At 51.7% G+C, this 57,671-nt stretch carries 57 protein-coding genes and 2 pseudogenes (1 of these 59 only partly in view); 33 read left to right on the top strand and 26 right to left on the bottom strand.

Annotated features, from left to right (window positions below; all coding sequences use genetic code 11):
- The first annotated feature begins 241 nt into the window (after positions 1–241).
- The 3 genes and pseudogenes from IT774_RS01650 to IT774_RS01640 all read left to right on the top strand — a co-directional run bounded on the left by IT774_RS01650 (position 242) and on the right by IT774_RS01640 (position 3,191).
- A pseudogene (locus tag IT774_RS01650) lies at positions 242–798 on the top strand (GbsR/MarR family transcriptional regulator).
- A gap of 11 nt (positions 799–809) precedes the next feature.
- Positions 810–2,171: a cytochrome ubiquinol oxidase subunit I gene (locus tag IT774_RS01645; RefSeq protein ID WP_195811066.1), complete on the top strand. Its 1,362-nt coding sequence runs from the start codon at positions 810–812 to the stop codon at positions 2,169–2,171.
- A gap of 9 nt (positions 2,172–2,180) precedes the next feature.
- On the top strand, positions 2,181–3,191 hold the full coding sequence (locus IT774_RS01640; RefSeq protein WP_195811065.1) for a cytochrome d ubiquinol oxidase subunit II: 1,011 nt from the start codon (positions 2,181–2,183) through the stop codon (positions 3,189–3,191).
- 86 nt (positions 3,192–3,277) lie between these two features.
- Here IT774_RS01640 and IT774_RS01635 read toward each other — a convergent pair whose 3' ends face one another.
- Positions 3,278–4,462: an acyl-CoA dehydrogenase gene (locus tag IT774_RS01635; protein WP_195811064.1), complete on the bottom strand. Its 1,185-nt coding sequence runs from the start codon at positions 4,460–4,462 to the stop codon at positions 3,278–3,280.
- 54 nt (positions 4,463–4,516) lie between these two features.
- Positions 4,517–5,029 (bottom strand): Lrp/AsnC family transcriptional regulator, encoded by a 513-nt coding sequence (locus IT774_RS01630; protein ID WP_408641195.1) that lies wholly within the window; start codon positions 5,027–5,029, stop codon positions 4,517–4,519.
- A gap of 83 nt (positions 5,030–5,112) precedes the next feature.
- Between IT774_RS01630 and IT774_RS01625 the strand changes: the two genes are divergently transcribed.
- On the top strand, positions 5,113–6,099 hold the full coding sequence (locus IT774_RS01625) for a PLP-dependent cysteine synthase family protein (RefSeq protein WP_195811063.1): 987 nt from the start codon (positions 5,113–5,115) through the stop codon (positions 6,097–6,099).
- A gap of 11 nt (positions 6,100–6,110) precedes the next feature.
- Here IT774_RS01625 and IT774_RS01620 read toward each other — a convergent pair whose 3' ends face one another.
- The gene (locus tag IT774_RS01620) at positions 6,111–6,761 is read right to left on the bottom strand and encodes a SurA N-terminal domain-containing protein (protein ID WP_195811062.1); all 651 of its coding nucleotides are present in this window, start codon (positions 6,759–6,761) and stop codon (positions 6,111–6,113) included.
- Between the two features lie 91 nt (positions 6,762–6,852).
- On the opposite strand from IT774_RS01620, the gene IT774_RS01615 reads away from it, so the two are divergent.
- Positions 6,853–7,350 (top strand): AAA family ATPase, encoded by a 498-nt coding sequence (locus tag IT774_RS01615; protein ID WP_195811061.1) that lies wholly within the window; start codon positions 6,853–6,855, stop codon positions 7,348–7,350.
- Between the two features lie 37 nt (positions 7,351–7,387).
- Here the strand turns inward: IT774_RS01615 and cspE are convergent, their stop codons facing one another.
- From cspE to prlC, 6 genes are all read right to left on the bottom strand, one after another.
- The gene (cspE, locus tag IT774_RS01610) at positions 7,388–7,597 is read right to left on the bottom strand and encodes a transcription antiterminator/RNA stability regulator CspE (protein WP_108568737.1); all 210 of its coding nucleotides are present in this window, start codon (positions 7,595–7,597) and stop codon (positions 7,388–7,390) included.
- 289 nt (positions 7,598–7,886) lie between these two features.
- Entirely contained in the window at positions 7,887–9,527 is a 1,641-nt protein-coding gene (gene ubiB / locus IT774_RS01605; RefSeq protein WP_195812173.1) for a ubiquinone biosynthesis regulatory protein kinase UbiB, read from the bottom strand.
- A 12-nt stretch (positions 9,528–9,539) separates the two neighbouring features.
- On the bottom strand, positions 9,540–10,172 hold the full coding sequence (locus tag IT774_RS01600; protein ID WP_195811060.1) for a ubiquinone biosynthesis accessory factor UbiJ: 633 nt from the start codon (positions 10,170–10,172) through the stop codon (positions 9,540–9,542).
- The gene (gene ubiE / locus IT774_RS01595; protein ID WP_195811059.1) at positions 10,172–10,966 is read right to left on the bottom strand and encodes a bifunctional demethylmenaquinone methyltransferase/2-methoxy-6-polyprenyl-1,4-benzoquinol methylase UbiE; all 795 of its coding nucleotides are present in this window, start codon (positions 10,964–10,966) and stop codon (positions 10,172–10,174) included. Before ubiE ends, IT774_RS01600 begins: the two co-directional genes overlap by 1 nt.
- Positions 10,967–11,116: 150 nt before the next feature.
- Positions 11,117–11,809 carry a DNA-3-methyladenine glycosylase I gene (locus IT774_RS01590; RefSeq protein WP_195811058.1) on the bottom strand — a complete coding sequence of 231 codons (693 nt, stop codon included), beginning with the start codon at positions 11,807–11,809 and terminating at the stop codon, positions 11,117–11,119.
- Positions 11,806–13,845, bottom strand: a complete 2,040-nt coding sequence (gene prlC / locus IT774_RS01585) for an oligopeptidase A (RefSeq protein ID WP_195811057.1) — start codon at positions 13,843–13,845, stop codon at positions 11,806–11,808. Before prlC ends, IT774_RS01590 begins: the two co-directional genes overlap by 4 nt.
- Before the next feature lie 317 nt (positions 13,846–14,162).
- Here prlC and gorA point away from each other — a divergent pair, with 317 nt between their 5' ends.
- The 8 genes from gorA (at position 14,163) to IT774_RS01550 (ending at position 24,419) form a co-directional block, all read left to right on the top strand.
- Positions 14,163–15,509 (top strand): glutathione-disulfide reductase, encoded by a 1,347-nt coding sequence (gorA, locus tag IT774_RS01580; protein ID WP_195811056.1) that lies wholly within the window; start codon positions 14,163–14,165, stop codon positions 15,507–15,509.
- Between the two features lie 321 nt (positions 15,510–15,830).
- Positions 15,831–17,024 (top strand): TolB family protein, encoded by a 1,194-nt coding sequence (locus tag IT774_RS18125; RefSeq protein ID WP_456300153.1) that lies wholly within the window; start codon positions 15,831–15,833, stop codon positions 17,022–17,024.
- Positions 17,025–17,053: 29 nt separating this feature from the next.
- Complete coding sequence (locus IT774_RS18120; RefSeq protein WP_456300152.1) at positions 17,054–18,961, top strand: amidohydrolase family protein; 1,908 nt, start codon at positions 17,054–17,056, stop codon at positions 18,959–18,961.
- Between the two features lie 529 nt (positions 18,962–19,490).
- Complete coding sequence (locus IT774_RS01570) at positions 19,491–20,747, top strand: HlyD family secretion protein (RefSeq protein ID WP_195811055.1); 1,257 nt, start codon at positions 19,491–19,493, stop codon at positions 20,745–20,747.
- A complete protein-coding gene (locus IT774_RS01565) occupies positions 20,744–22,915 on the top strand; it encodes a peptidase domain-containing ABC transporter (RefSeq protein WP_195811054.1) in 2,172 nt (723 codons plus the stop codon). Before IT774_RS01570 ends, IT774_RS01565 begins: the two co-directional genes overlap by 4 nt.
- Positions 22,902–23,159 (top strand): response regulator transcription factor, encoded by a 258-nt coding sequence (locus IT774_RS01560; RefSeq protein ID WP_195811053.1) that lies wholly within the window; start codon positions 22,902–22,904, stop codon positions 23,157–23,159. Before IT774_RS01565 ends, IT774_RS01560 begins: the two co-directional genes overlap by 14 nt.
- A 53-nt stretch (positions 23,160–23,212) precedes the next feature.
- Positions 23,213–23,410 carry a hypothetical protein gene (locus IT774_RS01555; RefSeq protein WP_195811052.1) on the top strand — a complete coding sequence of 66 codons (198 nt, stop codon included), beginning with the start codon at positions 23,213–23,215 and terminating at the stop codon, positions 23,408–23,410.
- A 70-nt stretch (positions 23,411–23,480) separates the two neighbouring features.
- On the top strand, positions 23,481–24,419 hold the full coding sequence (locus IT774_RS01550; protein ID WP_195811051.1) for an ATP-grasp domain-containing protein: 939 nt from the start codon (positions 23,481–23,483) through the stop codon (positions 24,417–24,419).
- A 66-nt stretch (positions 24,420–24,485) separates the two neighbouring features.
- Here IT774_RS01550 and hslU read toward each other — a convergent pair whose 3' ends face one another.
- The 4 genes from hslU to priA all read right to left on the bottom strand — a co-directional run bounded on the left by hslU (position 24,486) and on the right by priA (position 29,469).
- Positions 24,486–25,817, bottom strand: a complete 1,332-nt coding sequence (hslU, locus tag IT774_RS01545; RefSeq protein ID WP_195811050.1) for an HslU--HslV peptidase ATPase subunit — start codon at positions 25,815–25,817, stop codon at positions 24,486–24,488.
- 68 nt (positions 25,818–25,885) lie between these two features.
- A complete protein-coding gene (gene hslV / locus IT774_RS01540) occupies positions 25,886–26,410 on the bottom strand; it encodes an ATP-dependent protease subunit HslV (RefSeq protein WP_195811049.1) in 525 nt (174 codons plus the stop codon).
- A 163-nt stretch (positions 26,411–26,573) separates the two neighbouring features.
- A complete protein-coding gene (locus IT774_RS01535; RefSeq protein WP_195811048.1) occupies positions 26,574–27,152 on the bottom strand; it encodes an SPOR domain-containing protein in 579 nt (192 codons plus the stop codon).
- Positions 27,153–27,294: 142 nt separating this feature from the next.
- Positions 27,295–29,469: a primosomal protein N' gene (gene priA / locus IT774_RS01530; protein ID WP_195812172.1), complete on the bottom strand. Its 2,175-nt coding sequence runs from the start codon at positions 29,467–29,469 to the stop codon at positions 27,295–27,297.
- A 213-nt stretch (positions 29,470–29,682) separates the two neighbouring features.
- On the opposite strand from priA, the gene rpmE reads away from it, so the two are divergent.
- Positions 29,683–29,895 carry a 50S ribosomal protein L31 gene (rpmE, locus tag IT774_RS01525; RefSeq protein ID WP_195811047.1) on the top strand — a complete coding sequence of 71 codons (213 nt, stop codon included), beginning with the start codon at positions 29,683–29,685 and terminating at the stop codon, positions 29,893–29,895.
- A 441-nt stretch (positions 29,896–30,336) separates the two neighbouring features.
- Positions 30,337–31,584 carry a malic enzyme-like NAD(P)-binding protein gene (locus IT774_RS01520; protein ID WP_195811046.1) on the top strand — a complete coding sequence of 416 codons (1,248 nt, stop codon included), beginning with the start codon at positions 30,337–30,339 and terminating at the stop codon, positions 31,582–31,584.
- A gap of 67 nt (positions 31,585–31,651) precedes the next feature.
- On the opposite strand, the gene metJ is transcribed toward IT774_RS01520, so the two are convergent.
- Positions 31,652–31,972, bottom strand: coding sequence for a met regulon transcriptional regulator MetJ (gene metJ, locus IT774_RS01515; protein WP_195811045.1), 321 nt, complete (start codon positions 31,970–31,972; stop codon positions 31,652–31,654).
- 146 nt (positions 31,973–32,118) lie between these two features.
- On the opposite strand from metJ, the gene metF reads away from it, so the two are divergent.
- Both metF and IT774_RS01505 read left to right on the top strand, forming a co-directional pair.
- Positions 32,119–32,997, top strand: a complete 879-nt coding sequence (gene metF / locus IT774_RS01510) for a methylenetetrahydrofolate reductase (RefSeq protein WP_195811044.1) — start codon at positions 32,119–32,121, stop codon at positions 32,995–32,997.
- 116 nt (positions 32,998–33,113) lie between these two features.
- Positions 33,114–33,974, top strand: a complete 861-nt coding sequence (locus IT774_RS01505) for a virulence factor BrkB family protein (protein WP_195812171.1) — start codon at positions 33,114–33,116, stop codon at positions 33,972–33,974.
- Between the two features lie 22 nt (positions 33,975–33,996).
- On the opposite strand, the gene IT774_RS01500 is transcribed toward IT774_RS01505, so the two are convergent.
- Together IT774_RS01500 and IT774_RS01495 are read right to left on the bottom strand one after the other, a co-directional pair.
- A complete protein-coding gene (locus IT774_RS01500; RefSeq protein WP_195811043.1) occupies positions 33,997–34,644 on the bottom strand; it encodes a DUF2959 domain-containing protein in 648 nt (215 codons plus the stop codon).
- Positions 34,645–34,648: 4 nt separating this feature from the next.
- Positions 34,649–34,882, bottom strand: a complete 234-nt coding sequence (locus IT774_RS01495) for a DUF6677 family protein (protein WP_195811042.1) — start codon at positions 34,880–34,882, stop codon at positions 34,649–34,651.
- Positions 34,883–35,028: 146 nt separating this feature from the next.
- Between IT774_RS01495 and IT774_RS17150 the strand changes: the two genes are divergently transcribed.
- The 5 genes from IT774_RS17150 to IT774_RS17140 all read left to right on the top strand — a co-directional run bounded on the left by IT774_RS17150 (position 35,029) and on the right by IT774_RS17140 (position 37,550).
- A complete protein-coding gene (locus IT774_RS17150) occupies positions 35,029–35,544 on the top strand; it encodes an alpha/beta fold hydrolase (protein WP_232365071.1) in 516 nt (171 codons plus the stop codon).
- On the top strand, positions 35,460–36,002 hold the full coding sequence (locus tag IT774_RS17145) for an alpha/beta hydrolase family protein (protein WP_232365070.1): 543 nt from the start codon (positions 35,460–35,462) through the stop codon (positions 36,000–36,002). Before IT774_RS17150 ends, IT774_RS17145 begins: the two co-directional genes overlap by 85 nt.
- A complete protein-coding gene (dtd, locus tag IT774_RS01485; RefSeq protein WP_195811041.1) occupies positions 35,999–36,436 on the top strand; it encodes a D-aminoacyl-tRNA deacylase in 438 nt (145 codons plus the stop codon). Before IT774_RS17145 ends, dtd begins: the two co-directional genes overlap by 4 nt.
- Positions 36,437–36,501: 65 nt before the next feature.
- Positions 36,502–37,422: a bifunctional GNAT family N-acetyltransferase/hotdog fold thioesterase gene (locus IT774_RS01480; RefSeq protein WP_195811040.1), complete on the top strand. Its 921-nt coding sequence runs from the start codon at positions 36,502–36,504 to the stop codon at positions 37,420–37,422.
- On the top strand, positions 37,419–37,550 hold the full coding sequence (locus IT774_RS17140) for a hypothetical protein (protein WP_408641194.1): 132 nt from the start codon (positions 37,419–37,421) through the stop codon (positions 37,548–37,550). The genes IT774_RS01480 and IT774_RS17140 overlap by 4 nt, the downstream gene beginning before the upstream one ends.
- A gap of 92 nt (positions 37,551–37,642) precedes the next feature.
- On the opposite strand, the gene rpoH is transcribed toward IT774_RS17140, so the two are convergent.
- The gene (rpoH, locus tag IT774_RS01475; RefSeq protein ID WP_195811039.1) at positions 37,643–38,497 is read right to left on the bottom strand and encodes an RNA polymerase sigma factor RpoH; all 855 of its coding nucleotides are present in this window, start codon (positions 38,495–38,497) and stop codon (positions 37,643–37,645) included.
- Between the two features lie 1,123 nt (positions 38,498–39,620).
- Here rpoH and IT774_RS01470 point away from each other — a divergent pair.
- Entirely contained in the window at positions 39,621–40,859 is a 1,239-nt protein-coding gene (locus IT774_RS01470; RefSeq protein WP_195811038.1) for an EAL and HDOD domain-containing protein, read from the top strand.
- A gap of 86 nt (positions 40,860–40,945) precedes the next feature.
- Here the strand turns inward: IT774_RS01470 and ftsX are convergent, their stop codons facing one another.
- From ftsX to ftsY, 3 genes are read right to left on the bottom strand one after another with little or no spacing between them, the layout of a single operon-like run.
- On the bottom strand, positions 40,946–41,926 hold the full coding sequence (gene ftsX, locus IT774_RS01465; RefSeq protein WP_195811037.1) for a permease-like cell division protein FtsX: 981 nt from the start codon (positions 41,924–41,926) through the stop codon (positions 40,946–40,948).
- A complete protein-coding gene (ftsE, locus tag IT774_RS01460) occupies positions 41,923–42,612 on the bottom strand; it encodes a cell division ATP-binding protein FtsE (RefSeq protein WP_195811036.1) in 690 nt (229 codons plus the stop codon). The genes ftsX and ftsE overlap by 4 nt, the downstream gene beginning before the upstream one ends.
- A 42-nt stretch (positions 42,613–42,654) precedes the next feature.
- Positions 42,655–44,154, bottom strand: a complete 1,500-nt coding sequence (gene ftsY, locus IT774_RS01455; protein ID WP_195811035.1) for a signal recognition particle-docking protein FtsY — start codon at positions 44,152–44,154, stop codon at positions 42,655–42,657.
- Between the two features lie 87 nt (positions 44,155–44,241).
- On the opposite strand from ftsY, the gene rsmD reads away from it, so the two are divergent.
- On the top strand, positions 44,242–44,832 hold the full coding sequence (gene rsmD / locus IT774_RS01450) for a 16S rRNA (guanine(966)-N(2))-methyltransferase RsmD (protein ID WP_195811034.1): 591 nt from the start codon (positions 44,242–44,244) through the stop codon (positions 44,830–44,832).
- Here the strand turns inward: rsmD and IT774_RS01445 are convergent.
- The 3 genes from IT774_RS01445 to pepB all read right to left on the bottom strand — a co-directional run bounded on the left by IT774_RS01445 (position 44,829) and on the right by pepB (position 47,703).
- The gene (locus IT774_RS01445; protein ID WP_195812170.1) at positions 44,829–45,407 is read right to left on the bottom strand and encodes a YjaG family protein; all 579 of its coding nucleotides are present in this window, start codon (positions 45,405–45,407) and stop codon (positions 44,829–44,831) included. The two genes, rsmD and IT774_RS01445, sit on opposite strands and share 4 nt — an antisense overlap.
- Positions 45,404–46,009 carry a YhgN family NAAT transporter gene (locus IT774_RS01440; protein ID WP_195811033.1) on the bottom strand — a complete coding sequence of 202 codons (606 nt, stop codon included), beginning with the start codon at positions 46,007–46,009 and terminating at the stop codon, positions 45,404–45,406. The genes IT774_RS01445 and IT774_RS01440 overlap by 4 nt, the downstream gene beginning before the upstream one ends.
- Before the next feature lie 410 nt (positions 46,010–46,419).
- The gene (gene pepB, locus IT774_RS01435) at positions 46,420–47,703 is read right to left on the bottom strand and encodes an aminopeptidase PepB (RefSeq protein WP_195811032.1); all 1,284 of its coding nucleotides are present in this window, start codon (positions 47,701–47,703) and stop codon (positions 46,420–46,422) included.
- Positions 47,704–47,757: 54 nt separating this feature from the next.
- Here pepB and sfsA point away from each other — a divergent pair, with 54 nt between their 5' ends.
- From sfsA to panC, 8 genes and pseudogenes are all read left to right on the top strand, one after another.
- On the top strand, positions 47,758–48,459 hold the full coding sequence (sfsA, locus tag IT774_RS01430; protein ID WP_195811031.1) for a DNA/RNA nuclease SfsA: 702 nt from the start codon (positions 47,758–47,760) through the stop codon (positions 48,457–48,459).
- 219 nt (positions 48,460–48,678) lie between these two features.
- Positions 48,679–49,128: an RNA polymerase-binding protein DksA gene (dksA, locus tag IT774_RS01425; RefSeq protein WP_195811030.1), complete on the top strand. Its 450-nt coding sequence runs from the start codon at positions 48,679–48,681 to the stop codon at positions 49,126–49,128.
- Positions 49,129–49,202: 74 nt separating this feature from the next.
- Positions 49,203–49,610: a glutamate--tRNA ligase family protein gene (locus IT774_RS01420; protein WP_195811029.1), complete on the top strand. Its 408-nt coding sequence runs from the start codon at positions 49,203–49,205 to the stop codon at positions 49,608–49,610.
- 79 nt (positions 49,611–49,689) lie between these two features.
- On the top strand, positions 49,690–50,115 hold the full coding sequence (locus IT774_RS01415; protein WP_195811028.1) for a glutamate--tRNA ligase family protein: 426 nt from the start codon (positions 49,690–49,692) through the stop codon (positions 50,113–50,115).
- Between the two features lie 101 nt (positions 50,116–50,216).
- Positions 50,217–51,521, top strand: a complete 1,305-nt coding sequence (pcnB, locus tag IT774_RS01410; protein WP_195812169.1) for a polynucleotide adenylyltransferase PcnB — start codon at positions 50,217–50,219, stop codon at positions 51,519–51,521.
- Complete coding sequence (folK, locus tag IT774_RS01405; protein WP_195811027.1) at positions 51,514–52,017, top strand: 2-amino-4-hydroxy-6-hydroxymethyldihydropteridine diphosphokinase; 504 nt, start codon at positions 51,514–51,516, stop codon at positions 52,015–52,017. The genes pcnB and folK overlap by 8 nt, the downstream gene beginning before the upstream one ends.
- Before the next feature lie 47 nt (positions 52,018–52,064).
- On the top strand, positions 52,065–52,859 hold the full coding sequence (panB, locus tag IT774_RS01400) for a 3-methyl-2-oxobutanoate hydroxymethyltransferase (RefSeq protein WP_195811026.1): 795 nt from the start codon (positions 52,065–52,067) through the stop codon (positions 52,857–52,859).
- A 4-nt stretch (positions 52,860–52,863) separates the two neighbouring features.
- A pseudogene (gene panC / locus IT774_RS01395) lies at positions 52,864–53,711 on the top strand (pantoate--beta-alanine ligase).
- Between the two features lie 63 nt (positions 53,712–53,774).
- On the opposite strand, the gene panP reads toward panC, so the two are convergent.
- Positions 53,775–55,412, bottom strand: a complete 1,638-nt coding sequence (gene panP, locus IT774_RS01390) for a pyridoxal-dependent aspartate 1-decarboxylase PanP (protein WP_195811025.1) — start codon at positions 55,410–55,412, stop codon at positions 53,775–53,777.
- Positions 55,413–55,731: 319 nt separating this feature from the next.
- Between panP and IT774_RS01385 the strand changes: the two genes are divergently transcribed.
- Complete coding sequence (locus IT774_RS01385) at positions 55,732–56,448, top strand: EAL domain-containing protein (RefSeq protein WP_195811024.1); 717 nt, start codon at positions 55,732–55,734, stop codon at positions 56,446–56,448.
- Here IT774_RS01385 and IT774_RS01380 read toward each other — a convergent pair.
- Complete coding sequence (locus IT774_RS01380) at positions 56,445–57,125, bottom strand: class I SAM-dependent methyltransferase (RefSeq protein WP_195811023.1); 681 nt, start codon at positions 57,123–57,125, stop codon at positions 56,445–56,447. The two genes, IT774_RS01385 and IT774_RS01380, sit on opposite strands and share 4 nt — an antisense overlap.
- Positions 57,126–57,671, bottom strand: the 3' portion of a protein-coding gene (locus IT774_RS01375; protein WP_195811022.1) for an ABC transporter permease. 228 nt of this gene lie beyond the right edge of the window; the window shows 546 of its 774 coding nt (coding positions 229–774); its start codon lies beyond the right edge, outside the window; its stop codon occupies positions 57,126–57,128.

The raw sequence follows: 57,671 nt of genomic DNA, 5'->3' as shown, positions 1-57,671 counted from the left end.
AGGCCATTGAAACACAACTTATCATTTCATGCTCGCAGAGCTGACCGAGAGGCCTTTAGGGTAGCTGCAGGGCATCTGGCTGTGTGCGGTTTTATCTCTAGGTTCTTCAGGCTCTGGCATAACCCTCTCCCGACTCTGCCTTACTAGCTTTTAATGTTTCCAAGCTCATCCAGACTTGCTGTAAAACCAAAAACATTATAAACTTTCAGTAATTTCTGAAACTTTAAAAGAAGCTAGCATTATGGAAATGTCACCAACAGTAAAGTCCTCGGTTATGCATTTTGGCGAAATGGGCAGTCGCTGGGGTTCAACCGCACCGTTGGCCAGATACTGGCTTTGATTGTACTAACTGAAACGCCTTTGGCAGCCCAGCAAATTGCGGATGCGCTGAATATTTCCCGGGGCAATACCAGTATGGCCCTCAAGGAACTGCAATCCTGGCGGCTGGTGAAACAGCACCATGTGGCGGGCGAACGTAAAGAGTACTTTATCCCGGCGGGCTCAATCTGGGTGCTGGCCAACCGGGTGTTTGAAGAACGGCGTAAACGTGAAATTGATCCTACTTTGTCGTTGTTACGTGACTTAATGATGGAAGCCCCTGTCGACAAAGAAGAACAAGCTGTACAAAACCGCCTTAACGAGATCCATGACTTGCTGGAGTCGGTCACAGCATGGTCTCAGGAGCTACAAAATTTAGGACCGGAAAAACTACACACCCTGATGCGACTGGGCTCTGGGGTGGGCCGTATGCTTGATTTTAAAGATAAACTGCTTATGGGCAAATCGCCTGCGCAGTAACGGAGGTTGTTGTGGACGCACTGATTCTTTCCCGGCTTCAGTTTGCACTGAACATTAGTTTTCACATTCTGTTCCCAACCATCACCATCGCGTTGGGATGGTTTTTATTTTACTTCAAAATTCGCGCAGATATTTCCGGTCATCCGGTGTGGATGCGTATTTACCGGTTCTGGGTTCGGGTGTTCGCGTTAACCTTTGCCTTAGGGGTGGTCAGCGGGGTCACCATGTCATTCCAGTTTGGCACCAACTGGCCAGGGTATATGGAAAAAGCCGGAAATATTGCCGGACCATTGCTGGGTTACGAAGTGCTTACGGCCTTTTTCCTGGAGGCGACCTTTTTAGGCATTATGCTGTTTGGGATCCGCCGCGTGCCGGGATGGCTGCATACGCTCTCAACCCTGGTGGTCGCGATAGGCACCACGATTTCGGCCTTTTGGATTATTTCGCTTAATAGCTGGATGCACACGCCTCAGGGCCATGAAATGATCGATGGCGTACTGTATGCCAAAGACTGGTCTGCGATTATTTTTAATCCGTCGTTTCCGTATCGGCTGGCGCACATGCTACTGGCATCGGGCCTGACGGCGAGCTTTTTGATTGCCGGACTGTCTGCCTACCGGATTTTCAAAGGTGATAACAAAATTGCCCCCAAAATTGCGCTTAAAACGGCCACCTATACTGCAGCAGTTCTGATCCCGATTCAGATTTTTGCCGGTGACCTGCATGGGCTCAATACCCTTGAGTATCAGCCGCAAAAAGTAGCGGCAATGGAAGGGGTCTGGGAAACCGATACCCAGGTGCCCTTGCTGCTTTTCGCAATACCCGATGAAGCAGCACGTACCAATCATTTTGAAATTGGCATTCCACGGCTGGCGAGCCTGATTCTGACCCATTCTGCCGAGGGCGAAATCCAGGGGCTGAATGAGTTTAAAGGGGAACACCCGCCAGTGAAACCGGTGTTTTATGCCTTTCGGGTGATGGTGGGGATGGGTGTGTTGATGCTGCTGTGCGCCTGGCTGGGAAGCTACTATCTGTATCGGCGTAATCACCTACCAGGCTGGTTGACCCGGATTTTTATGGGTATGAGCTTTAGTGGCTGGGTGGCCACCCTGGCGGGCTGGTATGTCACCGAAGTTGGCCGGCAGCCCTATCTCATCAGTGACGTGATGAAAACCAGCGAAGCGGTTACCACGTTACCCGCCGGCAATGTCTGGTTCTCATTTTTAATGTATGCCGTGGTCTATGCTGTGTTACTGGTGGCTTATATGGGCACCTTAACCCTGATGTGCCGCCGCTCGATTGAAATTGAAGAAATTTCCAGTGAAGAACGGGAAAAAGCGCGTGCTGCCAGCTTTTCTCCCATTGGTGCCTAGGAGGTCAGTATGCCATTTGAAAGCTTAACCTTAACCACACTGGCCGATATTTATATTGGGCTGCTGGCCCTGGCCGTGTTTTTATATGCGGTTTTAGACGGCTACGATTTAGGGGTCGGGGTGCTGATTCCGCCCCGTAACGAAGCGTTTCGCGATGATATGATTGCTTCTATCGGCCCCTACTGGGATGCCAATGAAACCTGGCTGGTGCTGGCGGTGGGTCTGCTGTTGTTTGCCTTTCCGCAAGCCCACAGTCAGATTCTGCAAACCTTATATCTGCCTGCCACCCTGATGTTGCTGGGCTTGATTTTACGTGGGGTGTCGTTTGACTTTCGCGCCAAGGTGGTACAGTCGAAAAAGCGTAAGTGGGATCTGTCATTTAAATATGGCTCGTTACTGACCACGCTGGCTCAGGGCTATATGTTGGGGATCTGGGTAACCGGTCTGCGCACCGACTGGATGGCCCAGGGGTTTGCGCTGCTGGCCGCCTTCGGGGTCTCCGCGGCCTATGCTTTTATCGGGTCGTGCTGGCTTATTCTGAAAACAGAAGGCGAACTGCAGCAAAAAGCCTTTTACTGGGCCAAACGCGGGCTGATCGTATTGGGTCTCGGTATTGCGGTTGTGAGTGTGTTAAACCTGACCCTGCATGAAAGTGTTCGCCAGCTGTGGCTGGCTGCACCCTGGGGCTATGCGCTGATGGCCATTCCGATCACCTGTTTTGGTCTGCTGTGTCTTTGCGCGGTAGTCCTGAAGCGGCTGCCAAAGGCGAACGGCCATGGCGAATGGCTGCCCTTTGCCATCGCCCTGCTGGTGTTCGCGCTGTGTTTCGCGGCCTTTGCGATAAGCTATTATCCATATGTGGTCCCCGGGCGGCTAACCATTATCGATGCCATAGCTGATGCCAGTTCATTGCGCTTTTTACTGGTGGGTGCGTCAATCGTGGTGCCGTGTATTCTGGCTTACACCTTTATGGTGTATCGGATTTTCTCCGGAAAAGCCGAGAAACTTAGCTATTACTAAGACCAATCAGAGCCAGCGATAGGCGATGCAGGTATGTGTCGCTTCGCCCTTAGCTGGCTCTGTGTTAAAGCTGGCTGTGTAAAAAATCAGAAAAATGCCTGCAAACCGGTCTGGGCGCGGCCCAGAATCAGACCATGCACATCGTAGGTACCTTCATAGGTATTAACGGTTTCCAGGTTCAGCATATGCCGCATCACATGGTATTCATCACTGATGCCGTTACCGCCGTGCATGTCTCTGGCCTGACGGGCAATATCTAACGCCTTTGCACAATTATTGCGCTTGATAAGGGAGATCATAGCCGGCTCAAACTGGTTACTGTCAATCAGACGCCCCACCCGCAATGCGCCCTGCAATCCTAATGCTATCTCGGTTTGCATATTGGCCAGTTTGGTTTGATACAACTGGGTTTGTGCCAGCGGCCGGTTAAATTGTTTGCGCTCCAACCCATACTGCCGGGCTGCATGCCAGCAGAATTCCGCCGCTCCCATACTGCCCCAGGCAATCCCATAGCGGGCCCGATTCAGACAACTAAACGGCCCTTTTAAACCGCTTACATCAGGTAGCATATCTTCATCGCTTACAAACACCCCATCCATTATCAGTTGCCCGGTTATGGATGCTTTTAAAGAAAGCTTATGTTTGATCTCCGGGGTGGTTAAGCCCTTGCTGTCTGACTTTACAATGAAACCGCGAATGGCATCGTCTTCGTCACTGACTTTTGCCCACACAATGGCGACATCGGCAATGGGCGCATTGGTAATCCAGGTTTTGGTGCCGGTAAGCAGGTAGCCACCGTCAGTTTTTGTCGCCCGGGTACGCATCGCCGCCGGATCTGACCCGGCATCCGGTTCGGTCAGGCCAAAGCAACCGATCCATTCCCCACTGGCTAATTTGGGTAAATATTGCTGCTTCTGGGCCTCACTACCAAACGCATGTATCGGGTGCATCACCAGCGAGGATTGCACGCTCATGGCACTTCGATAGCCACTGTCGACCCGCTCTACTTCCCGGGCAATCAGGCCGTAGGTGACATAGTTAACCCCGGCGCAGCCGTAGCCCTCAATAGTAGCTCCCAATAAGCCCAATTCACCGAATTCAAGCATAATAGCCGGATCAAAACAGGCATCACGGTTGGCCGTAAGAATACGCGGCTGTAACTGGCTCTGGCAAAAATCCCGGGCGGTGCTGGTGACCATTCGCTCTTCATCACCAAGCTGGGCATCCAGCATCAGAATGTCATCCCAGCAGGATGCGGGTTGATTACGCATAAGACCTCCTTAATATCAGTGCTGAGGGTGGGCGGTATCGGGTATATCGGTTAGTCACAAGTGATGTAATGGCATGGCGGTAGAATACTTAATTTGTTCCATGGCAAAGCTGGAGGTCACATCATTTAAATCGATGCCGTTAACCAGCCGTTTATAAAAATGATCGAAGCTGGCCATATCCGTTACCAGCACCTTCAATAGGTAATCGTATTCACCACTCATACGGTAAAACTCCACGACCTCATCAAAGCTTTCCACATGGCGGGCAAACTGCTGCAACCACTGGCCATCGTGTCGGGCTGCTTTTACCTGCACAAACACCGTGGTCGTTAAGCCCAGCCGGGTAGCATCCAGCAACGCGACTTTTTTGGTCACCAGGCCATTTTGCTGAAGCCGCTGTATGCGCCGCCAGCAGGGCGTAGTGGTCAGACCGACCTGCTGAGCAATGTCAGTAGCCGACCAATCCGCATTGGTTTGCAGCAAACTCAAAATCGCGCGATCGATCTTATCAATAGCAATTTCTTTCATAAAATACGGCTTACCAGCAATTTCATTGCTTATTAGCATAAATTGCACCGCGGATATAAGCAAATTTTGCCGTTTATTCATGCCAGACTACCTATACTTCATCACCAAGCCGGAATACCGATATGAACGCCTGTCCCGAGTCACTACGCCAGCCCCGGATTTTTGACGATATTACCCAGACTATCGGGCATACGCCTCTCATCCGTCTGAATCGACTTGCTCGCCAGCATAACTGGGTAACCACGCCGATGGCCAAGGTGGAATATTTTAACCCTGCCGGGTCGATAAAAGATCGCCCTGCCCTGGCGATGCTGCAACAAATCATGAGCACGCCTGAATTTGGTCCCCACACCCAGATCATTGAAGCCTCTTCGGGAAATAACGGGGTCGCCTGTGCATGGCTGGGGGCGCTTTTTAATATCAGGGTAACGATTGTTATTCCGGAGCATATGTCGGTAGAACGACAGCGCCTGATTCGACATTATGGCGCCGCGGTCATCACCACCCCCAGACAGTACGGCACCAAAGGTGCCATCGATAAAGCCCGCGAACTGGTAGCTGCCACTCCCGGGGCGGTCGCGCTGGACCAGTTTGCCAATCCGGCCAACGTACAGGCCCATGCCCATACCACGGCCCAGGAGCTTTTGCATGATACCGGCGGCCGCATTGATGTGCTGGTGGCCGGGATAGGCACCGGGGGCACCCTGACCGGGGTTGCCCACACATTGAAACAGCATTGTTCTGGTTTAAAAGTTATTGCGGTAGAACCCGCGCGGTGTCCGGTATTAAGTGAAAAGCGTAGTGGCGTACACAATATTCAGGGCTTAAGCTCCGGGCACATACCAGACATCCTCGATACCCAGTGTATTGATGAAATCATTACGGTAGAGGACGAGGACGCTATATTATTTGCCCGTCAACTGGCGACCTGCGAAGGAATGGCAGTGGGAATTTCATCCGGCGCAGCCATGCACGCCACAGCCCGGTTATGTAGTATGCCTGAATATCGCCATCAGCACATCGTTACTATCTTTGCGGATGGCGCCGAGCGCTACTTCTCTACTGAGTTATTTGCCGATTTTCCGACAGATAATCATCCGGCAGAGTAGCCGCAGTAAAATCAGGGCATAATATCGGTGGTCAGCCACCAGGGCTTAGCAAAAGAAACCTGCGACGGCGGAATTTCAAAATCATAGTTTTTTTCGAAGGTTTGCCAGAAGCCTGCTTTCAGCCCCGCATCGTGAATAGTCAGCTGGCCCTGTTGTTGGTAGCGGCGAAATTCTATTTGGTAGGCCTCTACCGGAAACAAGGGTTTGCGGGGGGTAAATACCACCACCCCGCCGTGCTGCTGATACAAGGCTTTGTCTATCAGCCAGGTGTTTACCTGTTCCCGGGCCATTTTTTTAATATCCGCGGTTCGGGGTTTGCGGGTGTCACTCGCGGCAAAGCGTTTAACGAACTGGCTCACCAGCTGCGGGTTGGTGGTGATGTGTTGTGCTTTGGCATAATCCTTTAACACGGTATCCACAATTTTTTGCGTAAGCTGATGTTGCCGGTAACTGGCCAGGGCCATTTCTTTGGTGACGCTGTTACCACGGGCCATCTCGGCAAGGGTCTTTTTATCAGGGCTGATGTGGGCCAGCGTAATTTGTTCATCCAGTACCGTAGCGACAACCTGGGCCGGCGCCTGATTGGCATAAACCACCGCCGGCTGAATCCATAATCCCAGCCACATGGTCATAATGATCAGTTTGAGCTGCTGCATGCGCATTGGTGTGTTCTCCTTGGCCGGGGCTGCTGGCCTTACTGTTCAAGCCGGTGCATACTGTTATCATAACCCGAAGCCGACTAAAAAAGCATCTATGCATCCATTATATCTGGTGACTGGCCAACCGGCCGTAGGTAAAACCACTTATGCGCAAAAGCTGGCCCAATCAAAGCATGCCTGTTTGATTGATATTGATACGATAAGCGAGCCGATAGTACAGGCCGGGCTGAGTCTGGCAGGAATGCCGGTGGATGATCGTGATAGCCAGACCTACAAACAGGCATTTCGGGAGCCGGTATATGATGCAATGTGGCAAACCGCCAGGCAGAATCTTCCCCAGGTACCGGTAGTGATGTGCGGGCCTTTTACCCGAGAGCTCAGGCAGCCAGACTGGCAGCAACAAATACAGCAGAACATGCAATGTCCGGTAACCATTTACTGGTTATATGCCAGTATTGCCACTATAAAAATGCGGATGCAAAAAAGAGGAAATAAAAGAGATTGGGATAAGCTGGCGGGATGGGAAGCGTACCAGACTTATTTTAAAGCAATGCCACAGTGCCGACACATTGCGGTAAACTGTGACACATAAAAAACAGCAGCCAGACGGCTGCTGTTTTTAGGAATACTTAGATAGCATTCACGTTGGCAGCTTGCAGACCTTTCTGACCTTGCTCAACTTCAAACTCAACGCGTTGACCTTCGTTAAGAGTCTTGTAGCCTTCTGAAACGATAGCACGGAAATGAACGAAAACGTCCTTATCACCGCTATCCTGAGTTAGAAAACCATAACCTTTATCAGCGTTAAACCACTTAACGGTACCTGTAACTTTTGACATGTCGACCTCAAAATATCTCTATAAACATCGCTTTCGCGTATAACAAACTGTCTTTAAACCTAACGAGTTTATTTGGGTCTTACTTTAGAATGAACAAACCACTAACAGCAAATCACAGGTGTAACTTGAGTATTTATACATCAACGCAGAAACAAATATAATCACGTCTTGTTAAAGACTTTGGCTAAAACAGCCAATAACACTATAACAGGTATTTTCAGAATTGATAGATAAATAGCGTCTAAAAAGTCAAAATTTGCACAAGTTTAATCTCTTACCCATATACCTGTTATTGTAGTTCCCGATGGCCTTTGCGCCATGACTGCAGCCAGCACCCTACCCCGGTACCGGCACTCAGAGCCACAAAGGCCCAATGCAGATCGTAAACCGGTAAAATTGCTGCCACAATAATAAAGGTCGCCCCCACAATGCCATAGTGCGCCGCCCGGGTGGCATGGATCTGCATCTGAATAAGATGCTGGTGCTCACGTTGTTGCTGCACCGGTAATGCCTTTAGTTGCACCAGACTGTCGTGCAACAGATCGGGCATATCCGGCATTTTTTCTGACCAGTACGGTAAATTGGCTTTGACCTTTTTAAGCATCGCCTTAACGCCAATCTGCTCCTGCATCCAGTTTTCTAAAAACGGCTTCGCGGTTTTCCATAAGTCCAGTTGCGGGTAAAGCTGGCGTCCCAGCCCCTCAATATAAAGCAGGGTTTTTTGCAGCAACACCAACTGTGGCTGCACCACCATATTAAAGCGCCGGGCCGTGTTAAACAGTTGCAGCAACACATTGCCAAAAGATATTTCAGCCAGGGGCTTTTGAAAAATTGGTTCGCACACCGTGCGGATCGCCATTTCAAATTCGTCAATATTGGTGTCGGGCGGCACCCAGCCTGAGTCGGCATGCAGCTGCGCCACCTTACGATAGTCGCGATTAAAAAATGCCACAAAGTTTTCAGCCAGATAGCGCTTATCTTCTTTGTTCAGGGTGCCGACAATCCCAAAATCGATGGCGATATATTTGGGTTCGCTGGGCGTTTCCGTCGATACAAAAATATTGCCCGGATGCATATCGGCATGAAAAAAGCTGTCCCGGAATACCTGTGTAAAAAATACTTCGACCCCGCGTTCAGCCAGCATTTTCATATTGGTATTTTGCGCCAGCAAGGCATCGACATTGGACACGGGGATGCCGTAGATACGCTCCATCACCAACACATTGTGCCGGCACAGTTCGCTGTAAATCTTTGGAATATACAGCGCATCGGAGTCTTCAAAGTTTCGGCGCAGCTGGATACCATTGGCGGACTCGCGCATCAGATCAAGCTCATCCACCAGGGTTTTCTGATACTCAGTGACCACTTCCACCGGGCGCAGACGTTTGCCGTCCGGCAGCCATTTCTGCAGGACCTGAGCTAAGGTAAACAGCAGATCCATATCCGCTTCTATGGTTTTGCGAATATCCGGGCGCAGTACTTTCACCACCACATCGGTACCGCTGCTGCGAAGTTTGGCGGCATGCACCTGGGCAATAGACGCAGACGCTAAAGGGTCCACCTGAAACTCACTGAACAGCTCGTTGAGGTTACTCAGCCCCAGCGCCTGACGAATGATGACCTGCGCCTGTTCTGAGGGAAAGGGCGCCACCTTGTCCTGCAATCGCGCCAGCTCATTGGCAATGGCCGGATGCAGCAAGTCACGACGGGTTGAGAGCATTTGCCCAAACTTGATAAACACCGGGCCCAGCGACTGGAGCGCCAGCGTAATACGCTCGCCGGCCGTTTCGTGCTTATACTGATTCCTTATCCAAAACACACATTTACGCATGACTCTGGCGTACCAGGGCATCCAGCGATCAGGGATAAGTTCATCTAAACCGTGCTGCAGTAGCACTTTGTTGATTTGGTACAACCGGAAAATTCGCATAACCAAATAAAATCAATGCTCGTTGTCTAGGGCGTTGAGGCGGGCCTCAAAACGCTGAATATCATCGCGTAGCATGCTGACTTCATCACTAAAGTGCAGCATCGCTAACTTGCCTACCCCGATGGGCTTTTCTTCGGTCAGGGTATTGCTTAACCCGGCACGTGTTCGCGCCATAGCCTGTAACAAACGCTGCTTCAATTTACCGGCGGCGCTAAACGTCTGATGCGCGGCGATATCGCCGGTGTAGGCAGACAACCACTCTTCGGGATCAATATCCAGCTGACCGAATAAGGCAGCCACCTTTTGGGCAATACTCAGCTCGCCATCCAGATCCAATGCCTGTTGACGAATAAGCTGGGTCAGCTGGCTGGTTTGTGTCAGCTTTGGCAGCACCGGTAACGAGGTACGGATACAACAGGTTTGAGAGTCTATATCGGCCACCACCTCGGCGTGGGAACGTGGCTCGGTATGAATGTCCACCCGCTGTGAAAAAATCAACGTAAGGCCGGCCGGAAGCTCTTCCAGGAACAAGACCAGTCGCTGTCCTTCCAACGCCGCCAGCCGCCCGGCGCTGTCTTCATCCAGAGCCAGAATCTGATTCACAGCGGTTTCGGCGGTGGCGGTAAACAAGGCGCTGACTGGCATTAAAACTTATACCCTCGATGCAGCGCCACGATACCACCGGTCAGGTTGCTGTAGTCGCATTGCTCAAATCCGGCCTGTTCAAACATGCCTTTGAGGGTCTCCTGATCCGGGTGCATACGAATACTTTCGGCCAGGTAACGATAGCTTTCTTCATCGTTGGCCACCACCTGCCCCATACGGGGCAAGATATGAAATGAATACACATCATAGAGCTTAGAAAGATGCTCGGAGGCTGGTTTTGAAAACTCCAGTACCAACAGCCGCCCACCAGGCTTTAACACCCGGTAAATGGAGTTCAGGGCATTTTGTTTTTCGGTGACATTGCGCAAACCAAACGCCATGGTGACCACATCAAAGGTGTTGTCAGGAAAGGGCAGGCTTTCGGCATCGGCCTGAACATAATCAATGTTGCTGACCAGTCCTTTGTCACGCAGCTTATCGCGGCCCACTTTAAGCATCGACAGGTTGATGTCGGCCAGGGTCACTGAGCCAGTGGGGCCCACCATGCGAGAGAATTTTGCCGTCAGATCACCGGTTCCACCCGCAATATCCAGCACCTTGTGCCCGGCTCTGACTCCTGAACAATCAATGGTATAGCGTTTCCATAAGCGGTGTACGCCCAGTGACATAAGATCATTCATCACATCGTATTTGGCAGCAACCGAATCAAACACATTGGCCACCATGGAGGCTTTTTGTGATTTTTCAACCTGTTTGAAACCAAAGTGGGTTTGTTGACCGGATGGATTTTCAGACGCCGGGGCAGTCCCTGATGTCGTATCTGAGTCGCTCATACCATTCCTGTTGACGTATTCAATAATGGTTCGAAGTGTACCCAATAAAGGCCGTGAGCAACAGCCATTTACGGTTAAATTCGTGCTAACTGACCTGATTGTAAGGTAAAGGCAGGAATATGGCAGAGTGCGTATCTCTGCCATATTTAATCAGCTATTCGCGCGGTTGCTCCCCCAGCTATACGAGAGGATCTGACTTAGCTGGGTCAGGGGCCGGCCACTTTGTGCCTGCCAGTCGGCAAACTGTTGATTAATGGCCGCTAAACTCCGCTTACTGGTAACACCGCCATCAAACACTTCATGTTTACGCAGATAATCTTCGTTATCCTGAGATAACAAAAAGGTATCCACGCCTAACGAGCGCAGCATATACGGCCCCGTGTTGCCGCCAAGACGGGCACCATGTTGTTTCAGGCGCAGCCACAATTGGGTGACCTCCGCCGCGCCAAAGCTAGCCACAAATTCGCCAAAGCTGCGGTAATCATGGCGGATATCGGCAATCATCAAAGCATTGGCGCGTACCGTCATAACCTTCTTATAATTTCTGACAATACGCTTATCGGTGGCCTTTTTTTCCAGCATTTCGTCGGGCATCAGCAGCACTTTTTCGACATCAAAGTTAAAAAAGACCTCTTCAAAAGCAGGCCACTTCTGCTCAATAACCCGCCATACAAACCCCGACTGAAATACCTTTTTGGTCATCGCGGCTAAAAACCGGTCATCTGGAATACGGGCCACCTGAGTTGCTGACAACGGCTGGCTTAGCAACCGTTCCAGCCCGGCTTTACCACCCTTGCGTTCGCAGGCGCGCCGGTAAATTACCTCAAATGACTCCGCACTCATGCCGCTTTAATACCACTATGACGCAGCAGGGCTTCGACATTGGGTTCTCGGCCACGAAACGCCACAAATAAATCCATTGGTTCGCGGCTACCGCCCATTTCCAGAATGTTGTGTAAAAACGCTTTGCCGGTGTCCCGATTAAAGATGCCATCTTCTTCAAATTTGCTAAAGGCATCTGCTGACAGAACCTCTGCCCATTTGTAGCTGTAATAACCGGCGGCATAACCGCCGGCAAAGATATGACCAAAGCTGTTTTGGAAGCGGTTGAATTCTGGCGGTACAATCACAGCCACCTGCTGACGCACTTTGTCCAGCTCGGCCTGCACATCTACCTGATCCCCTTCTTGCTGGTGCAGATTAAAGTCGAACAGGCTGAACTCCAACTGCCTGACCATTTGCATCGCCGACTGGAAATCACGGGCCGACAGCATGCGATCCAGCAATTCTTTAGGCAGCGGTTCACCGGTTTCATAATGCCCCGAGATATAATTCAGCGCTTCTTCTTCCCAGCACCAGTTTTCTAAAAACTGACTGGGTAGCTCCACCGCATCCCAGGGCACCCCGTTTACACCCGACACACCAGCCACACTCATTTTCGTAAGCATATGATGCAGGCCATGACCAAACTCATGGAACAGGGTCACTACCTCATCGTGGGTGAATAAAGCAGGTGTATCTCCTACCGGACCATTGAAATTACAGGTCAGATAGGCCACCGGTAATTGTATCTTCCCGTTTTCCTGTTCACGGCGCACACGGCATTCATCCATCCACGCACCACCACGCTTATTGGCCCGGGCATACAAATCAAGATAAAAACTGCCGCGCAGTGCATCCGCATTATCGGTGATGGTGAAATAGCGAACGTCATCATGCCAGGTATCGACGCCCGGCTGCTCCACAATCTTCAGGCCATACAAACGCTGAACAGTTTCAAACAGGCCATGTAAGACTTTTTCTTCCGGAAAATAGGGACGCAGCATTTCATCAGAGATGGTGTACTTTTCCTGTTTCAGCTTTTCGCTGTAATACGGTACATCCCAGGCTTCCAGGCTATCTACCTGATGCTGTTGTTGAGCATAGTGTTTTACCTCATCCAAATCGGCCTGAGCCTGAGGTAAAGAACGCTTGGCCAGATCTTCTAAAAAGCCGGTGACCTGGTCGGTAGAGTTGGCCATTTTGGTCGCCAGAGAGCTTTCTGCATAATTGTTAAAGCCCAGCATTTTGGCGGACTCGGTGCGCAGTGCCAGAATTTCCTGAATAATGTCGGTGTTATCCCACTTGCCTGCATTTGGCCCCTGGTCAGACGCACGAGTGGCAAACGCCCGATACATTTGCTCGCGCAACGCCCGGTTATCGGCGTACAGCATCACCGGTAAATAAGACGGGATATCCAGGGTAAATAACCAGCCATCTAAATCTTTTTGCTGCGCTGCCTGAGCCGCTGCCGCCAGGGCCGATTCAGGCATCCCGGCCAGCTCGTTTTGATCGGTAACATGCCGCGTCCACCCCATGGTGGCATCCATCACATTATTACTGAATGTTGAGGACAGCTCTGACAAACGGGCGCTGATTTGAGCATAACGTTGCTTTTGTTCTGCCGGCAGGGCCACGCCCGACAAGGTAAAGTCACGGATGGTATTGTCGATGTATTTCTGACGCTGTTCGTCCAGCTCACCAAATTCTTCGCTGTTGCGCAGACGGGTATAGGCATTGTACAGGCCTTCGTGCTGGCCCACCCAGGTACCGTATTCAGACAGTAAGGGTAAACAGCTGTCGTGAGCTTCGCGCAGGGCATCACTGCTGACCACCGAATTCATATGAGACACGGGTGACCACATTTTGCTTAGCCGATCATCGGCTTCTTCCACACGCAGCACCACATTAGCGTAGCTGTCATCTGCAGAGGCCACCACTTCTTCAATGGTTTGCTTGCAGTGAGCAATCGCTTGCTCAATAGCGGGCTTTATTTGTTCTGGCGAAATCTGAGAAAAAACAGGTAATCCATCGACTTGCTCAATTGCAGGTTGTGTCATTAGGCTCTCACTTTTTATTCGTAGGTATAACAAGAATGTAGGGCTGGCGAAGGGCAAAAACAAGGCATGAAGCTAAAACCGGTGTGATTGTTTGCCGGGCATAGTCTGCCAACGCTCCTGAACGACCCATTGGGCTGCCTTTTTCGTAAGCATCCGATAGATGACGCAAATGGTCGTTCCTTTGATAGTTGAGTAATTGCTATTGTTGGGACGCTCTATCTTTGAAACTTTCTATTTTTGAAACTATCTATTTTGAGTAAGCACACCAATCGTGCCAGACTATTTGTCTTACCCACCCTGAGTAGAACGGGAACCCTATGAAAGAATTTGACTACATCTGTATTGGCGGCGGCAGTGGCGGTATCGCCTCGGCAAACCGGGCTGCCAAACATGGTAAAAAGGTGGCCATAATTGAAGGCAACCTTATTGGTGGCACTTGCGTGAATGTGGGCTGTGTACCCAAAAAAGCAATGTGGTTCGGCGCCAATGTGGCTGAATCGATTAATCGTTATGCCGAAGACTATGGCTTTGACGTCACATTAAACAAATTTAACTGGCCGGTAATGGTGGCCAACCGTCGTGCTTACATTCAGCGCATCCATGCCTCATACGATAAAGTGCTTGCAGCCAACGAGATTACCCTGATTCATGGTTACGCCAGGTTTGTTGATGACCACACCATTGAGGTAAATGGTGAACACTACACGGCCCCCCATATTACGGTGGCAGTAGGTGGCCACCCGCGTCTGCCGGATATCCCCGGCGCGGAGCATGGCATCGACTCGGATGGTTTTTTTGACCTGGAAGAACAACCCCAGCGGGCCGTGGTAGTGGGCGCCGGTTATATTGCGGTGGAACTGGCAGGTGTGCTGCATTCATTAGGTTCAAAAACCGATTTAGTTATTCGCCATGATGCGCCGTTACGGCACTTCGATCCTATCATTCATGAAACCCTGGTGGAGGTGATTGAAAATGAAGGTCCGAAACTGCACAAGCAGTCAGGTGTCGAAAAGGTAGAAAAACTGGATAATGGCGAACTGCGTATTGAGCTGACCAGTGGTGAAACCCTGACAGCAGATTGTCTTATCTGGGCCATTGGCCGGCAACCCAGTTCCGATAAACTGGCACTGGAGAACACCTCAGTGGCGCTGGATGACCGGGGCTTTATCAGTGTCGATAAATATCAGAACACTCGCGCAGAGGGCATTTATGCCATTGGCGATATTACCGGTCAGGTAGAGCTGACCCCAGTGGCCATCAAGGCTGGCCGCCTGCTTAGCGAACGGTTGTTCAATGGCCAGAGCGAAGCGCACCTGGATTATAATCTGATTCCTACCGTGGTGTTTTCACACCCTGCCATTGGAACTATCGGGCTCACCGAAGCCGAGGCGCGCGAGCAGTACCAGCAAGACGTAAAGGTTTATACCTCGTCGTTCTCGGCCATGTTCACCGCCGTCACCCGCCACCGTCAGCCCACTAAAATGAAGTTGGTCTGTGTGGGTGAAGACGAAAAAGTTGTGGGTCTGCATGGTATTGGCCATGGCATGGACGAAATTCTGCAGGGCTTTGCGGTGGCTATGAAAATGGGCGCCACAAAAGCTGACTTTGACGCCTGTGTGGCCATTCACCCCACCAGCGCCGAAGAATTTGTCACCATGACCTGATGAAATTTCAGCCCGTTATTATGCGCCATTCATCGTAGCGGGCTGGTAGCCAGGCTTTACACCCTGATAGTGTTGTCTTTTGCAATATCAACAGATAGCAGATAAGTTAACTGTTTTTGACAATAATAACACTACAGGGTTAACACACATGACCATGCCCCTTCGCCGCACTCTGCTGGCCTCCGCACTCGGCTTACTGATCAGTGGAACTGCTCAGGCAGCCACCGATTCTGACCAACCCAGCTGGGATATAATGGATCCCCCTTTGACTTAAATGAAGTCACTATCTCTACCAATCAGACAACCTGGTCGAGCCTGTCGGTGTCTCCCGATGGCCAGTATATGGTCTTTGATATGCTGGGGGATATTTATCAGGTGCCGCTGACCGGTGGCAAGGCCAAAGCCCTGACCGCCGATTTTGGCTGGAATATTGAACCCTCTATTTCCCCCGATGGCAGTAAAATTGCCTTTATTTCCGATCGTGGCGGGATTTCCAATATCTGGGTAATGGATGCCGATGGCAGTAATTTACGCCAGGTTTCCCAAGAAAAAAATAACCTGGTGCACTCGCCCAAATGGAGCCCCGACGGCCAGTATCTGGTGGCCACTAAGGGAATTATGTCGAGCCGCAGTATCCCTGCCGGTGAAATCTGGATGTATCACATTGATGGCGGCGATGGTCTGCAGATAAAAGCGCGGGTTCACGGCGATGCGGACCAGCAGAATATTGCTGACCCGGTATTTTCTCATGATGGCAACTACATCTATTACACCGAAAACACCGTGCCTGGCGCCCAGTTTGAATACAACCGCAACCCCCTGGAAGGCATTTTTGCGATTACCCGCTTTGACCGTTCCACCGGTGAAGAAACCCGTTTTATCAGCGGCACCGGTGGCGCTATTGTCCCCACTCCGTCTCCGGACGGCAATTACCTGGCCTTTGTACGCCGGGTAAAAAGCAATACGGCCCTGTTTATTAAAGATCTGAAAACCGGCGAGGAAACCCCGCTGACCCTGGATCTTGAACGCGATATGCAGGAAGGCTTTGGCTCTGAAGGCTACTATGCCTATTTTGACTGGCTGCCAGACTCAAGCGCGCTGGTGTACTGGACCGGCGGGACCTTCCATAAAATTGATGTGGCCACCAAAACCGTTGAAGACATTGATATTTCGGTCAATGCAACCAAACAATATGCCAACGCCCTGCGCTTTGATGTGGATGTGGCGCCGGACGAATTTGATGTAAAAATGATTCGCTGGTCACAGCATTCCCCTGATGGCCAGACGATGCTGTTTCAGGCGCTGGGTAAGCTATACACCAAAAACAAGCAATCCGGTAAGGTTACGCGTTTAACGCAACAGGACGATCACGACGAATATTATCCGCGTTACTCTAACGACGGTAGCAAGATTGTTTATACCACCTGGCATGACCAGCAGCTGGGCGAAGTGCGCATTATTAATGCCGATGGCAGCAACAGCCAGGTGATTACCAATACCCCGGGCATTATGTAGAACCCGCCTTTTCCGGTGATGACCAACAGGTGGTCTATCGTAAGTTCTCCGGCGGCTACCTGTTAGATCCTAAGTACTCACTGGACCCGGGGCTGTACGTCACCAAACTGGCCACCGGCGAACATACCAAGGTTGCGGCGTCGGGCACCAATGCGCACTTTGCCGGTGACAACCAGCGGGTATATTTCACCGAATCGGTGGGCGGTACCCCTTACCCGGAAACCCAGCTAAGCAGTGTGAATCTGGCGGGGAACGACAAACGGGTGCATTTGTATGGCGCCGATAAGGTCAGCGAATACCGCCTGTCTCCTGATAAGCAGTGGGTGGCGTTTGTTCATCAGTTCAAAACCTATATCGCCCCGTTTGTGGATAATGGTAAAAAAATCACGCTGGGACCAAAAATGACCTCGCTGCCCGTGACCCAGTTATCTGATCGTGCCGGCGAATACTTCACCTGGAAAGCAGACAGCAGCGCGGTAGGCTGGTTCCATGGTCCGAACTATTACGAGCAGAATATTCAGGCGGCATTAAATGCCGACGACAATAACGCAGCGCAACTGGCCGAAAATTCAGTGACCAACCTGTCGTTTACCACCAAAGCTGACAAACCTTCAGGTTACAAGGCGTTGGTGGGCGGTAACATAGTCACCATGCGCAATGCCGACAATACTCAGGAAGTAATTGAAAATGGCGTGGTCATTATCAAAGAAAACCGGATTGTCGAAGTAGGCAAAAAAGGCGAAGTGGCCATCCCCGAAGATGCCATGCGGGTGGATACCACCGGCAAAACTATTGTGCCGGGTCTCATCGATGCCCATGCCCACGGTTCGCAGGGACGTAATGAAATTATTCCTCAGCAGAATTGGAGCCAGTATTCGAATGTGGCCTTTGGGGTCACCACCATCCATGATCCGTCCAATGACACCACCGAAATATTTGCCGCCTCAGAGCTACAACGCACCGGCGATATTGTGGCCCCGCGCATCTATTCTACCGGCGCCATTTTGTACGGTGCTGAAGCATTAGGTTACAAGGCCATTATTAACGATTACGACGATGCCTATTTTCATGTTCAGCGGTTAAAAGAAGCCGGAGCCATTTCGGTGAAAAGTTACAACCAACCCGCCCGCAGTCAACGCCAGCAGGTGGTCTGGGCCGCGCGTAAACAGGACATGATGGTGGTGCCAGAAGGCGGCGGCAAGCTGCAGCAGAATCTTACCATGCTGGTAGACGGGCATACCGGGCTTGAGCACAGCCTGCCCATTGAGCGTGGTTACAGCGATGTCACACAGCTGTGGAGTGCCACCGAGTTTGGTTATACCCCAACCTTTGTGGTGTCTTATGGCGGCATGATGGGTGAAGAGTATATGTACGATCGCACCGAGGTCTGGAAAAATCCGCGGTTGTTACGCTATACGCCGTCGTTTTTGCTCGACTCCCGGGCCATCCGTCGTCCCACGGCTCCGGATAGCGAATACAATCATCAGGCGGTGGCCGAATATGCGAAAACCCTGCGGGACAACGGCGTGAGTGTCCACATTGGCGCCCATGGTCAGCGCGAAGGCTTAGCCGCGCACTGGGAAATGTGGTTAATGGAGCAAGGCGGCTTTACCCCGTTTGAAGCCTTACGGGCCGCGACCATCGATGGTGCCCGTCATCTGGGGATGGCGGCCGATATTGGTAGTATCGAAGCCGGCAAACTGGCCGACCTGGTGGTCATCGATGGTGATGTGCTGAACAACCTGCAACGCAGTGAGTATGTTGAATACACGGTGCTGAACGGGCGCATTTATGAAGCCGCTACCATGAATGAATTAGGCGATGACAAAACCCGTAAGCCGTTCTTCTTTGAAAGTGACAACAAAACCTTTATGCCCGAAGCCACCAGCCAGGCCATCGAGCAAAAGTCACACAAATACCACTGGCAACATAAGTAACCGCCCTGGTAACGTGTAATCAAAGTAATAAAGAAAGTAACTAAACCTATCGCGGCAGTCATTCTGTGACTGCCGCTTTTTTATCTTCATCAGTCCCATTCCATCATTTTCGTTTGCCCTATTCACCACGATTTTCTTAAAGTCTATCCAGGCCCGGCCCGCCCCCACCTGTACGACCGTAGGTAGTCAGTAGCAAAATCCGGCCATTCTTATCACAATCAGGACATTCGTTGCTGCCAGAGGGCCGCAGGGAAAACTCGTCCGCCTCCCATAAGCATTCACCGCCGCCTTTGCCTAATCTCAATAGCGTCGGTTAACACCCCCGACACCCCAGGAAAGTGACGTGTTTAGTTCACGGAAATGATACGCAGCAGGAACACGTCGCCGGTTTGCAGATAACACAGTTCAGGTCAGGCAGGTGTCAGGGAAACAGGATGCCAGGGAGACCAACACGTCATAGGGAAGATGACGCTGTGTTATCTGACAACACCGTCAGATGCTATGCCCATTATCAAGGATGCTAAAAATCATGAGAAACGGACTGTTCAGGCCCCAGGCCCTCGCCGCCCAGGGCCCCCGATTACACGGCAGTGTTTTTATTCAGCCATCAATGCGGCTGGGGGTTATCGCCAGCGCCATCGTACTATGGAGCGCCGCCACGATCACCTACCTGAGTCAGGCCCAATATAGCCGCCAGGCAACGGTCAGTGGCTGGTTAGAGCCCCCCGCCGGGATTGTAAAGGTCTATGCTGATCAGCCCGGCAGCATTATCCAGGCGGTATTGGTAACCGAAGGCCAACAGGTACGTCGGGGCGAGCCGCTGATTGCCCTTACAGTCCATCATAACTTGGCAGACGGCCGGGTCGCCCAGCAGTCGCTGCAACACGAATATCAGCAACAGCTGCTGGGACTGGACCAACAAATTGCCTATACCGGAACCCTGTATCAGCACAAACATGACGGACTGACCCGGGACCTCGCCGCGCTGAACAACGAGCATGAGGCGTTGGCCCGTTTAAAAGATCTGGCGCAGTCACAGTTGCTTCTGGCCCAACGGCATTACCAACGTCTGGCGCCGTTAAGCGGTATTCATGTGGCTTCACGCGAAGTGGATGCCGCCTACGCCGCCAAGCTTAGTGCCGAGCAGTCACTGGGAGATAAGCAGCAGGCGCTGGCCGCCCTGACCCGCTCGCTGGCACAAACCCGACAGGCTCTGGAGGCTTTGCCTTTGGAGCAGCACAATGCGCTGGCAGCCTTTGGGCATAAAAGCAGTGAAATTCGTCAGCAGCTTGTACAGTTACAATCTCAAAGCCAACGGATCCTGCGTGCCAGCCGCGATGGGGTAGTAAGCAATCTGGTGGCTTTTGCGGGGCATTCACAACCAGCCAATACGCCATTGCTGACGCTGACTCCGCCGGATCAGCAGGTGCGCGCCCGCTTCGCCATTCCGGTCCGCGCCGCGGGCTTTGTTACACAAGGCCAGCAGCTGGCCCTGCGCTATGACGCCTACCCCTATCAGAAGTTCGGCTTGCATGGGGCGGTGATCACCACGTTATCCAGCGCTGCGATGTTACCCAGCGAGGTGGGGCCTAATCTGATAAATTTTAAGGAGCCGGTGTATTTAGCCGAGGCGCGTCTTGAGGCTCAACAGCTGCAGGCTTACGGACAACCTGTCACCCTTAAATCGGGCATGACCTTTACTGCCGACATTGCCCTGGGCGAGCGCTCATTACTGGAATGGCTGCTCGAGCCGCTGCTAACATTATCGGGCAGGCTTGCTGTATGAACACATTATTCGCCGCCCCGTTACAGTTTCGATGGACGCCCCGGGCCCGCGTACCACAAGTCTTTCAGGCCGAAATGGCTGAGTGTGGACTGGCGTGTCTGTGTATGGTCAGTCAGCATTTCGGCAACGAACTGGAATTATCGGCGTTGAGACAGCGCTTTGGGGTCTCAGGCCGTGGGCTTACCTTAAAAGATCTTATGGCCGTGGCAGCCCAGATTAATTTATCGGCGCGGGCGTTAAAAGTTGAACCCGGAGACCTGGCACAACTCAGCCTGCCCGCGATTTTACACTGGAACATGCAACACTTTGTGGTGCTCACCAGCGTCAGCCGCCAGGGTATCTTTATCAACGACCCGGCCACCGGACAGCGCTTTTTACGCTTTGCTGAGGCCGATGAGCAGCTCACCGGGGTGGCGCTGGAGCTCACCTGCGCCGGCCTCTATCAGTGTCCGGACGCCGCGCCTAGACTGACTCTGGGACACTTCTGGCAACGGGCTCGCGGGCTTAAACGCAGTCTGACTCTGTTGTTTGTATTGTCGGTACTGCTCCAGCTTTTTGCCCTTGCCAGCCCCTACTACATGCAGACGGTGGTAGATGATGTGCTATTGCGCCATTCTGATCATCTGCTTAGCGTATTGGCACTGGGATTTGGCTTACTGCTGCTGATTGAATGTGCCACCACCGGGGTACGAAAATGGTTGATTTTGTCGTTATCCAGCCGTTTACAGGGCCAGATGTCCGCCAATCTGTTTCATCACTTACTGCATCTGCCGGCAGACTTTTTTGCCCGGCGTCACCTGGGCGATGTGGTGTCCCGGTTTGGCTGTCTGGCTGAGGTGCGAGAACAGCTGACCACGGGGCTGGTGACCGCCTTGCTGGATGGCCTGATGACATTGGTGATGCTGGTGGTCATGTGGCTGTACTCACCGCTGCTTAGTGTGGTAGTCGCCAGCAGTATTGTGCTGTATATCGCCCTGCGCTGGGCCACCTTCGGACATATCAGAAACATCAGCGCCGAACGGTTGCACCACAGCGCCACCGAGCAGGGGCATTTTCTTGAGACCGTGCGCTCGATTCAGGCAGTCAAGCAATTCAATTATCAGGCGCTGCGTCATAATCAATGGCAAAATTTGCTGGTCAAAGTTATCAACACCGATATCCGCCTGGGTAAAACCGACATTGTGCTGGCCGCGGCTAATCAGCTCATCTTTGGAGTGCAGAATCTGCTGGTGATTTTTCTGGGCGCGCAGGCGGTCATGGGTAATCTATTCACCGTGGGCATGCTGTATGCCTTTATCAGCTACAAAAGCCAGTTTACCACTGCCTGCGACAATTTAATCCACCAGCTGATTCAGCTGAAATTACTGCGAGTTCACCTGGACCGGTTAGCCGATATTGTTTTCAGCACTCCGGAACAGCTTAATTACGACCACTCTGGCACCCGCGCGCCGTCCTCGGCGCTGCACGTGAACAACCTGTCGTATCGTTTTGGTGCCCTGAGCGTCCCGCTGTTTGAGAACCTGAATCTGACGGTGGCCCCGGGCCAGACCATAGCCATTATTGGCCCCAGCGGCGCCGGCAAAAGTACCTTTTTGAAATGTCTGATGGGATTGATAAAGCCAGATAGCGGCAGCGTGCAATACGCCGGACAGGAGGTGCACAGCAGTGTCCACTTTCGCCGACTAAGCGCGGCGGTATTGCAGGATGATACCTGTCTAAACGGCACCGTACTGGACAACATAACCGGCTTTGATGACACCCCCGACATGGACCGGCTACAACAGGCCACCCGCATGGCCTGTCTGGAACAGGATATCGCCCGCATGCCAATGCAATACCAGACCCTGGTCGGCGATATGGGCAGCACCTTAAGTGGTGGCCAGCTCCAGCGTCTGTTTCTGGCCCGGGCGCTATATCGACAGCCAGCGGTGTTGTTTTTGGATGAAGCCAGTAGTCACCTTGATGTGGCCAACGAAGCTCGCATCAATGCGCACCTTAAAGCCATGTCTATTACCCGAATTATTGTTGCTCACCGGCCGCACACTATAGCGCTGGCCGATGACGTTTTTATCCTGGAAAACGGCAGTCTGACCCGTGTGTCGAATGCTCAGCAGGATATATGTGTACCCCTAAACCCTGCTCAAGGAGAGCCTAATGACCAGCATTAATGACACCAGCATCTATCACCTTCGCCTATCCAGCCTATCCAACCGGGAGCGGCAGGTAGCCCACAAGATTCTTGAAGGACTGCCCAATAAGAGTATCGCTGCACAGCTTTTTATCAGCGAGCGTACCGTCAAATTTCACTGCGCGAATATTTATCGAAAACTGGAAATACGCAACCGGTCAGCATTAATGGCCAGCTATTTTCGTTACCTGTATCAGCCTGAAACCACTGTAGCAAAAAGCTGATGACCACCCCTGGGCCGCGCTGGCGGCCTGTTTTATACTATCAAGGAAAGATAATGATGAAACCAAGCAATGCCCCCCGTTATATCCGTACGACACCCCGCGAGTTGTCTGATACCTGCCTCGACCAGATCGCCGGTGCCGGCCCACATCTTATGGCCCCCGACCCTAAGCCGCAACTTAAACCCCAGCCTCAGTTTACCCAGGCATTAGGCGAAGACGGCGGCACCCTGCCCGATCCGAGTTTGTGGTAACACTGTCTGCAGATGGGGCGGCGCTTAGTGTAGCGCCGCCATTTCCGGTCAACGGTTGGAGCGCCCTTTTATGCGCCAGACAGTATTAATTATTGGTAAGGTCGAGACCCCAGAAGTCCGGCACCTTATGCAGCAGCTGACCAGGCATTCCTATCGGATCCTGGTGCTCGACACCAGCCGGTTCGGCAGTGACAGTTTTATCAGCTACGAGCCTGAAAGGGCCTCCGGCTGGTTGCGGGTGAACCATGAGGAAGTGGCTTTCAAGCAGATACACAGTGTCTTTTGGGACCAGTTTTATCCGTTTAACACTAATAATGACCAACCCGGTATCCATGGGAACAACCCACACGATAAATACAGTCTGCTGGAGGTGCTGTTCCAGCAACCGCATATCCGGTGGTTTAATAGTGTGACGGTGATGCGTTCACACAAATGCAAACCCTGGCAGCTGACTCTGGCTGCTCAGGGTGATTTACGACTGCCTGCCACCTGTATCGGTAATCATCCGGACCGCGTGCGGCTGTTTTTGAATAAGCACCCGGATATTATTATAAAACCGGTCCACGGGGGCCGCTTTACCTATCGGTTCAGGAAGGATCAGGATCAGGCTCCCCACCATACCGGCCAGGCATCAGCTCAGGCAGCAGGCCAGGAGCCGGCAACCTTGCAGCAATACATCGGCGGCACCAATATTCGCAGTTACCTGATTGATGATTATTGTTTTTGCGGCGAATTACAGTCTTCGTACGTCGATTTTCGAGAAGATAGCCATACCCGTTATCGGCCGCACACCCTGCCCGACGAACTGGTGCGTCAGGGCCGCGCGTTGATGCTCAGGCTAGGCATGCACTGGGGCGCTATAGACTGGCGTCTGGATGAGCAGGGTCACTATTACTTTCTGGAGATAAATCCGGCGCCGCGATTTGCACATTTTGAGACCATCAGCCAGCTGCCTATTGCTGCGACCCTGGCCCGTTGTCTGTGTGCCAAGGCTGGTGTGTCCTTCTGAAACAAAAAAGCCGCTGACAGGCAGCGGCTTTTCAATTATTCATCAACCATGTGTTTGGCGAGTCACTTACAAGATGAAGCGGCTCAAATCTTCATTGTCCACCAATGTCTCAAGATGCTCATCAACATAGGCAGCATCAATAGTGAATGATTCACCGCTTTTTTCAGAAGCATCATAAGAGATATCTTCCATCAGACGCTCCAGCACCGTATGCAGACGACGGGCACCGATGTTTTCGAGACGCTCATTCACTTGCCACGCAGCTTCAGCAATGCGCTGAATGCCCGACTCAACAAAATCGATGGTCACCCCTTCGGTTTGCATCAACGCCTGATATTGTTCACACAACGAGGCATTTGGCTCGGTCAGGATGCGTTTGAAGTCTTCAACTTTTAATGCCGACAGTTCAACCCGAATCGGCAAACGGCCCTGCAATTCCGGGATAAGATCCGAAGGTTTGCTCATCTGGAATGCCCCAGAGGCAATAAACAGCATATGGTCGGTACGCACCATGCCGTGTTTGGTCGACACCGTCGAGCCTTCTACCAATGGCAGAAGATCACGCTGCACCCCTTCACGAGACACATCGCCGGAGTTATTGCCTTCGCGCTTACAGATTTTGTCGATTTCATCCACAAACACGATGCCGTGTTGTTCCACTGCCTCGATGGCTTTTTCTTTCAAATCTTCCTGATTGACCAGGCGGGCGGCTTCTTCTTCCACCAGCGCCTTGAACGCATCCTTAATTTTCATTTTTTTCTTTTTGGTGGTCTGAGAGCCAGACAGGTTCTGGAACATGCCCTGCAGCTGGTTGGTCATCTCTTCCATGCCCGGCGGGGCCATAATTTCTACGCCCATTTGCGACTGGGCCAGATCGATCTCAATCTCTTTATCGTCCAGCTCGCCTTCACGCAGCTTTTTACGGAAAGTCTGACGGGTGCCGCGATCTTCCACATCTTCTTTTTTGCCCCACTTATCTTCCGGCGGCGGTAGCAACACATCCAGAATCCGATCTTCAGCGGCTTCCTCGGCGCGATAACGCACCTTGGTCATTTCCTGTTCTTTGGTCATTTTTACCGCAATATCGACCAAATCACGGATAATGGTTTCCACTTCCTTGCCTACATAGCCCACTTCGGTGAACTTTGTGGCTTCCACCTTGATAAACGGGGCATTGGCCAGTTTTGCCAGCCGCCGGGCAATTTCTGTTTTACCGACCCCGGTGGGACCAATCATCAGAATGTTCTTAGGAGTTACTTCCTGACGCAGCTCATCAGGTAATTGCATACGGCGCCAGCGGTTACGCAGTGCAATTGACACCGCGCGTTTTGCGTCCTGCTGACCAATAATATGATTGTCCAGCTCGTGAACGATTTCTCTGGGAGTCATCTCAGACATGAATAAAACCTTCTTAAAAAAGCTGGCCTGTGTGCACAAGCCAGTATAAATACCTAGAGTTAGCGGACTTAGTAATCCAGAACTTCAATAGCCTGATTATGATTGGTGTATACGCAGATATCACCGGCAATGGTCAGGCTTTTTTCTGCAATTTCCTTGGCGCTGAGATCGCTGTTACCCAGCAAAGCGGTCGCGGCCGACTGGGCGTAAGGACCGCCTGAGCCAATCGCAATCAAATCCTGTTCCGGCTGCACCACGTCCCCGTTACCGGTGATAATGAATGAGGCGGTTTCATCCGCTACTGCCAACAAGGCTTCCAGCCGGCGCAAGGCCCGATCGGTACGCCAGTCTTTGGCCAGTTCCACCGCCGCCCGGGTCAGATGCCCCTGGTGCGTTTCTAATTTGGATTCAAATCGCTCAAACAAGGTAAACGCATCGGCGGTACCACCAGCAAAGCCGGCCAGTACTTTGTCGTTATAAAGCCGACGAACTTTACGGGCATTGCCTTTCATTACGGTATTGCCCAAAGAAACCTGACCGTCACCGGCCATAACTACCTGATTATTTCGTCTTACTGATACGATTGTTGTCACTGTTATCCCCGTTGGTTGGGCGAGTTTGCCACAAAGTGGGCAACGCAATTTAACTTGATGATAACTAAGTGGGGGATGGCCTATAAATTTCAAGGCTTGAACCAGGCATTGCCTGCCAATAGCACACCAGATGGCTATTGTGCAGGCAAAATTAAGCGGGAGCTTATACCGACCAGGTCAGAATGATGCAGGTGGTGATATTGATTTTGCGTAAAGTATGTTTGGCCCGCTCGGCGTCACGCTTAGTCTGCAGAGGTCCTAAAATTACCCGGAACCAGTTGCCATTGGAACCGCTGCTATCACGAATCTGGGCTTCCAGGCCCTGAAAGGCAATCTGGGCTTTCATTTCTTCTGCCTGCGGCCGGGTGCGGAACGACCCACATTGCAACAGATACAGCTTGTCGGTTTTTTCCTGGCGCGCGACTTCTACTTCCACTTCATAGCCGGGCAGCGACTTAATGTATTCCCATTCCTCCTCGGGCATCTCGGGTAGCTCTTCTTCCTGACTCACTGAAGCCGGTGGCGCGACCGGACCATCAATATTGTCTTTGGCGCTGTCTTTGATTGACCATAAAAACCAGATAAAGCCCAATACCAGAAACACCACTACGCCGGCGATTAGCCGCGAAACTTTGGGCGTCCCTGTCTCTTTGGTTTGTTTACCTCGTCTGGGTTTTTTATTGTTTTTTTTGTTTGGGCCCTGGGAACCACGACCGCGAGAAACATAATCACGTTGAGCCATAAACCGGCACTCATATCCCTTGGTTAATGCAACAACAACAGGTTACTGCGCACGAAAGCTTAAGTGTAACCTAAAACCGAAACCAATTGCTGCCTGTAAATTAGACGGTTAGTGGTAAGGTACCCATTTTATGATGAAATGGCTAACTAAAGTCGGTGGGATCGATATCACATGACCAGCGGACCCGGGCCGCATCCGGCAGTGCACTGATATGTGGCAGCGCCAGGCGAAGCTGTTGATGTAAATGCTGGCGCTGGGGTGACTGCAGGACCAGCATAAACCGAAATCGGCCCTGGCGCTTTTCAATGAGTCCTGGCATGGGGCCAATCAGTTGCAGGCCATCTATTTGTAAAATTGCCTGCGTCTGGTTCAGAAAACGCCAGGCCAGATCCCCTTCAATGGCCTCGGCCCTGATCACCACCTGGGCACAAAAGGGCGGTAGCTGCGCCATTTTGCGCTCAAGCAGCGCATGCCGGGCAAAGTGCGCATAGCCATTATTAACCAAATCCTGCAATAGTGGATGACCGGGGTTGTGAGTTTGCAGCCACATCTCCCCTGGCTTACTGGCGCGCCCGGCGCGGCCGGCCAGTTGGGTAACCAGTTGCGCCAGTTTTTCCGGCGCCCGAAAATCGGCGCTGAATAAAGCCCCATCGCAGTCCAGCACCACCACCAGCGTCACGTGGGGGAAATGGTGCCCTTTGGATAGAATCTGCGTACCGATGAGCAACTGATACTGCTGATGATTTATTTTATTAAGCATGGTCTGCAGTTTGTCTTTGCCACGGACCGAGTCGCTGTCAATGCGCACCTGGGCGGCATCCGGAAACAACTGGCTCAATCCCTGCTCTAACTGTTCGGTACCCACCCCGGCTGTGACCAGTTCACCGGCCCCGCAGCTCTGGCATTTAGACGGTACAGGACGGGTACTGGCGCAGTGGTGACATTGCAGGCGCTGATGCGTGCGGTGAACAGTATAGGGCCGTTCACACCGCTGACAGGTTTCGGTATGGCCGCAATGATGGCACAGCAGCGCCGGGGCATACCCCCGGCGGTTTACAAACACCAGCACCTGATTACCCTGACTCAAATGCTGGCGCATTAATGCCAGGGTGCCTTCTGCCAGCCCAAAGCGAATGGGTTGATCGCGCACATCCAGTAGATGCTGCATGGTAGCAACCGCGCCGGCAGCGCGCTGGGTCAGGTGCAGATGCTGATAGCGTTTGCTTAAGGCATTATTCAGTGTTTCCAGCGAGGGGGTGGCGCTGCCCAGTACCAGCGGAATATTTTCCTTTCTGGCGCGCATCACCGCTAAATCGCGAGCGTGGTATCGCAAGCCATCCTGTTGTTTGAATGACTCATCGTGCTCTTCATCTACAATCAGCATCCCGGGGAATTTCAGCGGGGTAAAAATTGCCGACCGGGTACCAATGATAATCCCCAGCTCCCCTGCGCGGGCTTGTTGCCAGATGGTAAGCCGGGCGGTATCGGTGATCTGCGAGTGCAGTACCGCCACCTCAATGCCAAAGCGCTGTTCAAACCGACTGACGGTTTGCGGGGTCAGTCCGATTTCGGGCACCAGAATTAACACCTGGCGTCCGGCACTTAGGGTCGTTTCGATGGCCTGTAAATAGACTTCGGTTTTGCCGCTGCCGGTGACCCCTTCTAACAAAAACGGGGCAAATTCGCCGGCGCGCTGATTAATGGCCGCAATCGCGACCGCCTGCTGGGGATCAGGACGGGGTTTTTCGCTGAGTTTTAATGTCTGCAGCCAGACCCGGGGCTTCGGCTGATAAGCCTGTTCGAAGGCTTCTATCAACCCCCGTTCGTCAAGCGCTTTCAAAATTGCCGGTGAATACCTTTGTTTTAACTCACCCGCCGGTAGTGGCGCTTCCTGCAGGTGTGCCAAACAGGCCTGTTGCCGGGGAGCACGGGCCAGCTCCCCGGCATCGGTCTGGGCGCCGTTTGCACTTACCCGATACCAGTTTTGGGGGGGCGGTTCGGCAGGCTCGCCTTTGCGAAGTTTAACCGGCAATGCCGTGTGCAGCACTTCCCCGGGTGCATGATGGTAATATTGCCACAACCAGCGGCCCAAACTCATAGACACATCATCAAGTACCGGGGTCGTGTCCAGCACCTTATCCACTGCCTTTAAACGGGCGGTCTGCTCTACCGAATTGTGCTGACCTACCACCACCCCCACCAGATGTCGTTTTCCAAAGGGCACACTCACGCGCACACCAGGGCTTAGTGCTTCATTGTGGGTATAGGTAAATGTCTGGCGCAACGGCACCGGTACAGCAACATCAAGATAAACGATGGTCATAAAGTTGGTAATACGCAGCAATTTGTGCTTGAGTGGTTGGTTTTAGACGCGCCTTTTTGCAGGCTGCCACTTGAATAGTATTGCGGCATACATTAATATGCGCGGCTCTTTACAGCAAGGCCCATGTTGGCTTTGTTATTATTTAAGTAACGTATGGTGTTTAGCTTCGGGTTAAATAGCGATACGGCCTTAGTGTTGAGGTAACCCATGAAACAAGATATTCATCCAAAGTATGCTGAAATTACTGCAAGCTGTTCTTGTGGTAACGAAATCAAAGTTCGCTCTACCGTAGGTAAGGACCTGAACCTGGACGTATGTTCAAACTGTCACCCTTTCTATACTGGTAAGCAGCGTAACGTTGACACCGGTGGTCGTGTTGACCGCTTCAAGAAACGTTTCGGTGCACTGGGCAAAAAGTAAGCCCGGGTCACAGATTCCAAAAAAAGCGCCTTATGGCGCTTTTTTTATGTCTGTTGCTTCGCCCTTAAAAAGGGTAAAGCCGCGCCCCTCTTCGTCATCGTCTTCGTGCTGTAACCTCGGTTCTGTGCTTTTCTGCAGTCATGGCTTTTGATCTATTGCCCGCCCTGCGCATACTGCAACCTATAGGGGCTAAAGCAGTATAAACAGCAAAAATAGAGATTATGCGGCGATGTGTCTAGCCGCCGCGGCGCGAATCCATTAGATTGAACCAGAACGTCATCAGATATGTTCGCCCGGTGAGGCTGTGCTAAAGTAACCTCAAAAAATAAATAGACAGACCACCCAGCAAAACCGGCCCTGTCTAATAACAGCAGCACGCCAGCCCCGGCCGGGCTGTCGACAGTACAACCCTACACCAGAGACCATAAAGGACATCGATAAATGTCAGATTTCAGACAACGTGCGCTTGATTATCATGCAAAACCTACCCCGGGCAAAATTCGGGTCGAATTATCAAAACCCGCCGAAACCGTGGATGACCTGGCGCTGGCTTACAGTCCGGGCGTGGCTGAACCTGTACGCGAGATTGCGAATGATCCCGAAGAAGCTTATCGGTATACCGGCAAAGGCAATATGGTGGCAGTCATCAGCAATGGCACCGCGATACTGGGGCTTGGCAATCTGGGCCCCCTGGCTTCAAAGCCGGTAATGGAAGGCAAAGCCTTGCTGTTTAAACGTTTTGCCGGTCTTGATGCCATTGATATAGAGGTTAAACACCGCACCACCGAAGAGTTCATTAATACGGTGGCCAATATTGCTGACACCTTTGGCGGCATTAATTTAGAAGATATCAAAGCGCCGGAATGTTTCGAAATTGAGCAGGAGCTGATTAAACGCTGCAAGATCCCGGTGTTTCATGATGACCAGCATGGTACCGCGATTGTCACCGCCGCCGGGATGCTGAATGCATTAGAAATTCAGGACAAAAATATCGAAGATGCCAAAATTGTGTGTCTGGGGGCCGGCGCCGCTGCCGTCGCCTGTATGGAATTGCTGATTAAATGTGGTGCCCAGCGCGAACGCATCTATATGCTCGATCGCAAAGGCGTGATTCATACCCGCCGGGATGACTTAACCGAACATAAACAGCTGTTTGCCAACAACACGGATAAACGCACCCTGGAAGATGTAATGGACGGGGCGGATATTTTTGTGGGGGTGTCTGGTCCTGACTTGTTGCCTCCTGAAGCCTTAAAACTGATGGCACCAAACCCGGTGGTGTTTGCCTGCTCAAACCCGGATCCTGAGATTAAACCAGAACTGGCCCGGGAAGTAAGAGACGATCTGATTATGGCCACAGGCCGTTCTGACTACCCCAATCAGGTGAACAATGTACTGTGTTTCCCCTTTATTTTCAGGGGCGCGCTGGATGTTCGGGCCAGTGCCATTAATGATGAAATGAAAGTAGCAGCGGTGGAAGCCATTCGTGGTATCACCAAAGAAGAGGTGCCACCGGAAGTGCTAAAAGCCAGTAATTCAGCCTCGCTGACCTTCGGCAAAGACTATATTATTCCAAAGCCGATGGACCCGCGACTGTGTTCCCGGATTGCCACCGCAGTGGCTAAAGCCGCCATTGCTTCGGGGGTTGCCCGGCTGGAAACCTTACCCTCTCACTACAACGACGACTGAACCCGCGTCGGGTCCGTTCACTTGTAGCAACGGCGCCTCAGATCTGAGGCGCCGTTACAATCATCTCTTAAGCATCATTCTCAATTGAAGAGTCAATGCCCATGGCTTCCATGATCCGGCGGGCTTCGGCCGGGACCCGATTCGGATTATCTTTACGAAGATCATCATCATTGGGCAACGGCTGACCGGTAAAGGCATGCAAAAATGCCTCGCACAACAATTCTGAATTGGTGGCGTGACGTAAATTATTTATCTGCCGGCGGGTCCGTTCATCAGTCAGCTCTTTGAGCACATTGATGGGGATCGATACCGTGACTTTTTTTACCTGTTCGCTCTTTTTGCCATGTTCTGCGTAGGGGTGAATATACTTTCCGTTCCATTGTGCCATTCAAAGCTCTCAGACTGCTCGTTATTATATATGAAGGTAAATTCTAAACTTTGTACAGAAAAGGTCAATTGAGCAGTGTAAACCGCTTGACGTCTAGACATATATTAACTAATTTAGACGTCTAAACGGCCAAATTTGAGTATTTTATGGTGTCTTATGCACAGGGGATAGATGCCCTAAACCAATCATTGTCTGAATTACGTGACATCAATGTCTCGTTTGAGTTTTTTCCGCCCAAGTCGGAAAAAATGGAACAAACCCTGTGGAAGTCGGTAGAGCGCCTGGCACCGCTCAAGCCCTCCTATATGTCGGTGACTTACGGTGCAAATAGTGGCGAGCGGGATCGCACCCATGAGGTTGTCAAACGTATTCATCAGCAGACGGGCATCGCCGCCGCCCCGCATCTGACCTGTGTGGATGCCAGCCGCGATGAGCTAAAACAAATTGCTCAGGATTACTGGGACTCCGGCATCCGTCGCATTGTGGCCTTGCGTGGTGATCTGCCGCCAGGGATGGAAAAAACCGAAATGTACGCCTCACAACTGGTCACACTGTTAAAGGAGGTGGCCGATTTTGAGGTGTCGGTGGCGGCTTATCCGGAAAAGCACCCCGAGGCGGCTAACCCGCAGGCCGATTTACTCAACTTAAAACGAAAAGCGGAGGCCGGGGCCAGCGAGGCCATCACCCAGTTCTTTTTCGATACCAGCACCTTTTTGCGTTTTCGCGATCGCGCGGCGGCCACCGGCATTGAGCTGGATATTGTGCCAGGTATATTGCCGGTTACCAATTATCAGACCCTGCTCAAGTTTGCTGAATTTGCCAATGTGCATGTGCCCGGCTGGATGCACAAAATGTTTGACGGGCTGGCGGAAGACGACCAGACCACCCGCAATTTACTGGGCGCCAATATTGCCATGGAGCAGGTTAAAGTTCTGGCCAAAGAAGGCGTAAAGCATTTTCATTTTTATACCCTTAATCGCAGCGAACTCAGCTACGCAATTTGTCACATGCTGGGGGTGCGTTAAGCCCAGGCAATAGCGGGTCACCGGATAAACACTGTAAGCCTGTTACAAGTCACGCTACACTGGAGTCAGTTTTTTGGTGTAAGGAGTACACTGTGGGTACGCGAACCCCTTCTGAAATGTGGCGCTTAGCTGCCGAACACGGTAAAGAATTTGCCGGTATTTTTACTGCGCGCTGTAAGGCCGACAATATTACCATCTCGGCCGGGCACCTGACGTATGTCACCTTGTTGTCGCTGGTACCGTTTATTATGGTGACCTTCACGGTCATGAGTGCGTTTCCGGCGTTCAAATCGGTGCGCAGTAAACTTGAACAGTTTGTGTTTTCCAACTTTGTCCCCACCGCCAGCGATGTGGTGTACCAGTACATGAGCGACTTTGTTAACAACGCCTCTGAAATGGGGGCCGTGGGAATATTATCGTTGCTGGTGGTGGCCCTGCTGCTGATATCCAATGTCGATAAAACGCTGAACCGCATTTGGAAAACCCCCAGCGACAGGCCCATTATCTACACCTTTGCCATCTACTGGATGGTGATCACCTTAGGTCCTATGCTCATTGGCACCAGTGTGGTGGTCAGCTCCTATCTGACGGGAATTGCCGCGTTTGCCGAAGAATACACCCCTGGCCTGGGCACCTTTATGCTCAACCTGGTGCCCAGCATTGCGACTCTGCTGACCTTCATCATTTTATATATGCTGGTGCCTAACCGGCAGGTAAAAGCACGGTACGCAGTGCCAGGTGCCATTGTGGCCACCTTATGCTTTGAAATTACCAAGAAGGGATTTGCGTTTTATGTGACCAACTTTGCAGCTTATCAGGTCATTTACGGGGCACTGGCGGTATTACCCATTTTGTTTTTATGGGTGTATGTGTCGTGGGTGGTGGTGTTGTTGGGCGCCGAATTCACCTGCAGTTTAACGGACACCCTGGAAGCTAAAAAAGCCGAGCAGGAACCGCGCAAGCTGCCCCTGGAATAACAGGGGCAGGCGTAGATAAAACTTACTTCATTGATTTAATAAAGGCATCTGACTCGGCGATGGCCGAGTTCATGTCTTCAATCAGCGAGCTGATGTCACCTTTCATCTGGGATAATTCGCCTTGCAAGGCACCGATAGCACTGGCATTGAGGTTATGCTTTAAATACAGCACATTGTCTTCCAAGGCCTGCAACACCGGATCCATTTTTGACTCGGCACGGCGCATGGCTTTGAGCATGCTGTCGTAGCGACGACGGGTTTCGCGCAATTTGTTTTCACTTTCGCGGCGCAGTGAAGTGCTTTGATACTGCTCCAGCTCATCTTCCCACTCGTCAAACAAATCGTCCGCGACGCTCTCTACATTATTGATCCGCGAGGACACCTCTTCGGCGGCTGCCTGGCTGGCCTGATATTCATCGTTCAGATCATTATAAACATCTTCTAATTCGCCGCCGTCAAAGTTAATCAGGGCACTGAATTCTTCCAGCGCAGAGCTGAATTGCTCCTGGGCATCTTCCTGAGACTCTTTGGCATTTTCAACCCGGTCTACCATGATGTCACGTTTTTCAACACCCAGTTTTTCCCAGGCAGAGTAGTAGGCGGACTGACACCCGGTTAACACCAGAGTAGAGGACAGCGCGGCCCCCAGTAATAACGATTTTAATCTCATGAGGTTAATTTCCCCCTTTGTAGGTGGCCGCATCAATTATCGACCACAGATGAAAGATTGCGCCTACCGGCCACAACAAAAACAGAATGACTGTCGCAGCCATGGCATAACAGGCACTTACGACTAAAAAAAACATGATGGCTTTAAGTACCCTGCCCTGGACCAATTGGCCCAACCCTGGGATAAAAAAATTGCACAGTGCAGCGATAACATTTCCGCCTGAACCTTGTCCGGCCATGGTGACATCCTCGAATATTTTATAAAAATGTGTTTTAGTAGCGTAAAAGTATAAAAAAACTGTGATGCCGGTTCGCTGAATCCAGACAGAACAGAATAACCCTAAGCTAAACCAAAAACTCCGGCTAAACAATGTGCTGAAATAAAATGAAACGACTTTATCCCGACATAGGATGTTACGCCAGCGGCTATCTGCACACCCAGGATGACATCAACTTGTATTATGAGTTAAGCGGCAACCCGGATGGCATTCCGGTGTTGTATCTGCATGGCGGCCCCGGTGCCGGCCTGGCGCCTAACTATCGGCGTTTTTTTGATGGGAACCGCTATCGCATCATCGCGTTTGAGCAGCGTGGGTGCGGTCGCTCCAAACCGTTTGGGTGCACCCAGAATAACACCACGGCCCATACCCTGCAGGACATCCGTGCGTTGCGTGAGCATCTGCAGGTGGACAAATGGGTATTGTTTGGCGGTTCATGGGGCGCCACGCTAGCTTTGCTGGCGGCCATTGATGCCCCAGACACTGTTTCAGGACTGATTCTTCGCGGGGTTTTTCTGGCTCGTCAGGAAGATCGGGATTGGTTTTTAGGTCCTACCGGCGGGGCGCACAGCTGTTTCCTGAGCATTACGAGATTTTTGTTGATGATATTCCGCCGCCCCTGACGCCGACCCGAATTTGCCAGTGGTATCACAGTCAGTTTGAAAGTCCGGATGAAAACCAGCGGTTAAGCGCGCTCAAACGCTGGTATATCTGGGAAGAACGATTATCACGGATGTCATTGCCACCGGGGACCGGGGATATCACCACCCATTATCCGTTACCCCTGGTTACCTGTCTGGCAAAACTCGAATGCCATTATCTGCTGAACAACTGCTTTCTTACTGAAAATTACATTCTCGATAACCTGCATAAAATTAGCCACTTGCCTGGCACCATCATTCATGGCCGCTATGATGTCATTTGCCGTACCCGCGGCGCCTGGCAATTACATAAAGCCTGGAAAGGCAGCGATTTGCATGTGGTCGCCGATGCCGGTCACACCACCAGTGAGGCCGGGGTCGCGCTGCGTCTGTGTCAGGCCACCCGGGATATGTCCAGATATTTAGGAGCCTTAGGATGATCGCACTTATACAACGTGTTACCAAAGCCAGTGTCGAGGTCGAATCACGTACCGTGGGCAGCATCGGTCACGGGATGCTGGTGCTGTTAGGGGTGGAACAGGAGGATAGTCAGGCTCAGATAGATAAGCTGGTCAATAAACTCAGTAACTACCGACTGTTTAGCGACCAGGAGGGCAAGATGAACCTGAATGTGCGCCAGGCTGAAGGCGAAATTTTGCTGGTGTCACAATTTACGCTGGTGGCGGATACGCAAAAAGGCAATCGGCCGGGGTTTTCCCGTGGCGCCAGTCCGGCCCATGGCGAAGCTATATATCAACAAACCATTGAGGCCCTGACCCGCAGTGGCCTGCCCTTTAGTACCGGCGAATTTGGGGCCGATATGCAGGTTTCCCTGATCAACGATGGACCGGTCACCTTTCAGTTTCAATTTTAAGCTTGTGGGGACCAATTCCATAGGGTTAAATGGGATCCGTATAATGATAATAATTTGGGGTTGATGTGTTTAGAGTCGTGACACCACAAACAGAAGAACAGTTACAGGCTTATTTTACCTTTCGCTGGACTTACCTGCGCCAGCCCTGGAATTTCCCCCCCGGCTCAGAAAAAGACGAATACGAGCAAGTCGCCGAACACCGCATGCTTGTTGACGGCGCTGGAAAGATCGTGGCGTGTGGCCGGGTCCATATGAACACGGCCGAAGAAGCACAAATTCGTCATATTGCGGTCCATGCCGATTATCACCGGCGCGGCCTGGGACAAATGATTCTGGGGGCACTGGAAAATGTGGCCCGGGATTTAGGCGCAGTGCGGGCCGTGACCAACAGCCGTGAAACCTCTATCGACTTTTTTTCGGCCTGTGGCTTTGTGGTCGAACGGGAAGCGCCCAATGAGCTGGGTATGTTAAAGCGCCAGCAGATGGTTAAAAAGCTCACTGACTTCAGCTCACTGATCCTGCATCCAAAATGGTGTCAGGAGCTGCAGAACACCTGGACCGATACTATCCCCATTACCGAACATATGGGCATCAAGCTGCATCAGTATAGCGGCAAGACCCTCGAAACCCGGGCTTCACTGAACAAAAACATCAATGTGCACGGCACCATGTTCGCTGGCAGTATTTTTTCGCTGGCCACGCTCACCGGTTGGGGGCTGTTGTTTTTACAGTTAAAAGAACGCCAGCTGCAGGGTGACATTGTGCTGGGCGACGGGGATATCCATTATCATAAACCGGTTACCATGAAACCCCGGGCCATCTGCAATATTGAGTCGTTGCAGGGCAAGTTCAGTCTGGTGGAGAAGGATAAAAAAAGTCGGTTCACCATTCAGGTGGATATTTTGGATGATGAAAGTCCGGTGGCTGAGTTTAAAGGCGTGTACTGGGTGCTACCGGCAACCGCCCCCGGTGACGCTGTGTCATGACCACCATCGGCACCCCTTTCACGGCTGGCGCCACCCGCATCATGCTGTTAGGCGGTGGCGAACCGGGCAAGAAAGTGGCCATAGAAAAGGCCCGAAAAGTAGTCATCGTGGTCGGCGTGCGTCTATGATCGCCGTACGTCTAAGATTGGGCGCTATTTAGCCTGAATTTTACGCACAAAAAAAAGCGCCGGTGGGCGCTTTTTTTAGGGCTAATGGATTATCAGACCACCATCGCCGACTGCAATTTTTTCATTGCATTTTTTTCAATCTGACGGACCCGCTCAGCAGAAACCTGATACTTATCAGCCAAATCCTGCAACGTAATTTTATTGTCCGCTAACCAGCGTGTTTCGATGATATCCTGACTACGGGCATCCAGCGTTTTAATTGCTGAATGCAAACGCCGGTTGGCATTTGAGTCCCAGTCCTGATTAATCACATCAGTTTCCACATCCGTGGTTTTGTCTTCTAAAAACTGGACCGGGGCAAAGCTGCCGTTTTCATCATCATCAGCACTTAAGTCAAATGCCTGATCCTGACTACTCATACGAGCTTCCATTTGCAGCACCTCTTTGGTGCTTACACCCAGCTCATCAGCTACTTTTTGCACTTCGTCATGGGTAAACCAACCTAACCGTTTTTTCGCCTTACGCAGATTAAAGAATAATTTACGCTGGGCTTTGGTAGTGGCTACTTTAACGATGCGCCAGTTTTTCAGTACAAACTCGTGAATCTCGGCTTTAATCCAGTGAACGGCAAATGAAACCAACCGCACGCCAACCGACGGGTCGAAACGCTTAACGGCTTTCATCAGGCCAATGTTACCTTCCTGAATAAGATCAGCCTGAGGTAATCCATAACCTGAATAGGATTTAGCGATATGCACAACAAAGCGCAGATGAGACATAACCAGCTTACGTGCTGATTCCAGATCTTCATCTTCACGAAGTTTCAACGCCAGAGAACGTTCCTCTTCAGCCGACAGCATGTCTATCGAGCTGACTGCCTGCATGTAGCCTTCGATGCTACCGTTATGCGGAACGGAAAGGGCCATTGATTGCATTGTTTTGCTCATAATCACCTCAGTTAGTTAAGCACACCATTGTACCAACTCCAATGCCACTTTGCGAACATAGACATTCGCCGTATTGCAATGTAGGGGCTTATTGTCAAATTGACAACTACCAAGACCCGAAAATTACCAAAAAAGTTCCAAAAAGAAAAAGCCTTTTAAAGTAATCCATATGCAAGGTAGACCAACATAAATAAAGTGGCAACGCAGCCTGCCCCAAACCATTAAGATCGGCGCAGGCATCGATACTGGTCTACTTTCGATTGTGCATCCCTAGCGCAGCAAGTCACATGCCATGAACCACCAGGGCCGAATGTTTTTATGGTTACCACCGTAGCCGACCAGCCACTTTGAGGACATTGCTTCAACCGCCCACCCCCTTGGTGTCAGCGGCCCACAGGTAATCTGACCCGTACCAGTGGCCGCCATGGCCGGTTGTCGTTTAAGGTCGATATCCATGCGGATAAACCGCCACAGTCAGGCTTGCGCTACACTTGTAATCTATTCACAGAGGCAGGCTCCACCACCGGCGAGTGTGGAAAAAAGGCGTCACTGTGCGGCTTAGGCGCAGGTTTCGTGCCGTTCTCACGGCGCACCTTCCAGCTTGTTTTTCGCCAGGCGTTAATAACCCCAATGTCGTAACGATAAAATACTGACCAGTGGTGAAAATACCTGCAAACATTAAACTTATGTAGTCTGGCTCAAAATCCCATAACACGTATTCTAGTGACCTTGCGGTGGCGCCGGCCCGGCCACGTGGACTGCCCCCGTTCGGCGCATTTGCCTGGCTCTGGCAAAATTACACACGCCGCGGTCTCGGGCCTGCCAGACCGATGCGATTGGCACGACGGGTATTACAAATGGTTAATAAGGCGCTTTGGGTTAAACTCGCTATACTTACATCAGTCTTCATTGTCTGAGTTTGATGCGGTTAGCGCGGCAGATTTGTTGCGCGCACCCTAGTAGTAACCGGTGCTTGCTATGAATGATGTTCATTTTTAGACAATGTTAGCCGGTGAATTTTTACGCTGGATTGCGTCGGGTCGCTAGGGTACAGTGCATCTATACTTTAAAATAAAATGCAATGCGCATCTGCGCCGTTGTCCCTGTAGGAAGAAATATAGGAATGTTTGCGTTTATCGCTCGCCAGCCCATTCTGGACTGCCAAAAGGATGTATTTGCCTACGAACTGTTGTTTCGAGATGGTAAGGGTGGCTGCTTTCCTGATGCCACGTCAGAGAAAGTCGCGGCTATCGCCGAGCGTTTCAATCCCCTGGGTCTGGACGATATGAGTGCTCAAAAGATGTCATTCATCAATTTTAGAGCCGAGACGCTGATCAGCCGGTTCCCCACCAATTTAGATCCTCAAAGAGTAGTGGTGGAATTATCTGAAAGTCCGGACCATGGCTCCGGGCTCATTGAAGCTTGCAAACATATTAAACAATTAGGCTATCAGATTGCGTTGGATGATCCCATGATGCTGAGTAGCCAAAGCGCCATCCTACCGCTTTTGGATATCGTCAAAGTTGATATTGGCAAAATTCGGGCGGACTATGTGACTCGCCGCTTGCCCCGTTTTGCCGATGCCAATGTTAAGCTCATTGCCGAAAATGTCGGTACCCATGATGCGTTTACCCAGTGTCGGGAGCTGGGATTTGACTTGTTCCAGGGCTATTTTTTTGCTCAGCCTGAGGCCAGGATAGCCCGGCAGCTGCCGGCCTCGAAAATGAACCTGGTGGACTTGATGGGCGAAAGCTCGGCAGAAGATTTTGATATCAACCGGATCAATCAGATTATTGAACGCGATGCTGCCCTGAGCTATCTATTACTGCGTTTTATCAACAACCCCACCATCAATAAACGCCATGAAATCTCATCGCTTAAACATGCGCTGAACTATATGGGTGAGGTAGAAATCAAAAAGTTTATTGCCTTGTTGTCCCTGGCGCATCTGGGTGATGAGAAACCGCTGGAAGTGATTCATATGTCGCTGGTCAGAGCCAAATTTTTTGATTTGCTGGCGCAACAGCGAGGACAGAGAACCGACCCTCCGGTAGGTTTTTTGATTGGTTTGTTTTCGCTACTTGATGCCTTATTGGATCAGGACATGCCTGGCATCTTAAAACAGCTGCCGCTGGTGGATGAAGTCAACAATGCATTACTGGGTAAATCGAGCGAGTTCAATCATTACCTGGCATTAGTCAGGGCGTTTGAAAGCGCGCTGTGGCTCAATGTTATCAAGCAATCCAAAGCATTAGATATTGATCAGAAACAGCTGCATAGTTTGTACAATCAGGCCATCGTCTGGGGCAATAGCGTCAGAAGCACGATGTCATCGTACTTCCCGACCACCCGTTCACTCTAGCCCGTTTTTAGCAACACGTTTTTAGCAAAAAATACGTGGCGGCCAGATACTTTAGCGCGGCCCGTTGGCATGACCGCAGATAATCATTACCGCGGCTCGATTTCACGTACATGACGCTGAACTGAAATGACCGATCCCACCAGCCCCAGCAGCACCGACAGGCCCAACATAGTCAGCAGCGCGGTGCCGGTTAACCCGGTAATATTAAATTGCTTTTGATATAAGCTGGCAAACGCCTGAATGCTGCTGTCCATCCACCACAGGATAAGGATGACCGCAAACCAGGCAATGAGCCCGCCTAACAGACCATACCAGAAACCGGTATATAAAAAAGGACGGTGGATAAACGCATCGGTGGCCCCCACCAGCTTCATCACCAGAATTTCATCCCGCTTGCTTAGGATATTCAGCCTTATTGTATTCCCAATAATCAATACCACCGAGATAAACAACAAACCGCCGATCAAGGTCACCAGTTCCCGGGCAATGTTAAGTACCGCATATAACCGCTCCAGCCACTCTACATCCAGCTTGCCGACATCCACCTCACGCTGCTCGGTTAACTTCGCCAGTAAGGCACGTGCCGCCTGAGGTGACACATGTTTCTGAGCGGGCGTAACCAGCACCACATCCGGCAATGGATTGCTTTTCAGGTAAGCCATAGCATCGCCCAGCCCCGACAACTGCTGAAACTCTTTTAACGCGTCATCCGCCGGGATGTAGGTCACCTTGTCCACTTCCGGCCAGGTTTTGATGCGGGTAATCAGTTGCTGGGCACTGCCGGTATTGGTCTGCGACTCTAAAAATAACGAAATTTCAGACACCTGCTCCCAGCCGGCGGTGATTTTTTCGGTATTTTTCACCAGAATATACAAGGTACTGGGCAAGGTAATACTCAAGCCCAGCACCCCAATGGTCATCAATGAGGCCGCCGGCTGGCGCCATAACTCCCCTAAGCTGTTCAGTGCCTGACGAATGTGTGAAATAACCAGCATCGACAGCATTTGCCATAACCCCACCCGGGCATCGCTGGCGCCCTGGGGGCGACCTTTAAATAACAGGCTCATCGGTTTGTCTCCTGCATGCCATCCGACAATCCATCGGTAATCATTTGTCCGTCTTTTAAGGTCAGGGTACGATATTTCATGCGGGCAATCAGGCCCAGGTCGTGGGTAGCAATCAATACCGAAACCCCGGCCTGATTGAAATCTTCAAACAGACGCACAATTTCCATCGACAGTTTGGGATCCAGGTTACCGGTGGGCTCATCGGCCAACAATAAGGGCGGCTTGTTGACCACGGCCCGGGCAATGCCGACCCGCTGTTGTTCACCACCTGAGAGCATCACGGGAATATCGCGGGCTTTATCCCGCAGCCCCACCATCTCTAGGGCAGCATGCACCCGGCGAGATATTTCTTTATGGGTATAGCCTTCAATGACCAATGGCAGCGCCACATTGTCGAACACGGTTTTGTCCATCAACAACTGATGGCTTTGAAAAATCATGCCTATATCACGACGAATATAGGCTATTTGCCGACGCTTGATGGTGTTCAGATCATGACCGTTGATCATCACCCGGCCCACTGTGGGGCGCTCCATAATACTGATAAGCTTCAGCAGCGTACTTTTACCGGCACCGGAATGGCCGGTCAGAAACGCCATTTCCCCCGGCGCAATATGAAAATTCACCTTGCTCAGAGCTCGCTGGCCACCCGCATAGGTTTTACTGACCTGCTCAAATTTAATCATAATACTATCTGGTTACCTCACATCCCTGCTGAACGGCGACACTTATCCCCGGCCCTCGGCTTCGCTAAACAGCGCATCAATAAATTCATCACCATTGAAGGTGCGCAAATCATCAATGCTTTCCCCCACCCCAATATAGCGAATCGGGATATTGAACTGATCAGCCACCGAAAAGATAACCCCGCCCTTGGCAGTGCCATCCAGCTTGGTCAGCGTGATACCAGATAAATTGACCGCCTCATTGAACAGTCTGGCCTGGCTGATGGCATTTTGACCGGTGCCGGCATCAATGGTGAGCATGACTTCATGAGGGGCATCGGGATTGATTTTTTTCATTACCCGAACCACCTTTTTGAGCTCTTCCATCAGGTTATCTTTGTTTTGCAGACGTCCGGCGGTATCGGCAATTAATACATCCATATTGCGCGACTTGGCCGACTGCAGAGCATCGTAAAGCACCGAGGCGCTGTCAGAGCCGGTGGGCTGAGAAATAACCGGAATACTGTTGCGCTCACCCCAGACCTGTAACTGCTCAACCGCCGCAGCCCGGAAGGTATCACCGGCGGCCAGCATAACTTTCTTGCCATCCTGCTGAAACTGTTTGGCCAGCTTACCAATGGTGGTGGTTTTACCCACCCCATTGACCCCGACCATCAGAATCACAAAGGGTCCCTGGGATTTATCGTGCTGCGCCATGGTAGTCGCCAACGGCTGCTCTACGCCCTTAAGCATATCGCGCATCTGTTCTTTGAGGATATCCAGCAGCGCTTCGGCATCTTTAAGCTGATTGCGTTTAGCCCGGCTGGTCAGATTATCAATAATTTTGGAGGTGGTGTTCATCCCCACATCCGCCACCAGCAACTGGGTCTCTAAGTCCTCATACAGCTCATCATCAATGGCTTTGCCCTTAAACAGGCTGACAAAACCGCTGCCCAGATTGGTGCGCGTACGCGACAAACTGTCTTTTAAGCGGCCAAAAAGCGAGCGCTTGGGTGTTTTGTCGGCAGAGGGAGCCGGCACCGCCACTGGCTCTGGCTCTGGCTCTGGCTCTGGCTCTGGCTCTGGCTCTGGCTCTGGCTCTGGCTCTGGCTCTGGCTCTGGCTCTGGCTCTGGCTCTGGCTCTGGCTCTGGCTCTGGCTCTGGCTCTGGCTCTGGCTCTGGCTCTGGCTCTGGCTCTGGCTCTGGCTCTGGCTCTGGCTCTGGCTCTGGCTCTGGCTCTGGCTCTGGCTCTGGCTCTGGCTCTGGCTCTGGCTCTGGCTCTGGCTCTGGCTCTGGCTCTTCAGTGTGGGTGTGAGAAGCTTTAGAAACAACCTCAGACTGTTCTTTTTCTTCTTTTTCTTCAGTAGCCTGCGCTAAATTTTCACTAACTTCCTCATGGGCCTCATCAAGTTGATCGGCCACAACTTCAGAAGTAATTTCATCTACCTGGGTCGTTTCCTGAGACTCTTGCTGTGGTGGTACGGTATTCGACTCTGCAGTCTCTTGCTGTTGTTTTTTATCAGATTTCTTGTTCTTACGGAACCAGCCAAAAAGTTTCGACATTGTGCGGACAAACCCTTATTAATTCAGTATAAATTCGGCTAAACTGACCAGCCATAACCAGTCGTTATAGTAACATTGTCAACCAGTATGAAGCGAGCGTCTAAAGCCCCCTCTTCCAACCGTCACGGTCAGGTACGGATCATTGCCGGCCTATGGCGTGGCAGAAAACTTCCGGTCTATGATATTCAGGGCTTACGCCCGACCACCGACCGCAACAAAGAAACCTTATTCAACTGGCTGATGCACGATCTGCAAAAGGCGCATTGTCTGGATGTTTTTGCCGGCTCCGGGGGCCTGGGTCTGGAGGCCTTATCCCGCTACGCAGCCCATTGTGACTTTTTTGAAAAAGATGCGGCTGCCGCCCGGCAGCTGACTACCAACCTGCACACCCTCAACGCCTCCGGCCAGGTGTTCAAAGGCGATGCGCTGAGTCTGCTCAACAGCAGCACCCAGGCCTACGATATTATTTTCCTTGATCCACCCTTCGGGCAAAATTTAGTGCAGCCAGCGCTCGATATTATCGCACAGCGGGAGCTGATTAAACCAAATGGTCTTATCTATATTGAGCAGGAGAGCAATGCTAGTCTGCCCACCCTGCCACCGGGGTTTCATCTGATCAAACAAAAGCTGTTATCGCAGTTGTCGTTCGGGCTGATTGAAGCCCAGCCGCGCGACTAAAGCTCCAGCCCAATATTGGAAATGCCGGCTTCCAGCGCCAGCGCTTTATAGTCATTAATGGCCTCAGGCTTTCTGGCGAGCGTCTCCAGCCGGTCCAGCAGTTCCTGTTGGGTGGCAATTTCAAATTCCATCAGCGGGTGCGTTTTCACGGACTCATCGCTGGCTTCGCCGGTTAACAGTAAAAAGGCTTCTACCGAGCCCTGGGATAATTTACTGATCACCACCGCGCCCTGCTCATCCTGCTTTAATACCAGGTTCACCAGTGCCCCCAGCGCGATGGCCGCATCAATCGCGGGGTACACGCCATAGGAGTCATGTTCCTGGATGTCGGGGGTGGCTTCCTCAACACGCTCCAGGTGCACCCCAAAATTAATCTTACTGCGGGGCGTACGCAACCATTCCCACACCAGGTCCAGACATTTGCGGGTTACGCCTTCATCATCAAAGCCGCTGGTTTCACAAAATAACTGATAGTTGGGCAGCATCCGTTCGCACAAAGCGGCGCCAAAGGCGATGGCTTTCCAGTCACTGAGTTCGCGCACCTGCGCAAAGGTATTGAGTTTTGGTTGCATTATTCAAAGATTTCCGAGGTGTGTGAAAAATAAAGCGCGATCCCATCTAAGAACATCTGAATGGCGATCATGACCAGTATCATGCCCATTAAACGCTCCATGGCAATCAAGCCGCGCTCGCCCAGAATCCGGTGAAAGGTACTTGAGAACAGTAAGATAATGGCGCTGATAAACCAGGAGGCGCCCAGCGCTAACGACCAGTCGACCATACGATCCGGGTTCTGATTGGATAACAAAATAAGCGCGGCCAGCGTGGAAGGACCGGCGATAAGGGGAATCGCCAGCGGTACCAGAAACGGCTCCTCACCCACCGCCAGACCCAATGGATTGCCCGATTGCGGAAAAATCATTTTCACTGCTATCAGAAACAAAATGATGCCGCCGGCAATACTGACACTTTCCTGACGCACATTAAGAAAATCCAGCACGGCCTGGCCACTGAACAAGAAGACAAACAATATCAGCAGGGCTAACAATAACTCGCGGATCAGAATAATGCGTCGACGTTTGGGTTCAATAGATTTAAGCACCGACATAAATATTGGCAGATTACCCAACGGGTCCATGATAAGAAAAAGCATAATCGCCGCCGACCAGGTATCCATGAACGCTTATCCTCTGTTGTAGGTGCTACCACATGAGCATCGCAGGCAGGTGCTGCAAAACACCCGCCCGCCATAATTTTATTAATTAGATTAGTAAATTGTCGCATTTACGCATAACTTTTACTATCACCAAAACCGGGATCGCTGGTTTATCACGCCAGGAAATGAAACCGCCATCGCTGAGTTTTGCCTATCCGGCACAAGCAGAGCCCTCAACATCAACCGGTAAGCCTGTTTGCCGGCGTTCGAATCAAGCGCCAGGGCAGGCTTTGTTCGACCAACAGTACGCAATAAAATCGTAACAGAGCGCGCGTGGGGGGCCGATAAAAAGCACGCAAAAAAATGCGGACAAAAAACGTGGGCCAAAAAAAAGCGCGGCCCGGGCCGCGCTCCAAAACCAGGACCGTCGTTTAAAAGTCCTGAATCATTCGGGCAATCGAGCGGATCCCTTTCGCGGTCGCCCCAACGGGCAGCTCAGCGGTCGCTCCGCCCTGGTAGGCGGCCGCCAAATCAAGGTGCACCCACCCCTTACCCTCGGGGTTTACAAACCGGGCCAGAAAGCCAGCGGCGTTAGAGGCGCCACCGCCGCCACCGCCTTTTTGCGCCACACTGTTGGCCGTATCTGCAAAGGCGCTGGGGCAACGGTTTTTGTGAAATGGCTCAAGCGGCAGGGGCCAGAATTTTTCATTTTCAGCACGGGCGGCGTCCAGCATTTTGTTGCGGGCCTGTTCATCCATGCTAAATACGCCATGATAATCTTTGCCTAGCGCAACCATTGCCGCGCCGGTCAGGGTGGCCGCATCGATAATCAGCGGTGTACCCAGCTCACCGGCCCGCAACAGACCATCGGCCAGTACCAGGCGACCTTCTGCATCGGTATTTACCACTTCAACGGTTACCCCATTTTTGTAGGTAATGACATCACCGAGCTTATACGCATGGCCGCTGATCAGATTCTCAGCGCAGCACAATAGCAAGGTAACCCGCTTTTTCAGGCCCGAGGTAATGGCCAGTCCCAGCGCGCCGGTGACCGTGGCGGCCCCGCCCATATCGCATTTCATATCCAACATGCCTTCGCTGGATTTAATCGAATAACCACCGCTATCAAAGGTGATCCCTTTACCCACCAGCACCGCATCTACCGGGGCTTGCGGGTCGCCGGTAGGGTTGTAATCCACTTCCAGTAATACCGGTGGCCGCTCACTGCCACGCCCGACATTGTATATCCCCATCCAGCCAGCGTCTTTTAACGCTTCACCGGTGGTCATAGACACATTAACATGTTCACCGCCCAGCTCTTTGAGCCAGTCAGCGGCCCGCGACGCCAGATTTTCCGGACTCAGATCCTCGGGCGTATCATTGACCAGCTGACGGGTGAAACACATGGCGGCATAGTGATTTTCTAAGCGGCTCTTGTCGTCGGTATCCGCCCACTTAATCGTGCCGGGTGAGCGTGCTCGGGTGTAGCTCATGGCAAAGGTCCACTGCTGGTCGAATGACCAGTCACCACACAATTTCACCTGTTTCAGGTTCAGGTTATCCAGCGTACGAGCCGCGACGGCGACGGTGCGCATGATGTCGGCAGACTCTGCCAGATGAATAACTGCACCAGAATTATGCATGCTTAATGGAGCGCTTTCGCCCCATTGTTGGTCAGCCGGTTCGTAAGATAAAGAGACTTCAAAATCAGTCATAACAATTCCTTTTTTGGTTGTTACACTAGTGAAAATTTACTGCAACGTAATCTGATGGAATTTACTACGTCACTGGTTCGCGGCAAGCTTATTCGCCGCTATAAACGATTTCTTGCCGATGTGGAACTTGCCAACGGCGACATTGTTACGGCCCACTGCCCTAACACAGGTGCCATGACCGGCTGTGCCGAGCCTGGCTATACGGTCTTTTTAAGCCAATCAGACAACCCAAAGCGAAAACTTCAGTATACCTGGGAGCTGGCGCAGGATTTTGCCGGCAACTTTATCGGCATTAATACCCATACTGCCAATAAACTGGTAGCGGAAGCACTAAATAACAAGTGCCTGCCTCAATTTAACCAGGTCGAAAGCGTAAAACGGGAAGTAACCCCACCGGGCGGCCAAAGTCGTTTCGATTTTCAGCTAACTCTGGCAAATGAACTACACTATATGGAAGTTAAGTCTGTGACCCTGGCGCGTGAGCATAGTGGTTATTTCCCGGATGCGGTCACCGCCCGGGGAGCCCGCCACTGCAGAGAGCTGGGTGAACTGGCACAGCAGGGGGTGCCTACCACCCTTGCCTTTTGTGTACAACATACCGGGATTCGTGAGGTACGGATTGCGCAGGATATTGATCCTCACTATGCCCGGGCCGTAAATGAAGCGCGTCATCGCGGGGTGGAAGTAATGGCATTTGGCTGCTCGATAAATCAACAAAAACTGGAGATAAATCAAACGCTCCCGGTAATATTGTAAAAAATAGGTTGATTTTTTCGGGTATGTCGCCATATTTGCGCCTTGCTTTTACCTTTGCAACGTATTTCAGAAGGTTGCAACCGTGGTGTTTTGGAACTGTGCCAAAGCATCAGAAGAAAAGGTTACTTTGACACTTTGATTGCCCGACGCCGAGATATTTGCTATAGATTATCGGCTTTTTGGCACATCGTGGGTGTCGTTGTGTAGGAGATGTGGCACATGCCAACAGGAAAAGAAACAAAATCCCTAGGACTTTTAGCATTAGCCGGGCTGCACCCGTATCAGCCTAAGCCTGATGAAGAGTACATGAATGAACCGCAGACAGAGCATTTCCGTCTGCTACTGAAAGCCTGGCGCGACCAGCTTCGTGAGGAAGTCGACCGCACAGTTACGCACATGAAAGACGAAGCTGCAAACTTTCCTGACCCGGTAGATCGTGCTGCCCAGGAAGAAGAGTTCAGTCTGGAATTACGTACCCGCGACCGCGAACGTAAGCTGATTAAAAAAATCGAAAAGACGCTTAAGCGCATTGAAGAAGATGATTTTGGTTTTTGTGATCAGTGCGGTATCGAAATCGGTATCCGTCGGTTAGAAGCCCGGCCTACTGCTGATTTGTGTATCGACTGTAAGACCATGGCCGAAATAAAAGAAAAACAAATGCAAGGCTAACTAATTGCAGATAAAGGCAGCAACAGTGCACGATACTGTTGTCTGCTCTTTAATGCTGATCCCTGAAGCCACTCATGCACTCACCCCCCGCGTCAGGCTATATCGGCCGCTTTGCCCCCTCTCCCACCGGCCCACTTCATTTTGGTTCATTGATTGCCGCAGTGGCCAGCTATCTTGATGCCAGAGTACACCATGGCCGCTGGTTGGTCCGAATCGAAGATGTCGACCGGCAGCGACGTGTTGAAGGTGCCGATACCGCTATTTTGCAGTGTCTGCAGGCGCACGGTTTGTGCTGGGATGGGTCGGTCGTACAGCAGTCACAGCGGGATGATTATTATCAGTCGATGATTGCAAGACTGCGAGGTCAGGAGCGGGTGTACCATTGTGTCTGTACCCGTAAAATGATTCGACAGGCAGGTGGCATCTATCCGGGACCTGTCGGTTGGCGAATCATCCCGCGCAGGGCGCTGCGGTCAGGTTAAAGCTGAAGGATCCGGTTACCCGCTTTATGGATCGTATTCAGGGGCCACAACATATACAGGACCCCACGCCTTAGACGATATGGTACTACAACGGCGCGATGGCCTGTATGCCTATAATCTGGCGGTGGTGGCTGATGATATCGCCCAAGGGGTAACGCATATTGTCCGTGGCAGTGACCTGCTACCCACTACCGCGGCGCATCTTAGCTTGTATCGGTATTTTGATGCCCCGGCTCCCCACTATGCACATCTGCCGGTGGCCGCTACCGAGCCTGGTTTTAAGCTCAGCAAACAAAACCGGGCAGCCGCACTGGACAACCACAATGCGCAAGCAAATCTGCTACAGGCGTTAAAATTTTTGCATCTGGACGTTCCGGATACGCTTCACGGCACCAGTTGTGATAAAATACTGAACTGGGCAGTGGATCACTTTTGCTGTGAGGCCTTACCAGGCACACAGGAAATTATGGTGGATAAGCACCAGTCCACCTTTTATACAGACTAGTTAACATCGGAGATATTATTATTATTACGCGTATGTTTGATACCGTTAAGCGGGTTTTTAGCAAATCAGACAGTAGTGAGGCTGCAGTTGAAGGACATGTGATCCCTAGGGCTGAACACGGCATTTCGCGAGAAAATATTTCTGATAATGCGCTGAAAGTCCTGTATCGCCTCAACAATGCCGGCTTTGAAGCCTATCTGGTCGGCGGCTGTGTGCGCGACCTGATGCTGGGGTTGTTGCCTAAAGATTTTGATGTGGTAACCAACGCCACCCCCGAACAGATTAAAGGTCTGTTTAAAAACTGTCGCTTAATTGGCCGGCGCTTCCGGCTGGCGCATATTGTCTTTGGCCGCGATATTATTGAAGTCGCGACCTTTCGTGGTCACCACGATCCGGCCGCCGAAGAAGGCAATAGTCTGGGCAAGGCCAGTGAGCATGGCCAGTTGCTACGGGATAATGTGTTCGGCTCCATTATAGAAGATGCCGAGCGTCGCGATTTTACCTTTAATGCCATGTATTACAGTGTCGCTGACTTTAGTGTCACCGATTTTGCCAATGGTCGCCGCGCTATCGAACAGCGTCAGGTTGAGCTTATTGGCGATCCGGAAGTTCGCTATCGTGAAGATCCGGTCCGGATGCTGCGTGCTATCCGGTTTGCTGTCAAACTGAATATGACGATTGCACCGGGGACGGCGGATCCTATTAAGCCCCTTGCGCACCTGCTAGGCAATATTCCCCCGGCCCGGCTGTTTGAAGAAACCCTGAAACTGTTTTTATCCGGTCAGGGTAAAGATACCTTTGTTGCCCTGCATGACTATGGCTTACTGGAACCTTTGTTCCCGCAGTTAACGCCGCTGCTTGAAGACCCGCGCAGTAAAGAGATGCAGTTTGTATTGACGGTACTGGCCAATACCGATGAACGGGTCAACAATGGCATGCGGGTCACCCCGGCCTTTTTGTATGCTGCCATGTTGTGGTATCCGTTAGAAGAGCATGCCCAAAAATTGCAGGCAGAAGCAGGGCTGAGTCCCCATGACGCGTTCAATATCGCCACCGGTGATATTTTACATCGTCAAACACAGCGCATCATGATCCCGAAACGGTTTTCGACCGTCATTCGCGATATCTGGATGCTGCAACATCGTTTGCCGCGTCGCTTTGGTCGCCGCGCCTTTCAGATGCTTAATCACCCTAAATTCCGGGCTGCCTACGACTTTTTACAGGTACGGGCAGAAACCGAGGGTGGTGATTTGATTGAGCTGACCGACTGGTGGACCCAGTTTCAGCATGGCGATCCGGGGTTACAGAAAAAAATGCTCACCACCTTGCGCCAGAAAGAAGGCGGCAGTAAACCCAAACGCCGCCGCCGGCGTGCCAGTCAGGCCAAAGGGTCTGATAATGCATAACGAGCACGTCTATATTGGCCTTGGCAGCAACCAGGGGGAGTCGGTACAAACCCTGAATGCCGCCTTCGAGGCGATGGACGCGCTGCCCGAAACCCGGCTGCTCAAACAATCGAGCCTGTATGCCAGTGCCCCCATGGGTCCGCAAAATCAGCCGGATTTTGTCAATGCCGTGGCGCTGCTGGAAACGGGCTTAGCGCCGTTAGATTTATTAAAACAGTTACAGGCAATTGAACAGCAACATGGCCGGGTGCGCAAAGCCGAACGCTGGGGCCCCCGGACCCTGGACCTGGATATTTTGTTATTCGGGAACCAGCAAATTCATAGTCAGACATTGATGGTGCCCCACATCGGCCTGGCCGAACGCGAATTTGTGCTGGTGCCGCTGTTTGAAATTGCCGCCAGCATGATTATGCCTGACGGCAAACCCCTGGCGGCCTGGGTAGCAAAATGCTCGCTGGATGGCCTGCGTCGTTTGCGCCCTTCCAATCAGCGCTAAAATCCGTATAGTTCGCCCTTTAGACACTTTTTAAAGTTTGACGGGTTATGAAAAAAGTCACGGTTTCAACATTGCTGGCTAAAAAGCAGAAAGGCGAAAAGATCACCTCGTTGACGGCCTACGATGCCAGCTTTGCCAAAGTTTTTGATGAAGCAGGTGTGGACGCCATGCTGATAGGTGACTCGCTGGGCATGGTGTTACAGGGTCAGGACGACACCCTCAGCGTTACCGTTGATGATATTGCTTATCATACCAAAGCGGTACGTAACGGCACCCAGCGTGCCTTTGTGCTGGCCGATATGCCATTTATGTCTTATGCCACCCCCGAGTCTGCTTATCACAATGCCGCCAAGCTAATGGTTGCGGGCGCCAGCATGGTAAAACTCGAAGGCGGTCAGTGGCTGTGTCAGACGATACAAGGGCTGGTAGAGCGCAGTGTACCGGTCTGTGCACACATCGGCCTAACCCCCCAGGCCGTCCATGTGTTGGGCGGTTTTAAAGTTCAGGGCCGTCAGAGTGACAAAGCGCAGCAACTAGTTGATGATGCAAAGGCGCTGGAAGCAGCCGGGGCCCAGCTGTTGGTATTAGAGTGTGTGCCTGCCAGCCTGGGCAGCCAGATAGCGCAACAGCTGAGCATCCCGGTTATTGGCATTGGCGCCGGCAAGGATACCGATGGGCAGATTCTGGTGATGCACGATATGCTGGGGGTAAGTGCCAACTACATGCCTAAATTTTCAAAAAATTATCTGGCCGAAACCGGCAATCTTCGTAGCGCCGTGGCATTATATATTCAACAGGTCCAGGCCGGCGTCTTTCCCGGCCCCGAGCACAGCTTTGAGTAAACCTATGCAAACAGTTGAGTCAATTACCGCCTTACGCCAGCTGCGTAAACAGTGGCATCAGCAAGGAAAAACCGTCGGCTTTGTGCCTACCATGGGCAACCTGCATGCCGGTCACTTAAAGCTTATCTCGGCTGCGCGCCAAAGCTGCGATATTGTGGTTGCCTCTATTTTTGTGAACCCACTGCAATTTGGCCAAAACGAAGACCTGGACACCTATCCGCGCACCATTAAAGAAGATCAGGCGCAGCTAAGTGCCTGTGGCACCGATGTCTTATTTTTACCCTCAGTACCCGAGATGTACCCACGGGGCTGGATGAACAAACTTTTGTTCAGGTACCGGGTATTTCAGACATGATTTGTGGAAGCAGCCGCCCGGGGCATTTTCGAGGGGTGGCGACTGTGGTCAGCAAGCTGTTTAATATGGTGCAGCCCGACCGCGCCTTTTTTGGCCAGAAAGACTTTCAGCAGCTGCAGGTAATCCGGCTAATGGCCCAGGATCTCTCCATTGATATTGAGATTGAAGGGGTGCCCACCGAGCGGGCCGCAGATGGGCTGGCGTTAAGTTCGCGCAATGGCTATCTCACCGCGGCTGAGCGTCAGCTCGCGCCCCGGCTTTATCAGTGTATGTGTCAGCTGGCCACAGCTATTGAAATCGGGGCCGGGACGTTGCCTGAGCTTAGTCAGCAGCAGATAAACGCCTTAACCGAAGCCGGCTTTACCCCCGACTATATCGAAATTCGCCGGGCCGATACCCTGGAGCCTGCCACCGAAGATGACCGTGAGCTGGTGATACTGGCTGCGGCCTGGTTAGGAAAAGTTCGTCTTATCGACAATAAAACCGTGACGCGCTGATCCCCTACCAGGCTACCTCAGGTCGCCACCCTGGGTAGGGCCTGAGGTAGCCTGGTCTGTTGCTTAGACACTGGCGTGTTTCAGCATCGCCATGGCTCTTTTATCCAGCTCCTTCCATAAGCGCATCTTTTGCGCCAGCAACGCCTGCTCTTCGAGTATATTTGCCAGATCCTGTTCGGTGGTTAACGGGTTGGCCAGCACCACCCGAAAGACCGTGATGGCTTTGCCATCTAATTCAGCACATTCAAGACGGGTTCTTGAAACAAACGATTTACCCGCTTCACGCTGCGCTTTTTGCACCGCCACCACCAGCTGGTCCAGCTTTTGGTTCAGCTTGTCGCATTCTTGGGGACTCACTTTTTCCAGGGCTTGCTGCACACTGGCCGGACACACCCGATAGGTCAGCAGAGACAGTGTCGGTGACGTGGTAAGCATGAACTGTGGATGCGTATTGATCATGCGGGCAAAGGTTTGCGCTTTTTCGATATTCTGGTCGATGATCAACTCATAGCCGCGCCGTCCCAGGATATGCAAGGTGGAATAGACCATCATCGCCATGCCGTTGCGGGAGCCTTCCAGGGTGGTGGCGCCTAAATCTTTCGAGCCTTCGCGCAAGATATACTGGGCATGATGGCGCACGGCATTGGCATCTTCAGGATTTTTGAAAATCGCCATGCCCGCGCCCATGGGCACATACATTTGTTTGTGCGCATCCATGGTTACTGAGTCGGCACGGCTGATGCCTTTCAACTTGGAACGATTGGTGGAGGAAAACAACGTCGCCCCACCCCAGGCCGCGTCCACATGAAACCAGCAGCCCAGCTCTTTGGCCACATCGGCCAGCTCGTCAAGGGGATCCACGTGGCCGGTTTCGGTGGTGCCGCCAATGCCCACAATCGCCAGCACTTTATTGCCCTGCGCCTGGTATTCTAATCCTGCTTTTAACGCATCTTCAGGACGCAGTGTTTGCGCCGGGCATGGCAGCGTCAGCAATTGCTCACGGCCAAGGCCGAGGGCGTCCACGGCTTTAGACAGCGAATAGTGCCCCCGCTTTGAGCAGATTACGCCAAGGTTGTTAATATCATAATGACGGTAAGCCGCGGCCAGTCCCGCTTTCGCCACACCGTTGAATCCCGGACGGGGGCCAAGCAATTTGTTACGCGCTACCCACAAGGCAGTAATATTAGCCACCGTGCCGCCGGAACAAAATGCCCCTAACGCATGTCTGGCACTGTGCAGGTGCGCATCATAAAAGGCGTCGGATTCATCAAAGATAAGATTGTGCATCATGCCCAGCACCTGGCGCTCCAGGGGCGTAAAGGCTTTTGAGGTTTCGATTTTAACCAGGTTCTGGTTCAGCCCCACCAACAATTTTGCCAGGGGCAGATGAAAATACGGCAGCGCCGAGGTCATATGGCCGATAAAGGTTGGCGAATAGGTGTTAACCGAGTGTGCCACCAGCTTTTCCAGCAGCGACTCGGCATGGGCCGACACAAACTCAGGCGACTCGGGAACCCCGGCTTGCGAAAAATCTTTTTCGATTTCTTCTAATGAGGTTTTTTTGGTCACCACATGTTGCGACAAAAAGTCCATGATATTGTCAGACAAGTGCTGTTCTATTTGAGCTAATTTTGAGTCTTTATGTTCAGGCTTAGTAAAAACCCGATACAAGTGCTTAAGACTAACCTGAGCTTCACCCACTAAACACACCTCTAAACGCTTATTATCTCAGGAACCCCGGTGGGGTTCGCCGCCGGCCAGACTTACCGCAAGCCGGAACTGACATATCGAGATTGCCAACTACATCAGCAAAATGATGACAAAGGAGCGGAACTTTACCCCATAATACCGCGCAGATACAAGATGTGCGTCGAAACTGCGGTGTTTCTTGTGGCTGTGCTGCTTGCGGACTGCTTGCGGAACTGAAAATTTAAGGCCAAAATGCGGGCTTTGTTACATCTTACATTGGCTTTGTCCACAGCTCTGCTATATTGAGCATGTGATGAGAAGGAAATAAAGCATGCCGATACGAGAAATCACCGATCCTTTTCGGCTGGAAGATATTGTCCCCTATTTTCAGCCTATTGTCGATTTACGCACCGATCGGGTTTGGCGCTATGAATGTCTGGCCCGATTGGTGCCAGAACCTGAAAAAGTGTACCTGCCCAATGAATTTTTATATTTAGTTGAACGCCATAATTATGTTCAGCAGCTCACCGAAACCATGTTCGCGCAATGTTCGGCTTTTTTTGCTCATAAAAATTTGAGCTGGAATATCAATCTGGATATGGCTGATTTGCATAATCCGGCATTGATTGAGTTTTTCACGCAGCACCTTGCTTCTCAATGTGACCCGTCACGCATCTGTGTGGAGGTCAGTGCCCAGTCGGCAATACACGATCTGCCGCAGATGAGCGAATTTATTGACAACGTTATGCCATTAGGTATCAATGTGTTTGTGGATAATGTCGGGCGGGTGCCGGGCAATATCAAACGGCTGCTGGGCTTACCGCTTAAGGGCATCAAGCTTGATGGCGGTTTGCTGCGACATTATCATACTACGCCGGCCGTGCAGGAATACATCAGCTATGTTTGCGAGCAAGCCAATGACTGTGGGATCGCCGTCGTGGCAGAACAGGTTGAAGATTTGGAAATCCTGGAGATTGTGCACCATCTGCCTATCGATTACGCGCAGGGCTTTGTGTTTAGCAGCCCCAAGCCGACCCTGGCCGATTAGTTCTCTTCTTCTTCAGCCCGGCAAATCAGCTCCCAGCAGGTTTGTCCGCTGGCCAGGTATTTTCGCTCAAAGGGGGTAAACGCCTCCTTGGTCTGAACCTGCTGGATATCCCCCGTCACCTGATAGTGTCCCGCCGCCTGCGCAAACTCCAGCAGATACACCAGCCAATTGCTACGTACGGTGACATTCGGTGTCATCGCCATCAAATCCACAAATGCCGCGCTACCATGCCAGCGCTTTTGCACCTGGGAGGACTTGGGATACGGATTGGGATACAACAAATAGTGCTGCTGTACCTGCCAGTGGTGTTGCCGTATCAGTCGCCAAAAATCGATAACATCTGCTCTGAACACCGCATAATTTTTGGCCTCGCGCTGATAGTGGCTGTGTTTATCAAGCCTGGCCTGGGATTTGTCCAGGCCAATGACTTTAGCCTGGGGATTGGCTGCCCCCAGGCGCGCGGTGCTTTCACCCACCCCGCAACACGAGTCAATAATAATGTCGCCATTCCAGTCGCCCAGCCAGCCACATGCCTGCTCAAAAGCAGCACGGGTATGAGCACTTACCGGCCGCTGATTTTCAGCCTGCTGATAGCGCTTAACCAGGGAGTCCAGCTTTTCATGGACCTGGGTCTGACTGGTGGCAATACTGTTAGCCTGATTTGACGAGCCGCCCATTTAACTACGGATCCCACGGCCGGTTTTAAGCAGGTAATAGGCGACACTGAACAGTACCGCGTTAAAGCCCACCAGTAACACCAGCGACATCATCACGCCATCGGCAGAATGACCTAAAAAGCCATAACGGAAACCATCAATCATATACACAATGGGGTTGGCCATACTCACGGTTTGCCAGAATTCAGGCAGCTTTTCCAAATCGTAAAAGACCCCGCCCAAATAAGTCAGTGGAGTAAGTACAAAGGTAGGAATGATACTGATATCGTCAAAACTTTTGGCAAAAATAGCATTGATTAATCCCGCCAGCGAAAACAGAATGGCGGTTAGCAGTACCACCACCGCAATGGTGAAGATACTGAAAATCTGAGTATCCACAAACAACAACGACACCAGGGTGACAATAATCCCAATTAGCAGCGCGCGGGCCACGCCGCCGCCTACATAGCCGGCAATCACCACACTGGTAGGCACCGGCGCCACCATCAATTCTTCAATATTGCGCTGAAACTTGGCACTGAAAAAAGACGAGCACACATTGGAGTA

Source organism: Salinimonas marina, from assembly GCF_015644725.1.
Taxonomy (GTDB): Bacteria; Pseudomonadota; Gammaproteobacteria; order Enterobacterales; family Alteromonadaceae; genus Alteromonas.
Note: the sequence above shows the minus strand (reverse complement) of the source record. Positions and strands in the feature narration are given on the sequence as shown.

Bases quoted from the DNA above. Each gene is read 5' to 3' on its own strand.
- IT774_RS01415 (WP_195811028.1), top strand. From the start codon at position 49,690: ATGGTACTACAACGGCGCGATGGCCTGTATGCCTATAATCTGGCGGTG.
- IT774_RS01555 (WP_195811052.1), top strand. From the start codon at position 23,213: ATGATGAAACCAAGCAATGCCCCCCGTTATATCCGTACGACACCCCGC.
- IT774_RS01570 (WP_195811055.1), top strand. From the start codon at position 19,491: ATGAGAAACGGACTGTTCAGGCCCCAGGCCCTCGCCGCCCAGGGCCCC.
- IT774_RS01600 (WP_195811060.1), bottom strand. From the start codon at position 10,172: ATGCCAGTCAGCGCCTTGTTTACCGCCACCGCCGAAACCGCTGTGAAT.
- IT774_RS01615 (WP_195811061.1), top strand. From the start codon at position 6,853: ATGCATCCATTATATCTGGTGACTGGCCAACCGGCCGTAGGTAAAACC.
- IT774_RS01630 (WP_408641195.1), bottom strand. From the start codon at position 5,029: ATGCTAATAAGCAATGAAATTGCTGGTAAGCCGTATTTTATGAAAGAA.
- cspE (WP_108568737.1), bottom strand. From the start codon at position 7,597: ATGTCAAAAGTTACAGGTACCGTTAAGTGGTTTAACGCTGATAAAGGT.
- sfsA (WP_195811031.1), top strand. From the start codon at position 47,758: ATGGAATTTACTACGTCACTGGTTCGCGGCAAGCTTATTCGCCGCTAT.
- IT774_RS17140 (WP_408641194.1), top strand. From the start codon at position 37,419: ATGACCACCATCGGCACCCCTTTCACGGCTGGCGCCACCCGCATCATG.
- panB (WP_195811026.1), top strand. From the start codon at position 52,065: ATGAAAAAAGTCACGGTTTCAACATTGCTGGCTAAAAAGCAGAAAGGC.
- IT774_RS17150 (WP_232365071.1), top strand. From the start codon at position 35,029: ATGAAACGACTTTATCCCGACATAGGATGTTACGCCAGCGGCTATCTG.
- IT774_RS01635 (WP_195811064.1), bottom strand. From the start codon at position 4,462: ATGCGTAATCAACCCGCATCCTGCTGGGATGACATTCTGATGCTGGAT.
- IT774_RS01520 (WP_195811046.1), top strand. From the start codon at position 30,337: ATGTCAGATTTCAGACAACGTGCGCTTGATTATCATGCAAAACCTACC.
- pepB (WP_195811032.1), bottom strand. From the start codon at position 47,703: ATGACTGATTTTGAAGTCTCTTTATCTTACGAACCGGCTGACCAACAA.
- rpoH (WP_195811039.1), bottom strand. From the start codon at position 38,497: ATGAGCAAAACAATGCAATCAATGGCCCTTTCCGTTCCGCATAACGGT.
- folK (WP_195811027.1), top strand. From the start codon at position 51,514: ATGCATAACGAGCACGTCTATATTGGCCTTGGCAGCAACCAGGGGGAG.
- ftsE (WP_195811036.1), bottom strand. From the start codon at position 42,612: ATGATTAAATTTGAGCAGGTCAGTAAAACCTATGCGGGTGGCCAGCGA.
- IT774_RS01505 (WP_195812171.1), top strand. From the start codon at position 33,114: ATGTGGCGCTTAGCTGCCGAACACGGTAAAGAATTTGCCGGTATTTTT.
- ubiE (WP_195811059.1), bottom strand. From the start codon at position 10,966: ATGAGCGACTCAGATACGACATCAGGGACTGCCCCGGCGTCTGAAAAT.
- IT774_RS01385 (WP_195811024.1), top strand. From the start codon at position 55,732: ATGCCGATACGAGAAATCACCGATCCTTTTCGGCTGGAAGATATTGTC.
- IT774_RS01380 (WP_195811023.1), bottom strand. From the start codon at position 57,125: ATGGGCGGCTCGTCAAATCAGGCTAACAGTATTGCCACCAGTCAGACC.
- hslU (WP_195811050.1), bottom strand. From the start codon at position 25,817: ATGTCTGAGATGACTCCCAGAGAAATCGTTCACGAGCTGGACAATCAT.
- dtd (WP_195811041.1), top strand. From the start codon at position 35,999: ATGATCGCACTTATACAACGTGTTACCAAAGCCAGTGTCGAGGTCGAA.
- IT774_RS01590 (WP_195811058.1), bottom strand. From the start codon at position 11,809: ATGAGTGCGGAGTCATTTGAGGTAATTTACCGGCGCGCCTGCGAACGC.
- IT774_RS01625 (WP_195811063.1), top strand. From the start codon at position 5,113: ATGAACGCCTGTCCCGAGTCACTACGCCAGCCCCGGATTTTTGACGAT.
- ubiB (WP_195812173.1), bottom strand. From the start codon at position 9,527: ATGCGAATTTTCCGGTTGTACCAAATCAACAAAGTGCTACTGCAGCAC.
- IT774_RS01565 (WP_195811054.1), top strand. From the start codon at position 20,744: ATGAACACATTATTCGCCGCCCCGTTACAGTTTCGATGGACGCCCCGG.
- ftsY (WP_195811035.1), bottom strand. From the start codon at position 44,154: ATGTCGAAACTTTTTGGCTGGTTCCGTAAGAACAAGAAATCTGATAAA.
- IT774_RS01550 (WP_195811051.1), top strand. From the start codon at position 23,481: ATGCGCCAGACAGTATTAATTATTGGTAAGGTCGAGACCCCAGAAGTC.
- IT774_RS01470 (WP_195811038.1), top strand. From the start codon at position 39,621: ATGTTTGCGTTTATCGCTCGCCAGCCCATTCTGGACTGCCAAAAGGAT.
- IT774_RS01640 (WP_195811065.1), top strand. From the start codon at position 2,181: ATGCCATTTGAAAGCTTAACCTTAACCACACTGGCCGATATTTATATT.
- rsmD (WP_195811034.1), top strand. From the start codon at position 44,242: ATGAAGCGAGCGTCTAAAGCCCCCTCTTCCAACCGTCACGGTCAGGTA.
- metJ (WP_195811045.1), bottom strand. From the start codon at position 31,972: ATGGCACAATGGAACGGAAAGTATATTCACCCCTACGCAGAACATGGC.
- IT774_RS01440 (WP_195811033.1), bottom strand. From the start codon at position 46,009: ATGGATACCTGGTCGGCGGCGATTATGCTTTTTCTTATCATGGACCCG.
- metF (WP_195811044.1), top strand. From the start codon at position 32,119: ATGGTGTCTTATGCACAGGGGATAGATGCCCTAAACCAATCATTGTCT.
- dksA (WP_195811030.1), top strand. From the start codon at position 48,679: ATGCCAACAGGAAAAGAAACAAAATCCCTAGGACTTTTAGCATTAGCC.
- IT774_RS01495 (WP_195811042.1), bottom strand. From the start codon at position 34,882: ATGGCCGGACAAGGTTCAGGCGGAAATGTTATCGCTGCACTGTGCAAT.
- rpmE (WP_195811047.1), top strand. From the start codon at position 29,683: ATGAAACAAGATATTCATCCAAAGTATGCTGAAATTACTGCAAGCTGT.
- IT774_RS01420 (WP_195811029.1), top strand. From the start codon at position 49,203: ATGCACTCACCCCCCGCGTCAGGCTATATCGGCCGCTTTGCCCCCTCT.
- IT774_RS01620 (WP_195811062.1), bottom strand. From the start codon at position 6,761: ATGCGCATGCAGCAGCTCAAACTGATCATTATGACCATGTGGCTGGGA.
- prlC (WP_195811057.1), bottom strand. From the start codon at position 13,845: ATGACACAACCTGCAATTGAGCAAGTCGATGGATTACCTGTTTTTTCT.
- IT774_RS01560 (WP_195811053.1), top strand. From the start codon at position 22,902: ATGACCAGCATTAATGACACCAGCATCTATCACCTTCGCCTATCCAGC.
- ftsX (WP_195811037.1), bottom strand. From the start codon at position 41,926: ATGAGCCTGTTATTTAAAGGTCGCCCCCAGGGCGCCAGCGATGCCCGG.
- IT774_RS01535 (WP_195811048.1), bottom strand. From the start codon at position 27,152: ATGGCTCAACGTGATTATGTTTCTCGCGGTCGTGGTTCCCAGGGCCCA.
- gorA (WP_195811056.1), top strand. From the start codon at position 14,163: ATGAAAGAATTTGACTACATCTGTATTGGCGGCGGCAGTGGCGGTATC.
- IT774_RS01500 (WP_195811043.1), bottom strand. From the start codon at position 34,644: ATGAGATTAAAATCGTTATTACTGGGGGCCGCGCTGTCCTCTACTCTG.